The sequence below is a fragment of the Pseudomonas sp. MYb2 genome (assembly GCF_002979955.1).
Taxonomy (GTDB): Bacteria; Pseudomonadota; Gammaproteobacteria; order Pseudomonadales; family Pseudomonadaceae; genus Aquipseudomonas.
Genome location: NZ_PCQC01000004.1, coordinates 1 through 57,671, shown reverse-complemented (window position 1 = coordinate 57,671; position 57,671 = coordinate 1). Strand labels below are relative to the sequence as shown.

The 57,671-nt window shown below is 56.2% G+C and carries 46 protein-coding genes, 2 tRNA genes, 1 other RNA gene and 1 pseudogene (1 of these 50 running past the window's edge); 21 read left to right on the top strand and 29 right to left on the bottom strand.

The features are described 5' to 3' along the window. From truB to rlmE, 13 genes are all read right to left on the bottom strand, one after another. Nucleotides 1-484, bottom strand: the 5' portion of a protein-coding gene (truB, locus tag CQ009_RS07625) for a tRNA pseudouridine(55) synthase TruB (protein ID WP_034154423.1). 434 nt of this gene lie to the left of the window's left edge; only the first 484 of its 918 coding nucleotides appear in the window; it begins with the start codon at nucleotides 482-484; its stop codon lies off the left edge, out of view. 4 nt (nucleotides 485-488) lie between these two features. Continuing rightward, a complete protein-coding gene (gene rbfA / locus CQ009_RS07620) occupies nucleotides 489-890 on the bottom strand; it encodes a 30S ribosome-binding factor RbfA (protein WP_016986495.1) in 402 nt (133 codons plus the stop codon). Nucleotides 891-1,049: 159 nt separating this feature from the next. Beyond that, the gene (gene infB / locus CQ009_RS07615) at nucleotides 1,050-3,578 is read right to left on the bottom strand and encodes a translation initiation factor IF-2 (protein WP_064387886.1); all 2,529 of its coding nucleotides are present in this window, start codon (nucleotides 3,576-3,578) and stop codon (nucleotides 1,050-1,052) included. Between the two features lie 27 nt (nucleotides 3,579-3,605). Beyond that, a complete protein-coding gene (nusA, locus tag CQ009_RS07610) occupies nucleotides 3,606-5,087 on the bottom strand; it encodes a transcription termination factor NusA (protein ID WP_008088341.1) in 1,482 nt (493 codons plus the stop codon). A 47-nt stretch (nucleotides 5,088-5,134) separates the two neighbouring features. After that, entirely contained in the window at nucleotides 5,135-5,593 is a 459-nt protein-coding gene (rimP, locus tag CQ009_RS07605; protein ID WP_064387885.1) for a ribosome maturation factor RimP, read from the bottom strand. Between the two features lie 139 nt (nucleotides 5,594-5,732). Continuing rightward, nucleotides 5,733-5,809 (bottom strand) — tRNA-Met (locus CQ009_RS07600). A 97-nt stretch (nucleotides 5,810-5,906) separates the two neighbouring features. Next, nucleotides 5,907-5,992 (bottom strand) — tRNA-Leu (locus tag CQ009_RS07595). A 22-nt stretch (nucleotides 5,993-6,014) separates the two neighbouring features. After that, entirely contained in the window at nucleotides 6,015-6,401 is a 387-nt protein-coding gene (gene secG / locus CQ009_RS07590; protein WP_027610782.1) for a preprotein translocase subunit SecG, read from the bottom strand. Between the two features lie 4 nt (nucleotides 6,402-6,405). After that, nucleotides 6,406-7,161, bottom strand: a complete 756-nt coding sequence (tpiA, locus tag CQ009_RS07585) for a triose-phosphate isomerase (RefSeq protein ID WP_016986498.1) — start codon at nucleotides 7,159-7,161, stop codon at nucleotides 6,406-6,408. A 65-nt stretch (nucleotides 7,162-7,226) separates the two neighbouring features. Further along, nucleotides 7,227-8,564, bottom strand: coding sequence for a phosphoglucosamine mutase (glmM, locus tag CQ009_RS07580; RefSeq protein WP_064387884.1), 1,338 nt, complete (start codon nucleotides 8,562-8,564; stop codon nucleotides 7,227-7,229). Between the two features lie 16 nt (nucleotides 8,565-8,580). Next, on the bottom strand, nucleotides 8,581-9,432 hold the full coding sequence (gene folP, locus CQ009_RS07575) for a dihydropteroate synthase (protein WP_105705406.1): 852 nt from the start codon (nucleotides 9,430-9,432) through the stop codon (nucleotides 8,581-8,583). Nucleotides 9,433-9,440: 8 nt separating this feature from the next. Then, nucleotides 9,441-11,348: an ATP-dependent zinc metalloprotease FtsH gene (gene ftsH / locus CQ009_RS07570; protein ID WP_064387882.1), complete on the bottom strand. Its 1,908-nt coding sequence runs from the start codon at nucleotides 11,346-11,348 to the stop codon at nucleotides 9,441-9,443. Nucleotides 11,349-11,550: 202 nt separating this feature from the next. Continuing rightward, the gene (gene rlmE, locus CQ009_RS07565) at nucleotides 11,551-12,180 is read right to left on the bottom strand and encodes a 23S rRNA (uridine(2552)-2'-O)-methyltransferase RlmE (RefSeq protein ID WP_105705404.1); all 630 of its coding nucleotides are present in this window, start codon (nucleotides 12,178-12,180) and stop codon (nucleotides 11,551-11,553) included. A 101-nt stretch (nucleotides 12,181-12,281) separates the two neighbouring features. On the opposite strand from rlmE, the gene CQ009_RS07560 reads away from it, so the two are divergent. Next, nucleotides 12,282-12,590: a YhbY family RNA-binding protein gene (locus CQ009_RS07560; RefSeq protein ID WP_007915235.1), complete on the top strand. Its 309-nt coding sequence runs from the start codon at nucleotides 12,282-12,284 to the stop codon at nucleotides 12,588-12,590. A 9-nt stretch (nucleotides 12,591-12,599) separates the two neighbouring features. On the opposite strand, the gene CQ009_RS07555 is transcribed toward CQ009_RS07560, so the two are convergent. The 8 genes from CQ009_RS07555 to grpE all read right to left on the bottom strand — a co-directional run bounded on the left by CQ009_RS07555 (nucleotide 12,600) and on the right by grpE (nucleotide 23,069). Continuing rightward, nucleotides 12,600-13,004 carry an MFS transporter gene (locus tag CQ009_RS07555; protein WP_105705402.1) on the bottom strand — a complete coding sequence of 135 codons (405 nt, stop codon included), beginning with the start codon at nucleotides 13,002-13,004 and terminating at the stop codon, nucleotides 12,600-12,602. Between the two features lie 28 nt (nucleotides 13,005-13,032). Beyond that, nucleotides 13,033-13,509: a transcription elongation factor GreA gene (greA, locus tag CQ009_RS07550; RefSeq protein WP_064119469.1), complete on the bottom strand. Its 477-nt coding sequence runs from the start codon at nucleotides 13,507-13,509 to the stop codon at nucleotides 13,033-13,035. Further along, nucleotides 13,506-16,727, bottom strand: coding sequence for a carbamoyl-phosphate synthase large subunit (gene carB, locus CQ009_RS07545; protein WP_105705399.1), 3,222 nt, complete (start codon nucleotides 16,725-16,727; stop codon nucleotides 13,506-13,508). The genes greA and carB overlap by 4 nt, the downstream gene beginning before the upstream one ends. 125 nt (nucleotides 16,728-16,852) lie before the next feature. Further along, nucleotides 16,853-17,989 carry a glutamine-hydrolyzing carbamoyl-phosphate synthase small subunit gene (gene carA, locus CQ009_RS07540; protein ID WP_007915228.1) on the bottom strand — a complete coding sequence of 379 codons (1,137 nt, stop codon included), beginning with the start codon at nucleotides 17,987-17,989 and terminating at the stop codon, nucleotides 16,853-16,855. Between the two features lie 257 nt (nucleotides 17,990-18,246). Beyond that, nucleotides 18,247-19,053 (bottom strand): 4-hydroxy-tetrahydrodipicolinate reductase, encoded by an 807-nt coding sequence (gene dapB, locus CQ009_RS07535; protein ID WP_105705397.1) that lies wholly within the window; start codon nucleotides 19,051-19,053, stop codon nucleotides 18,247-18,249. Nucleotides 19,054-19,062: 9 nt separating this feature from the next. Then, the gene (gene dnaJ, locus CQ009_RS07530) at nucleotides 19,063-20,187 is read right to left on the bottom strand and encodes a molecular chaperone DnaJ (protein WP_105705395.1); all 1,125 of its coding nucleotides are present in this window, start codon (nucleotides 20,185-20,187) and stop codon (nucleotides 19,063-19,065) included. A gap of 296 nt (nucleotides 20,188-20,483) precedes the next feature. Beyond that, a complete protein-coding gene (dnaK, locus tag CQ009_RS07525; protein WP_008088314.1) occupies nucleotides 20,484-22,400 on the bottom strand; it encodes a molecular chaperone DnaK in 1,917 nt (638 codons plus the stop codon). Between the two features lie 102 nt (nucleotides 22,401-22,502). Next, nucleotides 22,503-23,069: a nucleotide exchange factor GrpE gene (grpE, locus tag CQ009_RS07520; protein ID WP_064387876.1), complete on the bottom strand. Its 567-nt coding sequence runs from the start codon at nucleotides 23,067-23,069 to the stop codon at nucleotides 22,503-22,505. A gap of 240 nt (nucleotides 23,070-23,309) precedes the next feature. Here grpE and recN point away from each other — a divergent pair, with 240 nt between their 5' ends. Beyond that, nucleotides 23,310-24,983, top strand: coding sequence for a DNA repair protein RecN (gene recN, locus CQ009_RS07515; protein WP_105705392.1), 1,674 nt, complete (start codon nucleotides 23,310-23,312; stop codon nucleotides 24,981-24,983). Nucleotides 24,984-25,058: 75 nt separating this feature from the next. Here recN and fur read toward each other — a convergent pair whose 3' ends face one another. After that, on the bottom strand, nucleotides 25,059-25,463 hold the full coding sequence (gene fur, locus CQ009_RS07510) for a ferric iron uptake transcriptional regulator (RefSeq protein WP_064387874.1): 405 nt from the start codon (nucleotides 25,461-25,463) through the stop codon (nucleotides 25,059-25,061). Nucleotides 25,464-25,560: 97 nt separating this feature from the next. Here fur and CQ009_RS07505 point away from each other — a divergent pair, with 97 nt between their 5' ends. Next, nucleotides 25,561-26,088: an outer membrane protein assembly factor BamE gene (locus CQ009_RS07505; protein ID WP_064387873.1), complete on the top strand. Its 528-nt coding sequence runs from the start codon at nucleotides 25,561-25,563 to the stop codon at nucleotides 26,086-26,088. A 60-nt stretch (nucleotides 26,089-26,148) separates the two neighbouring features. Here CQ009_RS07505 and CQ009_RS07500 read toward each other — a convergent pair whose 3' ends face one another. From CQ009_RS07500 to CQ009_RS07490, 3 genes are read right to left on the bottom strand one after another with little or no spacing between them, the layout of a single operon-like run. After that, the gene (locus CQ009_RS07500) at nucleotides 26,149-26,463 is read right to left on the bottom strand and encodes an RnfH family protein (protein WP_105705390.1); all 315 of its coding nucleotides are present in this window, start codon (nucleotides 26,461-26,463) and stop codon (nucleotides 26,149-26,151) included. Continuing rightward, nucleotides 26,456-26,890, bottom strand: coding sequence for a type II toxin-antitoxin system RatA family toxin (locus CQ009_RS07495; protein ID WP_016986510.1), 435 nt, complete (start codon nucleotides 26,888-26,890; stop codon nucleotides 26,456-26,458). Before CQ009_RS07495 ends, CQ009_RS07500 begins: the two co-directional genes overlap by 8 nt. Nucleotides 26,891-26,897: 7 nt before the next feature. Next, the gene (locus CQ009_RS07490; RefSeq protein WP_064387871.1) at nucleotides 26,898-28,301 is read right to left on the bottom strand and encodes a sodium-dependent transporter; all 1,404 of its coding nucleotides are present in this window, start codon (nucleotides 28,299-28,301) and stop codon (nucleotides 26,898-26,900) included. A gap of 119 nt (nucleotides 28,302-28,420) precedes the next feature. Between CQ009_RS07490 and smpB the strand changes: the two genes are divergently transcribed. Then, nucleotides 28,421-28,903: an SsrA-binding protein SmpB gene (gene smpB, locus CQ009_RS07485; RefSeq protein ID WP_008088297.1), complete on the top strand. Its 483-nt coding sequence runs from the start codon at nucleotides 28,421-28,423 to the stop codon at nucleotides 28,901-28,903. Nucleotides 28,904-29,022: 119 nt separating this feature from the next. Here smpB and CQ009_RS07480 read toward each other — a convergent pair whose 3' ends face one another. After that, nucleotides 29,023-29,790: an FCD domain-containing protein gene (locus CQ009_RS07480; protein ID WP_007915207.1), complete on the bottom strand. Its 768-nt coding sequence runs from the start codon at nucleotides 29,788-29,790 to the stop codon at nucleotides 29,023-29,025. A gap of 262 nt (nucleotides 29,791-30,052) precedes the next feature. Here CQ009_RS07480 and CQ009_RS07475 point away from each other — a divergent pair, with 262 nt between their 5' ends. The 10 genes from CQ009_RS07475 (at nucleotide 30,053) to CQ009_RS07430 (ending at nucleotide 41,929) form a co-directional block, all read left to right on the top strand. Continuing rightward, the gene (locus tag CQ009_RS07475; RefSeq protein WP_034154408.1) at nucleotides 30,053-31,747 is read left to right on the top strand and encodes a lactate permease LctP family transporter; all 1,695 of its coding nucleotides are present in this window, start codon (nucleotides 30,053-30,055) and stop codon (nucleotides 31,745-31,747) included. A gap of 161 nt (nucleotides 31,748-31,908) precedes the next feature. After that, entirely contained in the window at nucleotides 31,909-32,733 is an 825-nt protein-coding gene (locus CQ009_RS07470; RefSeq protein WP_105705388.1) for a (Fe-S)-binding protein, read from the top strand. Next, entirely contained in the window at nucleotides 32,730-34,184 is a 1,455-nt protein-coding gene (locus tag CQ009_RS07465; RefSeq protein ID WP_105705386.1) for a LutB/LldF family L-lactate oxidation iron-sulfur protein, read from the top strand. The genes CQ009_RS07470 and CQ009_RS07465 overlap by 4 nt, the downstream gene beginning before the upstream one ends. Continuing rightward, the gene (locus tag CQ009_RS07460) at nucleotides 34,184-34,855 is read left to right on the top strand and encodes a lactate utilization protein (RefSeq protein WP_105705384.1); all 672 of its coding nucleotides are present in this window, start codon (nucleotides 34,184-34,186) and stop codon (nucleotides 34,853-34,855) included. Before CQ009_RS07465 ends, CQ009_RS07460 begins: the two co-directional genes overlap by 1 nt. Next, nucleotides 34,852-37,662 carry an FAD-binding and (Fe-S)-binding domain-containing protein gene (locus CQ009_RS07455; RefSeq protein ID WP_105705382.1) on the top strand — a complete coding sequence of 937 codons (2,811 nt, stop codon included), beginning with the start codon at nucleotides 34,852-34,854 and terminating at the stop codon, nucleotides 37,660-37,662. Before CQ009_RS07460 ends, CQ009_RS07455 begins: the two co-directional genes overlap by 4 nt. A gap of 130 nt (nucleotides 37,663-37,792) precedes the next feature. Then, nucleotides 37,793-38,071: a hypothetical protein gene (locus tag CQ009_RS07450; RefSeq protein ID WP_064387864.1), complete on the top strand. Its 279-nt coding sequence runs from the start codon at nucleotides 37,793-37,795 to the stop codon at nucleotides 38,069-38,071. Nucleotides 38,072-38,167: 96 nt separating this feature from the next. Then, nucleotides 38,168-38,556: a transfer-messenger RNA gene (gene ssrA, locus CQ009_RS07445) on the top strand. 183 nt (nucleotides 38,557-38,739) lie between these two features. Then, nucleotides 38,740-39,996: an integrase domain-containing protein gene (locus CQ009_RS07440; protein WP_105705380.1), complete on the top strand. Its 1,257-nt coding sequence runs from the start codon at nucleotides 38,740-38,742 to the stop codon at nucleotides 39,994-39,996. A 220-nt stretch (nucleotides 39,997-40,216) separates the two neighbouring features. Further along, nucleotides 40,217-41,359, top strand: coding sequence for a hypothetical protein (locus CQ009_RS07435; protein ID WP_218275792.1), 1,143 nt, complete (start codon nucleotides 40,217-40,219; stop codon nucleotides 41,357-41,359). Nucleotides 41,360-41,683: 324 nt separating this feature from the next. Beyond that, on the top strand, nucleotides 41,684-41,929 hold the full coding sequence (locus CQ009_RS07430; protein WP_105705376.1) for a hypothetical protein: 246 nt from the start codon (nucleotides 41,684-41,686) through the stop codon (nucleotides 41,927-41,929). A 477-nt stretch (nucleotides 41,930-42,406) separates the two neighbouring features. Here the strand turns inward: CQ009_RS07430 and CQ009_RS07425 are convergent. Next, a pseudogene (locus CQ009_RS07425) lies at nucleotides 42,407-43,056 on the bottom strand (transposase); the annotation flags it as partial. A 409-nt stretch (nucleotides 43,057-43,465) separates the two neighbouring features. Here CQ009_RS07425 and CQ009_RS07420 point away from each other — a divergent pair. From CQ009_RS07420 to CQ009_RS07405, 4 genes are all read left to right on the top strand, one after another. Beyond that, nucleotides 43,466-44,368 carry a hypothetical protein gene (locus tag CQ009_RS07420; RefSeq protein WP_105705374.1) on the top strand — a complete coding sequence of 301 codons (903 nt, stop codon included), beginning with the start codon at nucleotides 43,466-43,468 and terminating at the stop codon, nucleotides 44,366-44,368. Between the two features lie 148 nt (nucleotides 44,369-44,516). After that, the gene (locus CQ009_RS07415) at nucleotides 44,517-45,707 is read left to right on the top strand and encodes a hypothetical protein (protein WP_105705372.1); all 1,191 of its coding nucleotides are present in this window, start codon (nucleotides 44,517-44,519) and stop codon (nucleotides 45,705-45,707) included. Between the two features lie 1,002 nt (nucleotides 45,708-46,709). Further along, the gene (locus CQ009_RS07410; RefSeq protein ID WP_105705370.1) at nucleotides 46,710-47,573 is read left to right on the top strand and encodes an integrase domain-containing protein; all 864 of its coding nucleotides are present in this window, start codon (nucleotides 46,710-46,712) and stop codon (nucleotides 47,571-47,573) included. A gap of 347 nt (nucleotides 47,574-47,920) precedes the next feature. Then, a complete protein-coding gene (locus CQ009_RS07405; RefSeq protein WP_105705368.1) occupies nucleotides 47,921-48,238 on the top strand; it encodes a hypothetical protein in 318 nt (105 codons plus the stop codon). A gap of 1,758 nt (nucleotides 48,239-49,996) precedes the next feature. Here CQ009_RS07405 and CQ009_RS07395 read toward each other — a convergent pair. Next, nucleotides 49,997-51,844, bottom strand: coding sequence for a UvrD-helicase domain-containing protein (locus CQ009_RS07395; RefSeq protein ID WP_105705364.1), 1,848 nt, complete (start codon nucleotides 51,842-51,844; stop codon nucleotides 49,997-49,999). Continuing rightward, complete coding sequence (locus CQ009_RS07390; RefSeq protein ID WP_105705362.1) at nucleotides 51,841-54,195, bottom strand: AAA family ATPase; 2,355 nt, start codon at nucleotides 54,193-54,195, stop codon at nucleotides 51,841-51,843. The genes CQ009_RS07395 and CQ009_RS07390 overlap by 4 nt, the downstream gene beginning before the upstream one ends. A 342-nt stretch (nucleotides 54,196-54,537) precedes the next feature. Between CQ009_RS07390 and CQ009_RS07385 the strand changes: the two genes are divergently transcribed. The 3 genes from CQ009_RS07385 (at nucleotide 54,538) to CQ009_RS29780 (ending at nucleotide 57,525) form a co-directional block, all read left to right on the top strand. Then, complete coding sequence (locus CQ009_RS07385) at nucleotides 54,538-54,756, top strand: hypothetical protein (protein WP_105705360.1); 219 nt, start codon at nucleotides 54,538-54,540, stop codon at nucleotides 54,754-54,756. Nucleotides 54,757-55,444: 688 nt separating this feature from the next. Further along, complete coding sequence (locus CQ009_RS07380; protein WP_105705358.1) at nucleotides 55,445-56,794, top strand: AAA family ATPase; 1,350 nt, start codon at nucleotides 55,445-55,447, stop codon at nucleotides 56,792-56,794. Next, entirely contained in the window at nucleotides 56,794-57,525 is a 732-nt protein-coding gene (locus CQ009_RS29780; protein ID WP_146117529.1) for an HNH endonuclease, read from the top strand. The genes CQ009_RS07380 and CQ009_RS29780 overlap by 1 nt, the downstream gene beginning before the upstream one ends. The last annotated feature ends 146 nt before the right edge of the window (nucleotides 57,526-57,671 follow it).

Genomic DNA, 57,671 nt, shown 5'->3' with positions numbered 1-57,671 from the left:
CCAGCAATTCCAAGCGCGCAATAGTAACAGAACGCGGTTCGCGCTCCACTACTTCGCCTGCACGAGCCAGCTTGTACAACGGTTGGCCATCACGCTTGAGCGCCGAGTACATCGGCGGTATCTGACTGATTTGCCCACGAAATTTCGGCAAGGCCGCTTCGACATCGGCGCGACCAACGGTCACTGGGCGCTCCTGCAGAACTTCACCCTCGGCGTCTGCCGTGGTGGTGGTCTTGCCCAGTTGCGCCAGGGTTTCATAACCCTTGTCGGAATCGAGCAGGTATTGCGAGAACTTGGTCGCCTCACCGAAGCACAGCGGCAAGACGCCGGTGGCCAGCGGATCCAGACTGCCGGTGTGGCCGGCCTTCTCGGCGTTGAGCAACCAGCGAACCTTCTGCAACGCAGCGTTGGAGGTGAACCCCAACGGCTTGTCGAGCAGGATGATGCCGCTGACGTTACGACGGATACGTTTGACCTGAGCCACCGAATTACTCCTTGGTGTCTTCAGGTTCAGCAACGACCGGGTGCTGATTGTCTTCAGCAACGGCACGCTCGATCAGCGCCGACAAGTGCGCGCCACGGACGACGGATTCGTCGTAGTGGAAGTGCAGTTGCGGCACGCTGCGCAGTTTCATTTCACGGGCCAATTGCATGCGCAGGAAACCTGCAGCGGAATTGAGCACCTTGATGCTTTGCGCGATGTCTTCTGCGTTGTCCTGGCCCATCACGGTGATGAAAATCTTTGCGTGACCGACGTCACGGCTGACTTCCACAGCGGTAATGGTGACCAGACCCACACGTGGATCCTTGACTTCACGACGGATCAGTTGGGCAAGCTCGCGCTGCATCTGATCGCCGATACGTTGGGTACGGCTGTATTCTTTTGCCATGATTTGTTACCTGTTACTGCCCTGCGGCGAAACCCGCAAGGTCTGAAAGCGGCAAACGCCCGGCCTGACAAAAGCCAGACCGGGCGTTGCGTTTAGAGTCCGGGTGATGCGCCGCACGGTTGAGTACGGGCGACCATCACGGCTCCTGAAGTGCGCGAGTTAGAGGCTGCGAGCAACCTGAACCTTCTCGAAGACTTCGATCTTGTCGCCGACTTTAACGTCGTTGTAGCTCTTCACGCCGATACCGCATTCCATGCCGGCACGTACTTCGGAAGCGTCATCCTTGAAGCGGCGCAGGGATTCCAGCTCGCCTTCGAAGATAACGATGTCTTCACGCAGTACACGGATCGGACGGTTACGGTGCACAACACCTTCGATCACCATGCAACCGGCGATCGCGCCAAACTTCGGCGAACGGAACACGTCACGTACTTCGGCCACACCCAGGATGTTCTCGCGAACATCGCTGCCGAGCATGCCGGTCAGGGCTTTCTTGACGTCTTCGATGATGTCGTAGATCACGTTGTAGTAACGCATGTCCAGACCTTCCTGCTCGACGATCTTCCGTGCGCCAGCATCGGCACGCACGTTGAAGCCGAACAGTACAGCGTTCGAAGCCAGTGCCAGGTTAGCGTCGGACTCGGTAATACCACCGACACCGCCACCCACTACGCGCACTTGTACTTCGTCGTTGCCCAGGCCATTCAAGGCACCGTTCAACGCTTCCAGCGAACCACGGACGTCGGATTTGAGGACGATGTTGAGCGTCTTCTTCTCGGCCTGACCCATGTTTTCGAAGATGTTTTCCAGCTTACCGGCGTGAGCGCGAGCCAGTTTGACTTCGCGGAACTTGCCTTGACGGAACAGAGCCACTTCACGGGCTTTCTTCTCGTCAGCAACCACGCTCATCTCGTCGCCAGCGTCCGGGGTACCGTCCAGGCCGAGGATCTCGACAGGGATGGAAGGACCGGCTTCCTTGATTGGCTTGCCGTTCTCGTCGAGCATGGCGCGAACGCGGCCATAGTTCGAACCGACCAGGACCATGTCGCCTTGGCGCAGGGTACCGTCTTGAACCAGAACGGTTGCCACCGGGCCACGACCTTTGTCGAGACGCGATTCAACCACAACGCCACGGCCAGGAGCCGACGGAGTCGCTTTCAGTTCGAGAACTTCAGCTTGCAGCAGAACGGCTTCAAGCAACTCGTCGACGCCAGTACCGACTTTCGCCGAAACCGGAACGAACGGCGTATCACCGCCCCACTCTTCGGAAGTCACGCCGTGAACCGACAGTTCGCTACGGATGCGATCGAGATCAGCGCCCGGCTTGTCGATCTTGTTCACCGCTACAACCAGTGGAACGCCAGCCGCTACTGCGTGCTGAACCGCTTCAATGGTCTGCGGCATCACGCCGTCGTCCGCTGCAACCACCAGAATCACGATGTCAGTCGCCTTGGCACCACGAGCACGCATTGCGGTAAACGCGGCGTGACCCGGAGTGTCGAGGAAGGTGACCATGCCGCGTTCGGTTTCAACGTGGTATGCACCGATGTGCTGGGTGATACCACCGGCTTCGCCAGCAGCAACCTTGGCACGACGGATGTAGTCGAGCAGGGAAGTTTTACCGTGGTCAACGTGGCCCATTACAGTCACGACTGGCGCACGGGAGAACGACTCACCTTCAAACTTCAGGGACTCGGCCAGGGAATCTTCCAGGGCGGTGTCGCTGACCAGGGTCACTTTGTGGCCCAGTTCTTCGGCTACCAGTTGAGCAGTTTCCTGATCAAGCACCTGGTTGATGGTCGCTGGAGTACCCAGTTTGAACATGAACTTGATGATTTCAGCAGCCTTGACCGACATCTGATTGGCGAGATCGCCAACAGTGATGGTCTCGCCGATCTGCACATCACGCACGACAGGGCCGGTTGGGCTCTGGAAACCGTGAGCGTTGCGCTTCTTCAGCTTGGCCTTGCCGCGACCGCCGCGACGGAAGCCATCGCTTTCTTCGTCGGTAGTGCGTGGCGCCACGCGTGGAGCCGGCGCTTTTTCTTTGACCGAAGCGCGATGCGGAGCGTTTTTGCGCTCGCCATCACCACCGCCGCTGCGACGATTGTTGTCGTCGGCACGTGGTTTGTCCGGACGGCGCTGTTCGTTCTGCTTGTTGCGAACGTCAGCTGACGGTGCTGGAGCAGCGGCTACCACCGGTGCGCTTTCGCGAACAGGTTCGGCAACTGCAGCCGGCGCCGAAGCGGCGTTGGTAGCGGTTTGCGCAGCAGCAGGCTGGCGACGCGCTTCTTCTTCGGCGCGTTGCTTGGCTTCTTCTTCAGCCTTCTGACGGGCAGCATTTTCTACTGCGCGACGCTCATCCAGTTCACGCTTGCGTTCGGCTTCGATTTCTTCCGGGCTACGCTGTACGAAAACTTTCTTTTTGCGGACTTCTACGCTGATGCTTTTGCTACCAGCCACACGCAGGGTGCTGGTGGTTTTACGCTGCAGCGTGATCTTGCGTGGTTCTTCCACTTTCGCCTTGTGGCTGCTTTTCAAGTGAGTCAGCAGGGACTGCTTCTCACTGTCAGTCACATTTTCTTCGGCGGCGGTGTGCGGCAGACCTGCCTCACGCATCTGCTGCAACAGGCGCTCTACCGGTGTTTTGACCTCATCGGCCAGTTGTTTCACCGTGACTTGCGTCATGCACTTCTCTCCTCAGGCCGCGCCTAATTACTCGAACCAGTGGGCTCGGGCGGCCATGATCAACTTGCCGGCACGATCATCGTCAATGCCGTCGATGTCGAGCAGGTCGTCAATAGACTGCTCGGCCAGGTCTTCGCGGGTAATTACGCCGCGCACCGCCAGTTCCATCGCCAAATCCTTGTCCATACCCTCAAGCGAGAGCAGGTCTTCGGCCGGATGGGCGTCTGCCAGCTTTTCCTCAGTAGCGATGGCTTTGGTCAACAAACGATCCTTGGCACGAGCACGAAGCTCGTTGACGGTATCTTCGTCAAAGCCGTCGATGTTGAGCATTTCTTCCAACGGTACGTAGGCAATCTCTTCCAGGCTTGTGAAGCCTTCATCTACCAGCACCTGTGCCAGGTCTTCGTCGACTTCCAGCTCGTCGATGAAGTTGCGCAGGATGTCGCCGGTTTCTGCTTGCTGCTTAGCCTGGATGTCCGATTCGGTCATCACGTTCAGGGTCCAGCCAGTCAACTGGCTAGCCAGACGCACGTTCTGACCACCGCGACCGATGGCCTGAGCCAGATTGTCTGCGCCAACGGCGATGTCCATTGCATGGGCATCTTCGTCAACGATAATTGCCGCAACCTCAGCCGGGGACATGGCGTTGATCACGAACTGAGCAGGGTTGTCGTCCCACAGAACGATATCAACACGCTCACCGCCCAACTCACCCGACACTGCCTGGACGCGCGAACCGCGCATACCGATGCAAGCGCCTTGCGGGTCGATGCGTTTGTCCTTGGAGCGGACGGCGATCTTGGCGCGCGAACCCGGATCACGGGAGGCAGCCATTACTTCGATCAGGCCTTCAGCAATTTCCGGCACTTCGATACGGAACAGCTCGATCAGCATTTCCGGCGCGGTACGCGACAGGATCAACTGCGGGCCGCGGTTCTCGGTGCGGATTTCCTTGAGCAGCGCACGCAAACGCACGCCAACACGGAAAGTTTCGCGAGAAATGATGTCTTCGCGGGCCAGCAATGCTTCAGCATTGTTGCCCAGATCGACGATCACGTTGTCGCGGGTGACTTTTTTCACGGTGCCGGAGATGATTTCTCCCAGGCGTTCGCGATAGGCGTCGACCACTTGAGCGCGCTCGGCTTCACGTACTTTTTGCACGATGACTTGCTTGGCAGTCTGTGCAGCGATACGGCCGAACTCGATGGATTCGATTTTTTCTTCAACGACGTCGCCAACGTTGGCACCCGGATGCGTTTCAGCAACCTTGCTCGGCCAGGTTTCGATGGCCGGATCGTCGAGATCGTTCTCTTCGACGACCGTCCAGCGACGGAAAGTTTCGTATGCCCCGGTGTGGCGGTTAATTTCCACACGCAGGTCAACTTCGTCTTCAAAACGCTTTTTGGTAGCAGTGGCCAAAGCCAGCTCCAGCGCTTCAAAAATTACGCTTGCCGGTACGCCCTTTTCATTGGATACCGACTCAACAACCAGCAGTACTTCTTTGCTCATCGTACGCCTCGCCTTTCGCAAGCCATTGGATCCGCGGGATCCGCGTCTCAGTCAAAACTGGGAATAATGTTGGCCTTGTCGATCATATCGATCGGCAACAGGAATTCATGGTCTTCTACCTGCACCACGACATCCTGTTCTTCTACACCGCGCAGAAGGCCCTGAAAGTTGCGTCGACCCTCAAAAGGCGAGCGCAGCTTGATCTTCACTTGTTCACCGGCAAATTTTGCAAACTGCTCAAGAGTGAACAGTGGGCGCTCCATGCCAGGCGAGGAAACTTCAAGGGTGTATTCCACGGTGATTGGATCTTCAACATCCAGTACACCGCTGATCTGACGGCTGACAATGGCGCAATCGTCCACCAGCACGCCACCCTCTTTATCGATATAAACGCGCAACATCGAGTGACGACCCTGAGCCGAAAACTCGATACCCCAGCATTCATAGCCCAGGGCCACGACCACCGGGGCCAGCAAGGCCTGCAACTCTTCTAGCTTGCTCGACACCTGAACCCCCTAGTGCATGATATGTGCATGCTTTGCAAAATAAAAAAATGGGCGAAACGCCCATCCTTGAAACGCCGTCGAACAGCGGCGTTGAAAGTGTCCAGCTAACAAAAAGCCCCTTAAAAGGGGCTCCTTAAACTGGTTGCGGGGGCCGGATTTGAACCGACGACCTTCGGGTTATGAGCCCGACGAGCTACCAGACTGCTCCACCCCGCGACAAAGCTGGGGCGGAAGTATACGACCGATCCCTTAAAGGGTCAATGTAACCTTCCACCTGCAAGAAAGCCCGCAACAGCGGGCTCTCCTGACTAATTGGTACCGAGAAGGGGACTCGAACCCCTACACCCTATGGGCACAACCACCTCAAGGTTGCGTGTCTACCAATTCCACCACCTCGGCAAAACTACGTTTGAAACCCTTCTTACTTCTGCTCTTGAGCTGGAGGTACGTCAGTCGCTGGAGTAGCCGACTTTTGCTCTTGAAGCACCGGGACATCATCAGAAGCCGGTTGTTGTTGCTTAGGCACTTCCAACACTGCTGGATCTGGTAGCCCTGCCTGAGTCAGCTGATGAGCCTTCTCTTTAGCAAAGTAACCTAACCCCAAGCTGGTTATGAAGAAACCGGCGGCAAGTATAGCAGTAAACTTACTAAGAAAGGTAGAGGAACCTTGGCTTCCGAACACAGTATTTGAAGCACCTGCTCCGAAAGACGCGCCAGCGTCCGCACCCTTACCCTGCTGCAGCAAAACCAGAGCAACTACGCCCAATGCACCCAGCAGATGAAAAACGACTACGACTGTTTCCAGCATTTTTTCAGTTTCCCGCGGCGCGACAGATCGCACCGAACTCATCTGCATTCAGGGAAGCTCCACCAATGAGCCCCCCATCGATATCCGGCATGCCGAACAGTTCGACCGCATTGGCCGCCTTCACGCTGCCGCCGTATAGAAGCCGCACACCTCGTGCGACTTCAGAATTCTCTGCCGCCAGCTGCTCGCGAATGGCTTTATGCACATCCTGCGCCTGCTGCGGCGTTGCAGTCAGTCCGGTACCAATAGCCCAGACCGGCTCGTAAGCAATCACTGCCTTGGCAAAAGCACCTACACCCAGCTCCTCGATGATACTGCCCAGCTGACGCCCGACAACCTCAAGAGTTTTTCCGGCTTCGCGCTGCTCCAGGGTCTCCCCTATACACAACACCGGAATCAAGCCGCATGCCTGTGCCGCTGCGAACTTGCGATTCAGCATCCCGTCTCGCTCACCCATTATCTGGCGGCGTTCGGAGTGCCCGACAAGCACCAGGGAACAACCTGCATCCACCAACTGACTCGGTGCAATCTCACCGGTCAATGCACCTTGCATCGATTCCACCGCAGAGTTCTGCGCGCCGACCGAGATCGACTTGCCTTTCAAGCCATCAATCACTTGATTGATATACAAGCAAGGCGGGAATACCGCGACATCAACACCGCTTGGCAAGGCCAGATGACGAAGGCCGTTGATCAGCTCAGCGACGCTGGCGCGGGTACCGTGCATCTTCCAGTTACCAGCTACCATAGGGCGACGCATGCTGTACCTCGTCGGTCAAAGTGGGCGCAGATGTTACCCAACACAATCATGCCTTGCAAGCCGTATCAGGCAGAAACTTCACTTACCAGTTTTGCCAGCTCTTCGGCATAACCGCGAACCTGAGCTTCGTCCTCGCCTTCGACCATTACGCGCACCAGAGGCTCTGTCCCGGACTTGCGCAAAAGCACTCGACCGCGACCCGCCATAGCCTGGGTTACACGCGCACTGGCTTCCTTGACAGCCGGATGCTCAAGCGGACTTTCGCCACCACCAAAACGCACATTGATCAACACCTGAGGACACTTGCGCAACGCCTGACGCGTTTGCGCCAAACCTTCATTACGGGTCTTCAAGGCCATCAGCACTTGCAAAGCTGCGATGATCGCATCACCGGTCGTGGTGTGATTGAAGCAAACGATATGCCCCGAATTCTCGCCGCCGACCAGCCAGTTGCGCTCGAGCAACTCGGCGATCACGTAACGGTCGCCAACATTGGCACGAATAAATGGAATCGAAAGCTCTGCAAGCGCGAGCTCCAACCCCAGATTACTCATCAGGGTGCCAACCACGCCGCCCTGCAACTTCCCGCGCTCATGCAGATCGCGAGCAATGATGAACAGCAGCTCATCACCATCAACAATGGCACCGGTATGGTCGACCATCAAAACCCGATCGCCATCGCCATCAAAAGCGATACCCAGATCGGCGTGCTCTGCCAGCACCGCAGCCTGCAACTGCCCCATATGGGTCGAGCCACAATTCTCGTTGATGTTCAGACCGTTAGGCTGGGCTGACAACACGACAACTTCCGCACCCAACTCCCGGAAGACACTCGGAGCTACCTTGTAGGTCGCACCATGCGCACAGTCGATAACGATCTTGAGGCCAGAGAAACTGGTGCCCGTTGGCACGCTGCTTTTGCAAAACTCGATATAACGACCTGACGCATCGTTGATCCGCGACACTTTGCCGATCTTGCTTGATTCGACCACGGTCATCGGGGTATCGAGCAGCTCCTCGATCATCAGTTCCAGCTCATCCGGTAGCTTGGTGCCTTTACCGGAGAAAAACTTGATGCCGTTATCGTCATGCGGGTTGTGCGAGGCACTGATCACGATACCGGCCTCAGCCTGGAACGTGCGCGACAGGTAAGCGATGGCCGGCGTCGGCATAGGACCCAGCAGCATCACATCGGCACCGGCCGATGTCAGACCAGCCTCAAGTGCCGACTCGAACATATAACCGGAAATTCGCGTGTCCTTGCCGACCAGCACTTTGCAGGCACCCATCTTGCGAAACGCCATGCCGGCAGCCCAACCGAGCTTGAGCATGAAGTCAGGAGTAATCGGGTATTCTCCGACCCGGCCACGAATACCGTCAGTACCAAAGTATTTCTTGCTCATAAGTGCTCCGTCATTCTTATTCGGCTGATTCCACGGCCGCGATCATCCGCACCACGTCTACCGTTTCCGCCACATCATGGACGCGCAATATACGCGCACCCTTGACGGATGCCAGTGCCGCCAGTGCAAGACCACCATGCAAACGCTCACCCACCGGGCGATTCAGGGCATGGCCGATCATGCTTTTTCGGGAAACACCTACCAAAAGAGGTCGACCCAACGCGTGCAAGGCTTCCATATGCTTGAACAAGCTTAGATTGTGCTGCAGGGTTTTGGCGAAACCGAAGCCAGGATCAAGGATGATGCGCTCGACCGGAATTCCCGCCTGCGCACATTTAGCCATACGAACGGCAAGAAACTCGGCCACCTCGCGGGTGACATCCTGATAGTGCGGGTCGTCCTGCATATCGCCGGGCTCTCCCAGCATATGCATCAGGCATACCGGCAAGCCTGTGGCGGCAGCCGCATCCAAAGCCCCATCGCGCTGAAGCGAACGGACATCGTTGATCAACCCGGCACCCAGCCGCGCAGTTTCGCGCATGACGGCTGGCGTCGAAGTGTCGACCGAGATGATCACGTCCAGCTCACGATTGATCAGCTCGACGATCGGCGCCACACGCTCAAGCTCTTCTAGCGGCGACACCGCGCGCGCACCCGGCCGGGTTGACTCGCCGCCGACGTCGATAAGCGTCGCTCCCGCCTCCACCATGGCTTGCGCGTGACGCAAGGCTGCATCGAGCTGGCTGTATCGGCCACCATCAGAGAAGGAATCAGGGGTTACATTGAGAATGCCCATGACATGCGTCCGGGCCAAATCAAGAACCCGGTTGCCGCAAGGCAACCGGGTCAGGGACTGTACAGAAGTCATTTCAAACCTTAAACGTCAGCAGCCGGACCGCCAATCGGTGTTTCCGGACGCTCATCCCGAACCACTGGAGGTGGAGGCGTACCTGTACCACCCGACCAGTCGCGGGGCTCGCGAGGCGCGCGACCCGCCATGATGTCGTCGATCTGTTCAGCATCGATCGTTTCGTACTTCATCAGTGCATCAGCCATGGCATCGAGCTTGTCACGGTTGTCCGTGAGGATCTGCTTGGCCGTGCCATAGCACTGGTCGATGATGCTGCGCACTTCGGAGTCGATCAGCTTGGCTGTCTCGCCGGAGAAGCTGGCAGCCTGACCGCCACCACCGCGACCGAGGAATACTTCCCCCTCTTCTTCGGCGTACATCAACGGACCGAGTTTTTCCGACAGACCCCACTTGGTTACCATGTTCCGTGCGATCTGGCTGGCACGCATGATGTCGTTAGAGGCGCCTGTAGTCACACCGTCGAAGCCCAGAGTCATTTCTTCTGCAATACGGCCGCCGTACAGCGAGCAGATCTGACTGATCAATGCGCGCTTGGACAGGCTGTAGCGATCTTCTTCCGGCAGAAACATGGTCACACCCAGCGCACGGCCGCGCGGAATGATCGACACCTTGTACACCGGATCATGCTCAGGCACGACGCGACCCACGATGGCGTGGCCAGCTTCGTGATAAGCGGTGTTCTGCTTCTCTTTTTCGGACATGACCATCGATTTGCGCTCGGCGCCCATCATGATCTTGTCTTTGGCCAGCTCGAACTCTTTCATTTCAACGATGCGTTTGCCGCTGCGTGCAGCGAACAGGGACGCTTCGTTGACCAGGTTAGCCAGGTCAGCACCCGAGAAACCCGGAGTACCACGTGCAATAACGGCAGGAGCAACGTCGTCACCCATTGGCACTTTACGCATGTGAACCTTGAGAATCTGCTCGCGACCACGGATATCCGGCAGCCCCACCACAACCTGACGGTCGAAACGGCCCGGACGCAGCAGCGCAGGGTCGAGTACGTCAGGACGGTTGGTTGCAGCGATAACAATGATGCCGTCATTCATCTCGAAGCCGTCCATCTCAACCAGCAACTGGTTGAGAGTCTGCTCACGCTCGTCGTGACCGCCACCCATGCCAGCGCCACGATGGCGACCGACGGCGTCGATTTCATCGATAAAGATGATGCAAGGCGCGTGCTTCTTCGCCTGCTCGAACATGTCACGTACACGGCTGGCACCGACACCGACGAACATTTCGACGAAATCGGAACCGGAGATGGTGAAGAACGGAACCTTGGCTTCGCCGGCAATCGCCTTGGCCAGCAAGGTTTTACCGGTACCCGGAGGACCAACCATCAGCACACCGCGAGGAATACGGCCGCCCAGGCGCTGGAACTTGCCCGGATCACGGAGGAATTCAACCAGCTCGCCGACTTCTTCCTTGGCTTCGTCGCAACCGGCGACGTCAGCCAATGTGGTTTTTACCTGGTCTTCGGAGAGCAGGCGCGCCTTGCTCTTGCCGAAGCTCATCGGTCCGCCCTTGCCGCCAGCACCGCCCTGCATCTGGCGCATGAAGAACATGAACACCGCGATGATCACCAGGATCGGGAAGCTGGCCACCAGAAGCTGGGTCCAGATGCTTTGCTGTTCAGGCTGCTTGCCTTCAACCACAACGTGGTTGTCGACCAGATCGCCGATCAGGCCATTGTCCTGGATTGCCGGACGAATGGTCTTGAAGCTGTCGCCATCATTGCGTTTGCCGGTGATTACATAGCCATCAACCGCTACGCGCTCGACCTTGCCATCCTTGACCTGCTGGATGAAGTCGGAATAGTTGAGGGTCTGCGGCTCGTTAGGGCTGGAGAAGTTGTTCATCACCGTCACCAGGACAGCCGCGATGATCAACCACAGGATCAGATTCTTTGCCATATCGTTCAATTAACTACCCTCTGAAGCAAGCTCCGCTACTGGCGCGCGCTTCGCATGATATTCACCGGCCTAACTTACTACATTACCTACGACTCTGGCAGGCGCCGTCTGTAACCCTTTGTGAAACACTTTCTACACAATATTCGTTAATGCTAGCCGGGCGAAATACTAAAAACCTATCACCCCGCACAAAAACCTCGTTTTACTCACTACGCCCGCGATAACCCCAAGCCAGCATGTATTGCTCGCGAGAGGTGCCACGAGAGGAGTCCGGCTTGATCATCTGGATCTTGTCGAACTTCTTGCGAGCGTCCTTCAGGTAAACATCAAATCCTTCACCCTGAAAAATCTTGATCACAAAATTGCCACCTGGCTTGAGGATCCGCTCCGCCAGATCAAGTGCCAGCTCGCACAGGAACATGGCCTTCGGCATATCCACTTCAGGCGTACCACTCATATTGGGGGCCATATCGGAAATCACAAGGTCCACCTGCGAATTACCCACAGCCTCAAGGATTCGCCCGAGCACTTCGTCCTCGGTGAAGTCTCCATGAATGAAGGTCACGTCAGGAATACTGTCCATTTCCAGAATGTCCGAAGCGATCAAACGGCCCTGACCGCCGATCAGGCGGCTGGTGACCTGCGACCAGCCCCCGGGCGCTGCACCTAGATCGACAACGCTCATGCCAGGGCGGATCAGCTTGTATTTCTCCTGGATTTCCAGAAGTTTGTAACTCGCACGCGAGCGGTAGCCATCCTTCTGCGCTTGTTTCACATAGGGATCGTTGACATGTCTTTTCAGCCAACCAAGGCTTGTCTTGGAACGCGCCATTGGGCACCTCGTTGATAAGGGTCGTGATTAATTGGGCGGATCCACGAGCCCTCGGGTAAAATGGCCGCCATTTTACAGAATCCAGACGAAAGGGTCAGATTATGCCGCTCACTCCAGAGCAGAAGAAACAGTACAAATCCATTGGCCACCACCTCAAACCAGTTTTGACGGTAGCTGACAACGGTTTGACTGAAGGTGTTTTAGCCGAACTTGAACGCGCTTTGGCGGATCACGAGCTGATCAAAATCAAGCTCAACATCCTCGATCGCGAATCGCGCCTCGCGCACATCGCAGAGCTGTGCAAGGTTGGCAAAGCGGACCTGGTGCAGGTCATCGGCAAGATGGCACTGATTTACCGCAAGAACTTCAGCGTCAACAAGCAACTGTCGAACGTTCATCGCTTCAAGTGATGACAAGGGTCAAGGGTGTGCTTCGCGCACCCTGCCACTCCATCCTGGCACCGGCTGCATTACCAGCACCAGCCCGGAAAACCCCAGAACCAGATAACTGAACACCTGCCAGCGCTGCGCATCCGGCCAGCCGACACGCACTGCGACAAACATCGCACACGCATACAAAGCCATCAACAGCACCTGCCCACGAAAATCTCGCCATAGACTGGCAAGGCCCTCGGCCTGTACCAGCACCAAAGCCTGAAAAATAACGCATGCGGCGGCAAAACCTACCACCAGCACTTCAAATGCACTGGCGACTTCATCGATCAGCAACGGTGCCAGGCCAATCTGGCCCAGCGCCGGCTGCAAACCGAGATGTATCAGCCATAGACCGCCGACCCAAAGCATCTGGGTCAGCTGCCAAAGCATGGCGCCCGCATGCAGCGGGCGCCCTTTTTCAGATGTGACGGACTTCGACAATCTCGTACTCGATCACGCCGCTCGGCGTTTTCACGGCGACCACATCGCCCTCTTCCTTGCCGATCAAGGCACGGGCCAAAGGCGAGCCAACCGAAATCTTGCCGAGTTTGAAGTCAGCCTCATCCTCACCCACGATGTGGTAGGTGACGCTTTCATCGGTCTCGACGTTGGCGATTTCGACGGTAGTACCGAAAATCACTTTGCCGGTGTGCGGAATCGACGTGACGTCAATGATGACCTGATTCTGAATCCGGCCTTCGATATCACGAATCCGCGCTTCGACCATGCCCTGCTGTTCGCGTGCGGCATGGTATTCAGCGTTTTCTTTCAAGTCACCCAACTCGCGGGCCGTACCGATGTCCTGGCTGAGCTTCGGACGAACGACCTTGGTCAGGTGAGCGTGTTCTTCTTCCAGGGCTTTAGCGCCCTGGACAGTCATTGGGTATTTGATCATGCCTTCAATCCTGCGTGTAGATCCTGCAAGCGACGCACGGTCTTTTCCGGACCGAACTTCAGCGCTTCACAGATAGCTTCGCCAGCAGCAATGGTGGTGGTGCAGTAAATCTTGTGCTGCAAGGCATTACGACGAATGGAGTACGAATCAGCGATCGACTGACGACCTTCGGTGGTGTTGATGATCAGGGTGACTTCGTCATTCTTGATCATGTCGACCACGTGCGGACGACCCTCGGTCACCTTGTTCACACGGCGCACTTTCAGGCCTGCGGCTTCGATCAGCTTGGCAGTACCGGCAGTGGCAACCACTTCGAAACCCAAGTTGATCAGATCGCGGGCCACGCCTGCAACCAGAGGCTTGTCATCGTCGCGAACGCTGATGAACGCAGTACCGCCGGTCGGCAGCACTTCGCTGGCGCCCATCTGGGCTTTGGCGAATGCTTCACCGAAGGTGTCGCCGACGCCCATCACTTCACCGGTCGACTTCATCTCTGGGCCGAGGATCGGGTCAACGCCAGGGAATTTGGCGAACGGGAACACCGCCTCTTTCACGCTGTAGAAGTTCGGGATGATTTCTTTGGTGAAGCCAATTTCTTTCAGGGTCTTACCGGCCATCACGCGGGCAGCGATCATGGCCAGGGAGACACCGATGCACTTCGACACGAACGGTACGGTACGCGAAGCGCGCGGGTTGACTTCGATGACGTAGATGTCTTCGCCCTGCAAAGCCAACTGCACGTTCATCAGGCCGACAACGCCCAGTTCCAGAGCCATTTTCTTGACCTGCTCGCGCATCTCGTCCTGGATGTGCGCCGGCAGCGAGTACGGCGGCAGCGAGCAAGCGGAGTCACCGGAGTGAACGCCAGCCTGTTCGATGTGCTGCATGATCGCGCCGATCACCACGTCTTTGCCGTCGCAGACCGCATCCACGTCCATCTCGATGGCGCAGTTGAGGAAGTGGTCGAGCAGCACCGGGCTGTCGTTGGACACTTTCACCGCGTCACGCAGGTAGCGCTTGAGCTCTTCTTCTTCGTAAACGATTTCCATCGCGCGACCACCCAGGACATAGGATGGGCGCACTACCAGCGGGTAGCCGATCTTGCTGGCGGCACGAATCGCTTCGTCTTCGCTGCGCACGGTGGCATTTGGCGGCTGACGCAGGTTCAGGCGCTCAACCATTTGCTGGAAGCGCTCACGGTCTTCGGCACGGTCGATAGCGTCAGGGCTGGTGCCGATGATTGGCACGCCAGCCGCTTCCAGCGCACGCGCCAGTTTCAGCGGAGTCTGACCACCGTACTGGACGATCACGCCTTTCGGCTTCTCGACGCGGCAGATTTCCAGCACGTCTTCGAGGGTTACCGATTCGAAGTACAGACGGTCGGAAGTGTCGTAGTCAGTGGAAACGGTTTCCGGGTTGCAGTTGACCATGATCGTTTCGTAGCCGTCTTCGCGCAGAGCGAGGGCGGCGTGCACGCAGCAGTAGTCGAACTCGATGCCCTGGCCGATACGGTTCGGACCGCCACCCAGAATCATGATTTTGTCGCGGCCCGAAGGCGCGGCTTCGCACTCTTCCTCGTAAGTCGAGTAGAGGTATGCGGTGTCGGTGGCGAACTCGGCGGCGCAGGTGTCAACGCGCTTGTAAACCGGGAACACTTCCAGCTTGTGACGGTGCGTGCGCAGGTTCTTCTCGGTCACACCCAGCAGCTTGGCCAGACGCTGATCGGAGAAGCCTTTGCGCTTGAGCTTGTACATCACGTCGCGGTCGATCGCGGACAGACCGAGGGTCTTGACCTTCTCTTCGTCCTTGATCAGATCTTCGATCTGTACCAGGAACCAAGGGTCGATCATGTTCATGCCGAAGATTTCTTCGACGGTCATGCCGGCGCGGAAAGCGTCTGCCACGTACCAGATACGCTCGGCGCCCGGCACGGTCAGTTCGCGCTTGAGCACGCTCATGCTTTCCGGGTTGCTCAGGTCGAGCTTCTCGTCCAGACCGCAAACGCCGACTTCCAGACCGCGCAGAGCTTTCTGCAGGGATTCCTGGAAGGTACGGCCGATGGCCATGACTTCACCAACCGACTTCATCTGAGTGGTCAGTCGCGCGTCAGCCTTGGCGAATTTCTCGAAGGCAAAGCGCGGCAGCTTGGTCACAACGTAGTCGATCGACGGCTCGAAGGACGCCGGAGTCTTGCCGCCGGTGATGTCGTTCGACAGTTCGTCGAGGGTGTAGCCCACAGCCAGTTTGGCCGCGACTTTTGCAATCGGGAAACCGGTGGCTTTCGAAGCCAGGGCCGAGGAACGCGATACGCGCGGGTTCATCTCGATCACGACCATGCGGCCAGTGTTCGGGCAGATACCGAATTGAACGTTGGAGCCGCCAGTCTCGACGCCGATCTCGCGCAGTACCGCCAGGGAGGCGTTACGCAGGATCTGGTATTCCTTGTCGGTCAGGGTTTGCGCTGGAGCAACGGTGATCGAGTCACCGGTGTGCACGCCCATCGGGTCGAAGTTTTCGATCGAGCAAACGATGATGCAGTTGTCCTTTTTGTCGCGGACAACTTCCATTTCATATTCTTTCCAGCCGATCAGCGATTCGTCGATCAGCAGCTCTTTGGTCGGCGACAGATCCAGACCACGGGCGCAGATTTCTTCGAACTCTTCACGGTTGTAAGCGATACCGCCACCGGTGCCGCCCATGGTGAAGGACGGACGGATGATGCACGGGAAGCCGAGGGTTTCGAGAACCGCGTTGGCCTCTTCCATGCTGTGGGCGATACCGGAACGCGGGCACGCCAGGCCGATGGATTTCATCGCCTTGTCGAAACGCGAACGGTCTTCAGCCTTGTCGATGGTGTCGGCGTTGGCGCCGATCATTTCTACGCCGAATTTCTCCAGAACGCCTTCGCGCTCCAGGTCCAGGGCGCAGTTCAGAGCGGTCTGGCCGCCCATGGTTGGCAGCACAGCGTCCGGACGTTCTTTTTCGATGATCTTGGCAACGGTCTGCCACTTGATCGGTTCGATGTAGGTGGCGTCGGCCATGTCCGGGTCGGTCATGATGGTGGCCGGGTTGGAGTTCACCAGGATGACGCGGTAACCCTCTTCGCGCAGGGCTTTGCAGGCCTGGGCGCCGGAGTAGTCGAATTCGCAGGCCTGGCCGATAACGATCGGGCCAGCGCCGAGAATCAGGATGCTTTTAATGTCTGTACGTTTTGGCATGGGTTTGTCACTCAAATCCGCAGGTCAGTCGGCAAGCCGTCTTGATCGATTTCTGAAGTCCCGAAGGGGCCGCCGGTGTCGGGGCCGCCCTCGAGGGCTTCTCTCTACAGTCTCAAGGCGAACGCTTAGCGTCGCTTGGCCATCTCGTTGATGAAGCGGTCGAACAGTGGCGCAACATCGTTCGGGCCCGGGCTCGCTTCAGGGTGGCCCTGGAAGCTGAACGCGCTCTTGTCGGTGCGCTCAATGCCTTGCAGGGTGCCGTCGAACAGCGACTTGTGGATCGCACGCACGTTGGCTGGCAGGGTTTCTTCGTCCACCGCGAAACCGTGGTTCTGGCTGGTGATCATCACGACGCCAGTGTCCAGATCCTGCACCGGGTGGTTGGCACCGTGGTGGCCATGGCCCATTTTCAGGGTCTTGGCGCCGGAGGCCAGAGCCAGCAGTTGGTGACCGAGGCAGATGCCGAATACCGGAATCTCGGTTTCCAGGACTTCCTTGATCGCCTTGATCGCGTAGTCGCATGGCTCCGGATCACCAGGGCCGTTGGACAGGAACACGCCGTCCGGCTTCAGTGCCAGCACATCAGCGGCCGGGGTCTGAGCCGGCACCACGGTGACGCGGCAGCCGCGCTCGACCAGCATGCGCAGGATGTTGACCTTGACGCCGTAGTCGTAGGCAACCACGTGGTAAGGCAGCTCGGAAGCGTCGATGGTCGCGTGGCTGTCGGTCTTCAGATCCCAGACAGTCGAGCGCCATTCGTATTGGGTCTTGGTGCTGACAACTTTCGCCAGGTCCATGCCCTTCAGGCCCGGGAAGCCTTGCGCAGCGGCGATAGCCGCTTCTTCGGAGATGTTGTCGCCGGCCATGATGCAGCCGTTCTGAGCGCCTTTTTCACGCAGGATACGGGTCAGGCGACGGGTGTCGATACCGGCGATTGCCACAACGTTGTTGGCTTTCAGGTAGTCGGACAGGGACATCGTGTTACGCCAGTTGCTCGCTACCAGCGGCAGGTCGCGGATGACCAGGCCAGCGGACCAGACGCGGTCGGACTCGGCATCTTCCGGCGTGGTGCCGGTGTTGCCGATGTGCGGGTAAGTCAGGGTAACGATCTGTTGGGCGTAGGAAGGATCGGTAAGGATTTCCTGATAGCCGGTCATTGCGGTGTTGAACACCACCTCACCAACGGTTTGACCGTCGGCACCAATGGCTTCGCCGCGAAAAATGCTGCCATCAGCAAGGGCAAGTATGGCTGGCTTAGTCAAGAAGACCTCCCGTAAATAACGCATGAAAGGGCGATCGCAGGTTGTAAAAAAGCGGAGTGACGTATGGACACGTCACCCCGCTTCTTCACTGAATTATTCTGCGCGCTTTTAGTGGACACACTAAAGCTGTAGCTTACAGAAAAAGGCTTTTTTGGTCCACCGCTAAAGAGCCTAAAAGGCCGGAGAATGCGACAGGTCGTCGCCAAGCGGAGAAAAACCAGCGCAAACAGGGCGTTTGCGCCGGGTTCAGCAGTGTATCAACGCAGGTCGAGCACGTCTTGCATGTCATACAGACCCGGCTCGCGACCATCCAGCCACAACGCAGCACGTACCGCGCCCTTGGCAAAAGTCATGCGACTCGAAGCCTTGTGCGTGATCTCCAGACGCTCACCTTCACAGGCGAACAGCACGGTGTGATCACCCACCACATCACCACCACGCACGGTGGCGAAGCCGATGGTTTCACGCTCACGAGCGCCGGTGTGACCTTCTCGACCGTAAACAGCAACCTTCTGCAGATCACGATCCAGCGCACCGGCAATCACTTCACCCATGCGCAACGCCGTACCCGACGGTGCATCGATCTTGTGACGGTGATGAGCTTCGATAATTTCGATGTCCGCTTCATCACCCAGCACACGCGCCGCCATATCGAGCAATTTCAGCGACAGATTGACGCCGACACTGAAGTTGGCCGCGAACACGATCGGAATATCCTTGCCCGCCTCGGCCAGCAACTGTTTCTGCCCAGCGTCGAGGCCAGTGGTACCGATAACCATCGCTTTGCCTGCCTTGCGGCAGAACGCCAGATTTTTCAGCATCACTTCCGGCAGGGTGAAGTCGATCAACACGTCGAACTCTTCAGCCACGGCCTCGATATGACCGGACAAAGGCACGCCGATGCGACCCAGCGAGGCCAGCTCACCGGCATCGACGCCGATCAGCGTACTGCCCGGACGAACCACGGCAGCGGTCAACCCGGTCAGCGGCGCGCTCTGCTGCACGGCCTCGACCAGAATCTTGCCCATGCGCCCAGCAGCGCCCATCACAGCTATACGTCGCATGCGGACTCCTTACAGATCGCCGAAGAAGCGCTTCACACCGTCGAACCAACCGGTGGTTTTCGGCGAGTGACTGTTGTCGTCCGCCAGCGAGCTGCGGAACTCTTCCAGCAGTTCGCGCTGACGACGATTCAGATTGACCGGCGTCTCGACTGCCACACGGCACATCAAGTCGCCCGCACCGCCACCACGTACCGGCGCCACGCCTTTACCGCGTACACGGAACTGCTTGCCAGTCTGAGTGCCTTCGGGAATTTTCAGTTTGACGCGACCGTCGAGGGTCGGAATTTCCAACTCGCCGCCCAACGCCGCATCGACGAAGCTGATCGGCACTTCGCAGAACAGATGTTTGCCATCACGCTGGAAGATGTCGTGCTCGCGCACGTTGATGACTACATACAGGTCGCCAGTCGGCCCGCCCTGCGAACCCGCCTCGCCTTCGCCTGACAGACGAATGCGGTCGCCGGTATCGACGCCGGCCGGCACTTTGACCGACAGGGTTTTGTACTCTTCAACGCGACCGTCACCGTGGCAGGAATCGCACGGATCGGAAATGATCTTGCCCTGGCCATGGCAACGCGGGCAGGTTTGCTGCACCGAGAAGAAGCCCTGCTGCATGCGCACCTGACCGATGCCACCACAGGTCGGGCACGTCGATGGCGAGGAGCCCTTCTTGGCACCCGAACCATCGCACGGCTTGCAGTTGACCAGTGTCGGAACGCGGATATTCACCGACGTACCGCGCACCGCTTCTTCCAGATTCAGCTCCAGGGTGTAGCGCAAGTCGCTGCCACGCTGAGCGCCGCCACGGGAACCGCCGCGACCGCCACCGAAGAAATCACTGAAGACATCACCAAAGATGTCCGAGAAGTTCTGGCCGCCAAAACCGGCACCGCCGCCACCCATGCTCGGGTCGACGCCGGCATGACCGTACTGGTCGTACGCTGCGCGCTTGCTGGAATCAGACAGCACTTCATAGGCCTCATTGGCCTCTTTGAACAGTTCTTCCGACGCTTTGTCATCGGGATTACGGTCCGGGTGGTGCTTCATCGCCAGACGACGGTAAGCCTTTTTCAGGTCCGCATCGCTTGAGCCACGCTCAACACCCAACACTTCGTAATAGTCACGCTTTGCCATAAGTCTTCTGCACTCTTGAGGACGTTCGGCAAACCCCTCCTGAGGATCGCCAAACTCGTTGAGCCCCAATACAGGCCCGGACCCAACTCACGTCAATTCAACGATCCTGGTCTTTGATTCTGCGGTACTTTCGGCGTGAAAAGCAGGAGCATCTTCAGCCATACCGCCAACATCCGAACGTTGTCGCATGCTGTAAAAATTCGCGTATTCCAGATACGCCAACGCGGGAGCTAGCTCCCGCGCGGCGACATCCTACCAGTCACTGCCTGAAGGCAGTCAACCGGCCGACCAACAACTTACTTGTGGTCTTTGACTTCTTCGAACTCTGCATCGACAACGTCGTCAGCCTTCTCAGCCGATTCGCCTTGCGGGGCTGCGCCATCAGCTGGCTGAGCCTGTTCGGCATACATCTTCTGAGCAACCGGAGCGGAGACTTTCGACAGCTCTTCAACCTTCGCTTCGATAGCAGCCTTGTCGTCGCCTTTGACAGCGGCTTCCAGAGCAACCACAGCAGCTTCGATCGCAGTCTTCTCTTCAGCGGTGACCTTGTCGCCCGCGTCGGAGATCATTTTGCGCGTCGAGTGAACCAGTGCGTCGCCCTGGTTACGGGCAGCAGCCAGTTCTTCGAACTTGCGGTCTTCCTCAGCGTTGGCTTCGGCGTCACGCACCATGCGCTCGATCTCTTCGTCGGACAGACCGGAGTTGGCCTTGATCACGATCGACTGAGTCTTGCCGGTGGCCTTGTCTTTCGCACCAACGTGCAGGATGCCGTTAGCATCGATGTCGAAGGTCACTTCGATCTGCGGCACACCACGTGGAGCAGGTGGAATGTCGGCCAGGTCGAACTTGCCCAGGGACTTGTTCTGAGTGGCTTGCTTACGCTCGCCCTGCAGCACGTGAATGGTCACAGCGCCCTGGTTGTCGTCGGCAGTCGAGAACACTTGCGATTTCTTGGTAGGAATCGTGGTGTTTTTCTCGATCAGCGCGGTCATCACGCCACCCATGGTTTCGATACCCAGGGTCAGCGGGCTGACGTCGAGCAGCAGAACGTCTTTCACGTCACCGGCCAGAACAGCGCCCTGAATCGCAGCACCCATGGCAACAGCTTCGTCCGGGTTAACGTCTTTACGCGCTTCTTTACCGAAGAAATCAGTAACCAGCTTCTGTACCAGCGGCATACGGGTCTGACCACCGACCAGAATCACGTCGTTGATCGCGCCAACATCCAGACCGGCGTCTTTCATGGCGATGCGGCAAGGTTCGATGGTGCGCTGAACCAGGTCTTCAACCAGTGCTTCGAGCTTGGCACGCGAGATCTTCACGTTCAGGTGCTTAGGACCGGTTGCGTCTGCAGTGATGTACGGCAGGTTGACGTCGGTCGACTGAGCGGACGACAGCTCGATCTTGGCTTTCTCAGCGGCTTCTTTCAGGCGCTGCATGGCCAGCGGGTCACCTTTGAGGTTCATGCCGCTTTCTTTCTTGAATTCGTCGACGAGGTAGTCGATCAGACGAATGTCAAAGTCTTCACCGCCGAGGAACGTGTCACCGTTGGTCGCCAGTACTTCGAACTGATGCTCGCCATCAACTTCAGCGATCTCGATAACGGAAACGTCGAACGTACCGCCACCCAGGTCATAAACGATCACGGTGTGATCGCCCTTGGCCTTGTCCATACCGTAAGCCAGAGCAGCTGCGGTTGGTTCGTTGATGATACGTTTTACGTCCAGACCGGCGATGCGGCCGGCGTCTTTGGTCGCCTGACGCTGGCTGTCGTTAAAGTAGGCCGGAACGGTGATCACCGCTTCGGTCACTGGCTCGCCGAGGTAGTCTTCGGCGGTTTTCTTCATTTTCTTCAGAATTTCAGCCGAGATTTGTGGCGGTGCCATTTTCTGGCCGTTCACTTCTACCCAGGCGTCGTTGTTGTCAGCCTTGACGATCTTGTAAGGGACCATCTGGATGTCTTTCTGCACAACTTCTTCGTCAAAACGACGACCGATCAGACGCTTTACTGCGTACAGAGTGTTGTGCGGGTTGGTCACGGCCTGACGCTTGGCCGACTGACCTACGAGGATTTCGCCATCGTTGGCGTAAGCGATGATCGACGGCGTGGTACGCGCGCCTTCAGCGTTTTCGATAACTTTTGCTTTGCCGTTTTCCAGCACGGAGACGCAGGAGTTGGTGGTCCCCAGGTCGATACCGATAATTTTGCCCATGTTAACTCTCCCGAAACTTTTGATTTTGTTGCCGCAGCAGTGGTGGCTAACTGCGGTAATACTTAAACGCTTGACTTCTAAATGGGGGCCTTGCGGCTAATTTCAAGCCTTCTCGTCAATCGAAGGCGAAATTGGCGCAGGCGCCTTGCTGACCACAACCATGGCCGGGCGCAACAGGCGACCGTTGAGCTGGTAGCCTTTCTGAAACACCTTCAGAACACTGTTCGGTTCTACGTCGGCGCTTTCCTGCATGGCCATCGCCTGGTGGTGAACGGCGTTGAACGGTTCGCCATGCGGATCGATCGCCTCAAGCTGATAACGCTTGAGGGTGTCATGGAACATTTTCAGCGTCAGCTCGATGCCTTCGCGCATCGGACGGATGCTTTCGTCGTCCGGGTTCGACAGCTCAAGGCCGCGCTCCAGGCTGTCGACGATCGGCAGCAGGTCACTGGCAAATTTTTCCAGGGCAAACTTGTGCGCCTTTTCGACGTCCTGCTCGGCCCGACGACGGACATTCTGCAGATCGGCAGCTACACGCAGAGACTGATCCTGCGCGGCGGCCAATTGCTCTTCGAGCACTTGTACACGGGTCGCCAGGTCATCACCCGAACCTTCGGGCGCCTGATTGGCTTCTGGGTTTTGCGTATCTACTGTCTGTTCGTCAGCCATAGAATTCTCCTTTCAATTTCGTCCGCGAGCCTGACTCGCGCTTCTGCCCCGATATATGGGGCCGCAAAATCAGGCTTCAAGGGTCTTCAAGCATTAACCCTACAAAAAAGTGCCGCATTCTCATTCCCCGATGCACTAAGAACATTTTCAGTTCAAGCAAATCGAGCTAAGGGCAGGCATTGTCAGCCAGAAACAAAACACTGTATAAATAACCAGACCTAAAGCCTGGGAGCGGCCGTTATGCTGGTGCACCTGTCCGTACACAACTACGCCATCGTTGAACATCTCGATCTCGAACTTGATCGCGGGATGAGCGTGATCACAGGGGAAACCGGCGCCGGCAAGTCGATCATGCTCGACGCGTTGGGCCTGACGCTCGGCGATCGCGCCGACAGTGGCGTGGTTCGCCCCGGCGCTGACAAGGCCGACATTCTCGCGACTTTCGATCTGGTCGACATTCCCGAAGCCAGCGCCTGGCTGGCCGAGCGCGATCTGGACATCGACGGGCCGTGCATCCTGCGCCGCGTCATTACCAGCGAAGGTCGTTCGCGCGGCTATATCAACGGCACACCCTGCCCGCTTGGCGATCTGAAAGCACTCGGCGAATTGTTGATAGATATCCACAGCCAGCACGAACACCAGTCCCTGCTGAAAACCGATACCCATCGGCGCTTGCTGGATGAATACGCCGGTGCCACCGATCTGGCGCGCCAGGTGCACCTCGCCGCCCAGCGCTGGCGCCAGACCCGCCAGGAGCTGGAGCGCCTCTCCAATTCCGGCGACGAACAACGCGCGCGCCATCAACTGCTCAGCTACCAGCTCGAAGAGCTGGAAAACCTCGGCCTCGGCGATAACGAGCTTGAGCAGTTGGAGCAGGAACACAAAAACCTGACCAACGCTGAGACCTTGCTGGGCATTTGCCGGCAAGTGGTCGAGCAATGCAGTGAAAGCGATTCCGGCAATGTCTTGAACGCGCTGACCGCGAGCCTCAATCGCCTGTCGAGCGTGAATAACTCGGTTGGCGCACTGGGTGAGGCCAGCAGCCTGCTGACCAGCGCGCAGATTCAGGTCGAAGAGGCCGTCGGCGAACTCAATCGTTTCCTCGATAACTTCGATGCCGATCCGGCGCGTCTGCAGTATCTGGAAGAACGCCTCGACGCTATCTATACCCTGGCGCGCAAACACCGGATTCAACCGACAGAAGTCGCAGAAATGCAGCAAAAGTTGCTGGATGAAATCGAAACCCTCAACGCAAATGACGAATCCATTGAGCGCTTGGGTGAAGAGCTGGGCTCCTATGCCCGGCACTATCAAGAAAAGGCTCGGGAACTGAGCGATCTCCGCCACCAGGCTGCTGGCAGTCTCGCCAGCGCGGTTGAACAGGAGATTCAGCGACTGGGCATGCCTGGCGGTCGATTCACTATCGAATTGAAGGCCAACAGTAGCGACGAGTTGCTGCCCAATGGACTGGAGCAGGTCGAGTTGCTCGTCAGCGCTAACCCGGGCCAGCCTCTAAAGGCGCTCGCGAAAGTCGCTTCCGGCGGTGAACTGTCGCGGATCAGCCTGGCGATTCAGGTGATTACCGCGCAGACGTCCCGCGTTCCAACGCTGGTTTTTGACGAAGTCGACGTTGGTATCGGTGGCCCGACCGCTGAAATTGTCGGCCAATTGTTGCGTCGACTCGGTGAGCGCGGACAAGTATTGACGGTGACGCACTTGCCGCAAGTCGCGGCGCAAGGCCATCAGCATCTGTTTGTGCACAAGGTGCGCGGCGAACAGGCTACGCACACTGCCGTATCCAAACTGAGCAAGAACGATCGCATAGAAGAAGTTGCGCGGATGCTTGGTGGTATCGATCTAACCAAGGAATCACTCGCCCACGCGAAGAAGATGGTCATTACCGCGAAGGTTTGAGAACGACAGAAAGCACGAAGGCGACCCTGGGGTCGCCTTCGTTCGTTTCGCGAATCTGAAATTCGCGCGACATGCTTACTTTTTCTTGCGGATGTACAGCACCAGGTTGTGATCCACCAACTCGACACCGTGCTCCTCGGCAATTGCCTTCTGGAGTTTTTCGATTTCCGGGCTAACGAATTCGACAACCTCACCGGTCTCCACATCGACCATATGGTCGTGGTGACCGCCATCAGCCAGCTCGAAGACCGCGTGGCCGCCGTCGAAGTTGTGACGGACCACGAGGCCAGCCGCTTCGAACTGGGTCAGAACACGGTAAACCGTGGCCAGACCGACGTCCTCGCCAGCTTCCATCAACGCCTTGTAGACGTCCTCGGCACTCATGTGACGCTGCTCGGTGGAGTCGAGCATTTGCAGGATCTTGACCCGTGGCAGGGTCACTTTAAGGCCGGCTTTGCGTAGTTCGCTATTTTCAACCATGGTCAGCTTTCTCGCGATGCTGCTTCGCAGCTTCTCTTAATGCGGGTATGATCGGCGTTTACGTTGTCCCAGCCAAGATAGTGGAAGTCGCCCACCGATGCAAAACACCAAGCTCTTGCTAACCAGTTTCACCTTTGTGGGACTGCTCGCACTCGCCGGTTGTTCATTCCCCGGGGTTTACAAAATCGACATCCAGCAGGGCAATGTCGTCACGCAGGATATGATAGACCAGTTACGCCCGGGAATGACCCGGCCGCAAGTACGGTTTATCATGGGTAACCCCCTGCTGACCGACACGTTCCATGCCGATCGCTGGGATTATCTGTACAGCCTGCAACCGGGTGGCGGTGAACGCCAACAGGAACGCGTCAGCGTTATTTTCAACTCAAACGACCAGCTTGTCAGCCTGTCCGGTGACTTTATGCCGGGCGTCAGCCGTGACGAAGCCATTCTCGGCAAGGACAGTGGCACTTCTGTGACCGCTCCTGCTGAAAACGCCGAGAAGCCAGAACCGGAAAAACCGGTCAAGCCAGGTTCCTTGCTGGATCAGATCCAGAAGGACGTCGATGGTGTGGAAACCGTTCCGGTTCCAACGCCAGAGCCCCTGGACACCTCGCCGCAATAATTTGCGACGCAATAAAAAACCCGGAAATTCCGGGTTTTTTATTGTCTGAGATTTGGCTTTTTACGCGTTTCGAGCCTTGGCTTCGGCAGCCTTGGCCGCTCGCAAGCGTCGAACCTCTTTAGGATCGGCGAGCAACGGGCGATAAATCTCGATGCGATCTCCCGCCTGAATCACCCGCGAATCCGGGTCAGAGACTACTTTTCCAAAGATGCCCAGCGGGCACTCCGCCAGATTCAGCTCAGGAAACTCGCTATCAATACCCGATGCAAACACCGCAGCCCGCACCGTCGCGCCTTCTTTTACGCTGACAGCGCGTAAAACCTGACGATCCACAGCCGCGTATACCACCTCTATCTCGATCACTGACTCAACCATGCATCTGCTTGGCGCGCTGACAGAACGCGTCCACCAGCGTATTCGCGGCCTGATTGAACAGCGGCCCCAACGTCGCGCGCACCAGCGGCCCGGCATAGTCGAACGACAGATCCAGGCTGATCTTGCAGGCCTTCTCGTTCAACACCTTGAACACCCAGACGCCGTGCAGTTGATTGAACGGCCCTTCTTCCAGGTTCATTTCGATCGACTGCCCCGGCACCAGCGTATTGCGCGTCACAAAATGTTGACTGAGACCGCCCTTGGCCACGCCAACACTGGCGCGCATATGCTCCGGCGAGCTTTCCAGCACCTCAGCCGAAGAGCACCACGGCAGAAATTCCGGGTAACGCGCCACGTCGTTGACGAGGTCATAGAGAAATTGCGCCGGGTACGGCAGCAGCGCTGATCGTTGAATATGTGTCGTCATGTAAGCGTTACTTCCAGAGCTGAGCGGCAAACACTACAAGAATGCCGATGGGCGCCACGTAGCGCATCAAGAACAAAGACAGGGCAAACAGCGCCGGGTTACGGATCGACAGTTCGTCGCGTACCGCTTCACGCCCCATCACCCATCCGGCAAACAGCACAAAACACAGGCCACCGAGCGGCAACATGATCCGCGAGGTGAAGAAATCGATCACGCCAAAGAAGTCCAGACCACCCTGCGCACCCCATTGGTAGAGGTGGAACATCCCGCCTTCGTTCACGAAAAATTTGGCTTCCTTCCAGATATTGAAGGAGAACACCGTGCCCAGACCGACGAACCAGCAGATGAACGCCAGCCAGAAAGTCACCCACGCGCGACTGACTTTCGTGCGCTCAACCAGATAGGCAACCATCGGCTCGAGCAACGAAATCGCAGAACTCCATGCCGCAATCGCCACCAGCACAAAGAACACCACGCCCATCAACTGACCGAAAGCCACATTACCAAAGGCAAATGGCAGACTGACGAACATCAGGCCAGGCCCTTCGCTAGGATTCAGGCCTCCGGCAAACACAATCGGGAATAAGGCCAGACCGGCGACCAGCGACACAAAGGTATCCAGCAGTGCTACACCGACAACCGTGCCCGACAACGACGAACTCTTCGGCATGTAAGCGCCGTAGATCATGATCGAGCCGACACCAACGCTCAGCGAGAAGAACGCGTGCCCCATCGCTGGCAACAGGCCGTCGAGAACTTTTTCCGGGTGGAAGTCGAACATGAAATGCACGCCCTCCATGAAATGCCCGGTGGTCATGCTGTAACCCAGCAGCACCAGGATCATCACGAACAGCAGCGGCATCATGATGCGCAGGCTGCGCTCAAGCCCGGCGACCACGCCTTTGGCGATGACGAAGGCCGACAACAGCATGAAAATCGTATGCCAAAGTGTCAGGCGCCATGGATTGGAGATGACATTGCCGAAATAAGCGCCGACCTGATCGGCCGTCGCGCCCTGGAAATCACCGCGGCCCATGTCGACGATGTAGTCCAGCGACCAACCGCCAACCACGCTATAGAAAGACAGGATCAGCAACGCCGTGATCATCCCGGCAAACGCTCCCCACGACCATTTGCCCGAGTGCCCGGCTTCCAGCGCCAGCACCTTCAAGGCGTTCGCCGGACTTTGCCGGGCACGCCGGCCGATCAGGGTTTCAGCGAGCATGACCGGGATGCCGATCAGCGCGATGCACGCCAGAAACATCAGTACAAACGCACCGCCGCCGTAGACCCCGACCATGTAGGGGAACTTCCAGATACTACCCAGTCCCACGGCCGAACCGGTCGCGGCGAGTATGAATACCCAGCGGCTAGCCCAACTGCCGTGGACAGAAACCTTGTCTGTCGACATCGTTTATCACGCCCAAGCGTTAGAAAAAGAGGCCGCATTGTCCGGGATTCACTCAACCTGCTCAAGCACGCAGCATCACCGTAGCCGACAGCCGTTTATCTCCATATAATGCCGCCCCTATGGCTAAACAGAAGAAACACCCAACAGGGACCATCGCGCAGAACAAAAAGGCGCGACACGATTACTTCATCGAGCACAAGTTCGAGGCTGGTCTGGTCCTGGCCGGCTGGGAAGTAAAAAGTCTGCGGGCAAGCAAGCTACAGCTGGTTGACAGCTATGTCCTGCTCAAGGATGGCGAAGCGTGGCTGCTGGGTAGCCACATCACGCCTCTGATGACCGCAAGCACCCACGTCATCGCCGACCCGGTGCGCACACGCAAACTGCTGCTCAACCGCCGCGAGCTGGAAAAGCTTGCAGCGATGGTGCAGCAAAAGGGTTACGCCTGCGTCTGCCTGTCCTGGTACTGGAGCAAGCACATGGTCAAGTGCGAGATCGCTCTGGGCAAGGGCAAAAAGGAATACGACAAGCGTGATACCGAACGCGAGCGCGATGCCGGTCGTGAACTGCAGCGTGCCGTGCGCAACAAGGGCAAGGAAGATTAATTTCTTCTGCCTTTAGAGCGTATTCGCGAGCAGGCTCGCTCCCACCTTGGAATGCATTCCAATTGTGGGAGCGAGCCTGCTCGCGAAAGCTATTGCATCATCAACACAGAAATAACTGATCACATCCCCTTGCGCCGCTCCGCTCGAGCCATGCGCTGAACTTCCTGCCGCACCTCTTCCAGCACTTCCTGCACATACAAAATATGTCGGCTGGAGACTTCTCTAGCCTGCTCCGCACGACCTTCAATAATCGCCAGATACAATTCCCGATGCTGGGTAATCAGCATGTCGCGGGTTTCCGTGCGCTGCTTGTACATGCCGCCGATGTTGGTGACGACGTTGCGCTTAAGAAGATCGAACAGCCCGCGAATGGTGTGCAGCAACACCGCGTTATGGCTGGCTTCAGCAATCGCCAGATGAAATTTCGCATCCGCCGCGCCCTCCTCCGCCCGACTCACTTCGTCATGGCGTGAATAACAATCCTGCAACTCTTCGAACGCCGCCGTCAGCCGCTCGCGATCAACATCCGTCGCACGCAATGCTGCGTAATAGGCGCACGATGCCTCCAGGGTGTGGCGAAATTCGAGCAAATCACGCTGTGCCTCGGGGTTGCTTTCGAGCAATTGCAGCAGCGGATCGCTGAACGTTGAGCCCAGACTCTCGACCACGTAATTGCCGCCGCCCTGCCGGCTGACCAGCAGGCCTTTCGCCGCCAGTTTCTGGATCGCTTCACGCAGCGACGGCCGTGATACGCCAAATTGTTCAGCCAGCGTGCGCTCCGCCGGAAGTCGTTCGCCGGACTTCAGCGTGCCCTCAAGGATCATCCCCTCGAGTCGCTCGACAATATCGTCAGACAAACGGCGTTGCCGAATCTGATCAAACCCCATAACTCATTTCTCCACGATCCCGACCGCTCGCCGGGCTCTCTATTCTGGCCTATCGGCGCCTTGTCGACACCTACCAGACGCCACTTGCCGAAACCGGATCAGATGCGCTCTGCACCGCTTGTTCGACAAAAGTTTTAGCGCGGCAAATTGACACACCGACATCAAGGCTTTTACCCTAGCCAACAGCGATTGTAAATTGGTCTTACCAATTATCCAAGAACGCTGACAGTGCCTGACCAACAACAATTAGGGGCCACCCCATATGCAAACCTGGCAACAGCTCTACAGCCCGCTCGGCAGTCTCGGCGTGTCCGCACTCGCGGCCGTCATTCCCATCGTGTTCTTTTTCCTCGCGCTGGCGGTGTTCCGCCTCAAAGGCCATGTGGCCGGCAGCATTACCCTCGCCCTGTCGATTGCCGTGGCGATCTTCGCGTTTCAGATGCCGGTCGACATGGCTTTCGCCGCCGCCGGTTATGGTTTCGCCTACGGTCTGTGGCCGATTGCCTGGATCATTGTCGCAGCGGTGTTCCTCTACAAACTGACGGTGAAAAGTGGTCAGTTCGAGGTCATTCGCAGCTCGGTGTTATCAATTACTGACGACCAGCGCCTGCAAGTGCTGCTGATCGGTTTCTGCTTCGGTGCGTTCCTGGAAGGTGCCGCCGGTTTCGGCGCTCCGGTGGCGATTACTGCCGCACTTCTTGTCGGGCTGGGCTTCAACCCGCTGTACGCCGCCGGCCTGTGCCTGATCGCCAACACCGCACCGGTTGCGTTCGGCGCACTGGGAATTCCGATCATCGTCGCAGGCCAGGTGACCGGCATCGATGCATTCAAAATCGGCGCCATGACCGGTCGCCAGTTGCCGCTGCTGTCGCTGTTCGTGCCGTTCTGGCTGGTGTTCATGATGGATGGTCTGCGTGGCGTGCGCGAAACCTGGCCCGCGGCACTGGTTGCCGGCCTGAGCTTCGCCATCACTCAATACTTCACCTCGAACTTCATCGGCCCAGAGCTGCCGGACATCACTTCGGCGCTAGCGAGCCTGATCTCCCTGACCCTGTTCCTGAAAGTCTGGCAGCCGAAACGCACAGCAGGTGCGCAGATCGCTGGCGCCACATCCAGTGCTGCAATCACCGCCAGCGTCGGTGGCTTCGGCCAGAAGCGTACGACCGTGGCGTCGCCTTACAGTCTCGGGGAAATTTTCAAAGCCTGGTCGCCGTTCCTGATCCTCACCGTGCTGGTAACGATCTGGACGTTGAAACCTTTCAAAGCGATGTTCGCCGCCGGCGGCTCGATGTACAGCTGGGTGTTCAACTTCGCGATTCCGCACCTTGATCAACTGGTGATCAAAACCGCACCGATCGTGGCCGCTCCAACAGCAATTCCGGCGGTGTTCAAACTTGATCCGATTTCCGCGACCGGCACCGCTATTTTCTTCTCTGCGCTGATCTCGATGCTGGTGCTGAAGATCAATTTCAAAACTGGTCTTACCACTTTGAAAGAGACCTTCTACGAACTGCGCTGGCCAATCCTGTCGATCGGCATGGTGCTGGCGTTTGCCTTCGTCACCAACTACTCCGGCATGTCTTCGACCATGGCCCTGGTATTGGCCGGCACGGGCGCGGCGTTCCCGTTCTTCTCGCCATTCCTTGGTTGGTTGGGCGTGTTCCTCACCGGTTCGGATACCTCTTCGAACGCCCTGTTCAGTTCGTTGCAGGCGACCACTGCGCATCAAATCGGCGTCAACGACACCTTGCTGGTAGCGGCGAACACCAGCGGCGGCGTGACCGGCAAGATGATCTCACCACAATCGATCGCCGTGGCCTGCGCAGCGACCGGCCTGGTGGGCAAGGAATCGGATCTGTTCCGCTTCACCCTCAAGCACAGCCTATTCTTTGCAACGATTGTCGGCCTGATCACCCTGGCTCAGGCCTACTGGTTCACCGGCATGCTGGTGCACTAAACCTGCAAGACGCCTACAAGAAGCATGGAAATAACCGACGCCGGTTCGTGATGCCGGCGTCAGCAACTCACAACCCGGTCTGTAAGGCTGCTGAAAGCATTGCTCTCTATATTCAGCAGCCGCTACAGACGGATAACCGGGACCACCCGGAGACACGCCTGATGAGCGAGCTTTTTTACAACGCCGTGCCCAACGCGACCCGCGTGGCACCGCCACTGCCCGAACCTCGGCAATACCCCAGCGAGAAACCGCCACGGGTCTACCTGTTCGGCACATGCGTGGTCGACCTGTTCTACCCCGAAGCCGGGATGGACGCGATCCACTTGCTGGAGCGCGAAGGCATTCGGGTCGAGTATCCGCAAGGGCAGAGTTGCTGCGGCCAACCGGCCTACACCTCGGGTTATACCGAGCAGGCGCGGACGGTAGCGCGCTCGCAACTGGCGCTGTTTGCCGGGGATTTTCCGGTGGTGGTGCCGTCGGGTTCCTGCGCCGGCATGCTGCGCGAGCATTACGCCGACTTGTTCAAGGACGAGCCGGAAACGTTGAAACAGGTTCAGGCCCTCGCGGCCCGCACCTATGAACTGGCCGAGTTTCTGCTGTTCGTCTGCAAGGTGCAGCTCAAGGACAGCGGCGCACCGGTCAAAGTCGCGCTGCACACTTCGTGTTCGGCACGCCGCGAAATGAACACCCACCTGCACGGCCGCGAGTTGTTGGCGCAGTTGAGCAACGTGGAACGGGTCAACCATGACCACGAAAGCGAATGCTGTGGCTTCGGCGGAACATTCAGCGTCCGTATGCCAGACATTTCCGGCGCGATGGTGGCTGACAAGACCAAAGCGTTGAAGGATTCCGGCGCGCACAAGGTGTTGAGCGCCGACTGTGGCTGTTTGATGAACATCAACGGCGCATTGGAGAAACAAAAAGAAGCGCTGCGCGGGCAACATCTCGCCAGTTTTCTTTGGCAACGAACCGGAGGTGCGAAATGAGCACTTCCGCGATTATTCCTACGGTCGCCGTAGAAGAAGATTTCCGCACCCGGGCACACAATGCCTTGGGCGATCAGCAGTTGCGGAACAACTTCCGCACTGCCATGGATTCACTGATGGTCAAGCGGGCAGCCGCTTTCAGTGATCCCCATGAAAGAGAACATTTGCGCGCACTGGGCAATTCGATCAAAGCCCGCGCGCTGTCCAAGTTGCCCGACCTGCTCGAGCAACTGGAACAGAACCTGACCCGCAACGGTGTGACAGTGCACTGGGCGGAAACGGTGGACGAGGCCAATGGCATCGTCTTATCGATCATCCGCGCTCACGAGGCGCGGCAAGTGATCAAGGGCAAATCGATGGTCAGCGAAGAGATGGAGATGAACCATTTCCTCGGGGCTCGGGACATTGAATGTCTGGAGTCCGATATGGGGGAATACATCGTCCAGCTCGACCACGAGAAGCCTTCACACATCATTATGCCGGCGATCCACAAGAATGCCGGTCAGGTCGCGTCCTTGTTCCACGACAAACTTGGCGTGGAATACACCAAGGACGTTGACCAACTCATTCAGATCGGTCGCAGAGTCCTGCGGCAGAAATTCTTCGAAGCGGACATCGGCGTCTCCGGTGTCAACTTCGCCGTGGCCGAAACCGGCACCCTGCTGCTGGTGGAAAACGAAGGTAACGGCCGCATGACCACCACCGTGCCGCCGGTGCACATCGCCGTCACCGGCATCGAAAAAGTCGTGGAAAACCTGCGTGATGTGGTGCCGCTGCTGTCACTGCTGACCCGCTCGGCGCTGGGCATTCCGATCACCACTTACGTCAACATGATCTCCGGCCCGCGCAAGGAACATGAACTCGACGGTCCGCAGGAAGTGCATCTGGTCCTGCTCGACAACGGTCGCAGCCAGGCCTTCGCCGACAGCGAATTGCGCCAGACCCTGAACTGCATCCGCTGCGGCGCCTGCATGAACCATTGCCCGGTCTACACCCGCGTCGGTGGCCACACCTATGGCGAGGTTTACCCTGGACCGATCGGCAAAATCATCACCCCGCACATGGTTGGTCTGGCCAAGGTTCCGGATCACCCGAGTGCTTCGTCGCTGTGCGGCGCCTGCGGTGAAGTGTGCCCGGTAAAAATTCCTATCCCCGCGATCCTGCGGCGCCTGCGCGAAGAGAACGTCAAAGCCCCGGACAGCCCACATCAAGTGATGCGCGGTCAGGGCAGCAAGTATTCGCGCAAGGAACGCTTTATCTGGAACGCCTGGGCGAGACTCAACAGCTCGCCAACCTTGTATCGACTGTTCGGTTTCTTCGCCACGCGCCTGCGTGCGCTGACTCCGAATAACGTCGGCCCGTGGACGCAAAATCACAGCGCACCGAAACCTGCCGCGCGCTCACTGCACGACATGGCCCGTGAGCATCTGGCCAAACAGGGAGACCGTTGATGAGCGCCAAGCAAAATATCCTCGGCAAACTGCGGAAAAGTCTGACGGGTACCACGCCGATTGCCGACGACTTCGATGTCGATCTGGTGACGCAGTCTTACACCTACACTGCCGAACAGCGCATCCCGCAACTGCGCAAACTGATGGAAGCGGTGCACACCGAAATCCACCTGACCTCGGGCGAAAAGTGGCCAGCGCTGCTTGCGCAATTGTTGCGCGATCGTCAGTTGCCGAGCCTGTTGATTGCACCGACTACCGCCCACGGGCAGAAAATCACACAGCACTGGGCGAACAATCCCGAGCTGCCGACGCTGAAATCCTACGACCGACCAATGGAAGAGTGGAAAGCCGAACTGTTCAACGATACCCCGGCAAGTATCACCGGAACCCTCGGCGCCATCGCCGCAACCGGCAGCCTGATTCTGTGGCCAACCCGCGAAGAACCGCGTTTGATGAGCCTGGTGCCACCGGTGCATTTCGCTTTGCTCAAGGCCAGTGAAATCCGCGACAACTTCTATCAGGTGCAACAGCAATTCGAATGGGCGCAAGGCATGCCGACCAACGCGTTGCTGGTGTCCGGCCCGTCGAAAACTGCAGACATCGAGCAAGTACTGGCTTACGGCGCCCACGGCCCGAAAGATCTGGTGGTACTGATTCTGGAGGACCAATGACGCTTCCAGTGAGTTTCCTGCGTGATGCGCAGCAATTGATTCCGGCCCAGCGCCGCTTTGATGATCCGTTATCGACACTGGCTTTCGGCACCGACGCGAGTTTTTATCGGCTGATTCCGCAACTGGTGATTCGCGTCGAATCTGAAGATGAAGTGGTGGCACTGCTGAAACTGGCTCAGCGCGATCATGTTCCGGTGACGTTCCGCGCCGCCGGCACCAGCCTGTCCGGTCAGGCGATCAGCGATTCCGTGCTGATTGTGCTTGGGGATAACTGGAACGCTCGCGAAATTCGCGGCCAAGGCACGCAGATTCGCCTGCAACCGGGGGTGATCGGCGCACAGGCCAACGCGTGGCTCGCACCGTTCGGGCGCAAGATCGGCCCCGACCCGGCATCGATCAACGCCTGCAAAATCGGCGGCATCGTCGCCAACAACGCCAGCGGCATGTGCTGTGGCACCGCGCAAAATACCTATCACACGCTGGCTGGCATTCGCCTGGTGCTGGCTGATGGCTCGCGCCTGGATACCGAAGATGCCGCCAGTGTTGCGGCGTTTCGCAGCAGTCACGGCGATCTGCTCGAACGCCTGACGACGTTGGGCCGCGAAACCCGCGCCAACGCCGAACTGGCTGCACGAATCCGCCACAAATACCGTCTGAAAAATACCACCGGCCTGTCACTCAACGCCTTGGTGGACTTCGATGAGCCTGTGGATATCTTGAGCCACTTGCTGGTCGGCTCCGAAGGCACGCTCGGCTTCATCAGCGCGGTAACTTACGACACGGTGATTGATCACCCGAACAAAGCCTCGGCGCTGATCGTGTTCCCGGATGTGGAAACCTGCTGCAACGCGGTCACCGTGCTGAAAAGCCAAGCGGTTTCCGCCGTAGAGTTACTGGACCGGCGCAGTCTGCGCTCGGTGCAGGACAAACCTGGCATGCCCGCTTTCGTACAACAGCTGTCGAATAAAGCCTGCGCGCTGCTGATTGAATCCCGCGCTGCATCTTCTTCTTTGCTACAGGAACAACTGGCGCAAATCATGGCGTCGCTCAGCGGTTTCCCGGTGGAGAAGCAAGTCGACTTCAGCGAAGACCCTGTGGAAAACGCCAAGCTGTGGGCGATCCGCAAAGACACCTTCCCCGCCGTCGGCGCCGTGCGAAAAACCGGCACCACGGTGATCATCGAAGACGTGACCTTCCCGGTCGAACAACTGGCCATCGGCGTAAATCGCTTGATCGAGCTGTTCGACAAACATTCCTACGATGAAGCGATCCTTTTCGGACACGCACTGGAAGGCAATCTGCACTTCGTCTTCACTCAAGGCTTCAACAACCCGGAAGAGGTCGCCCGCTATCAAGCGTTCATGGACGACGTCGCGCAATTGGTGGCAGTGGAATTCGGTGGTTCGCTGAAAGCCGAACACGGCACCGGACGCAACATGGCGCCGTTCGTGGAACTGGAATGGGGCAGCGACGCCTATCAACTGATGTGGCAGCTCAAACGTCTGCTCGACCCTAATGGCATTCTCAACCCGGACGTGGTGCTCAGCGAAGATCCGCAGATCCACCTCAAACACCTGAAACCGCTGCCGGCGGCCGACGAGATTGTGGATAAGTGCATCGAGTGTGGGTTCTGCGAACCGGTCTGCCCGTCGAAAGGCCTGACCCTGAGTCCACGCCAGCGCATCGTGATCTGGCGCGATATACAGGCGAAGAAACGTGCCGGCGTCGACACCACCGAACTGGAAAAAGCCTACGAGTATCAAGGCATCGACACCTGCGCCGCGACGGGTCTGTGTGCACAGCGTTGCCCTGTAGGCATCAATACCGGCGAGCTGGTGAAAAAGCTCCGTGGCCGACACGCGAAGCATCAGAAAACCGCTGACTGGATCGAAGGAAACTTCGCCAAGACTTTGCAAGGCGCACGCTTCACCCTGCATGTGGCCAACGGTGCACGGATGATGCTCGGCGCACCGCGCCTGGCGAAACTTTCGGCGACGATTACGCGCCTGTCCAAGGGCCAGGTGCCACTGTGGACGAATGCGATGCCACAACCGGAGAAAGCCATTCGCTTTAGTCCGAGCATGTCGGACGAACGTCCGCGCGTGGTCTATCTGGCCGCGTGTGTGTCGCGGGTCATGGGCCCGGCGGCGGGTGATAAAGAGCAAATGTCGCTGTACGACAAAACCCGTGGCCTGTTGGAAAAGGCCGGTTACCAAGTGGTCTTCCCGGACAATCAGGACAACCTCTGCTGCGGTCAGCCTTTCGCCTCCAAAGGCTATGCCGAGCAAGCCGAACACAAACGCCAGGAGCTGATCAGCGCACTGCTGCACGCCAGTCGCGGCGGGCTCGACCCGATCTACTGCGACACCAGCCCATGCACGTTGCGGCTGGTGCAGGACGTAGGAGAAACCCGTCTGGATCTGTACGACCCGGTGCGTTTCATCCGTACGCATCTTCTCGAACGACTGGATTTCACCCCGCAAGACGCACCGATTGCCGTGCACGTGACCTGCAGCACGCAACATCTGGGCGAAAGCCAGGCGTTGATCGATCTGGTGCGCAAGTGCAGCAAGACCGTGGTGATCCCGGAGGGCATTCATTGTTGCGGATTTGCCGGTGACAAGGGCTTTACCACGCCAGAGTTGAACAGCCACTCACTGCGCACGCTCAAGGAGGCCGTGCAGCATTGCAGCGAGGGAATTTCCACCAGCCGAACCTGTGAGATCGGCCTGACACAACATGGCGGAATCGACTATCACGGGCTGGTCTATCTGGTGGATCGAGTGACCCGGGCAAAGGCCTGCTGAAGAAAAATAGAACCCTTGAGTTCGACTGTAGTCCACAGATTAACCCCGACTGATCGGGGTTTTTCATCCATTCGGTTGCCCGTCCTGACGGCCAGCGAAGTCTGGACCCACTCGGTTCAAGGAGATACACATGAAACGTTCTGTACTGTTAGGTCTGTTCGTTACTGCATCGATGATGGCGTCCACTTCGTTTGCCGCGGACAAACCTGCGGACCTGTGCGATGCCAATATCCAGACCATTCAAAGTGGCAAGGCGCAGTTGTCTGCGAATCCAGAGCTGAGCCAGCGCGCTGAAGCCAGTGTGACCAGAGCTCAGTCGCTCAAGGCCGAGGGCAAGATCGATGACTGTGTAGCGGAAACCTCGCAAACCATCGTCGAACTGCGCAAAGCCACCGGCACCAACAACTGATCAGCGTCCAGGCCAACCTTCGGGTTGGCCTTGTGGGCTGATTGGCGTACACTGCGCAGGCTTGTTGCTCAAACAGATGTACTGAGCAATGAGTTCGGGGCCGTTTAGGATTCGACGCCGGTTGCGAAACTCTAGGTGCATGCCGACTTGGTAACAGAAGTCGTAAATCCACTGTTGCAACTACTTATAGTTGCCAATGACGACCAATACGGTGTTGCTCTCGCTGCTTAATTGCAGCTGACAATGCTCCTGGTACCTTCGGGTCCAGCAATCATCAGGGGATGTCTGTAAACCCAAAATGATTGTCATATAGAACAGAATCGCCGTGCAGTACGTTGTGGACGAAGCGGCTAAAACTTACACAACTCGCCCAAAGCACCCTGCCCTTCGGGTCGCTGAGGGTTAACTTAATAGAAACGGCTACGCATGTAGTACCGACAGCGGAGTACTGGCGGACGGGGGTTCAAATCCCCCCGGCTCCACCACTCCATCATCTAAAGACGTCCACGGACGTCTTTTTTTGTGCCTGAAATCCAGTAAATACGGGGGTTTCAGGGCTATTGAGCTCCACAGCGCTTCAGGCAGATCCATTTTGAAATGTATTCCAAGGCGTATTCCAAGCCCGTGACTGGTAAATTTTGGAATACACAAACAGCGTTGGAGTACCCATGGGAGCCCGAGCCACACGCCTTTCAGACCTAAAAATCAAAGCCGCCAAGCCCAAGGACAAAGACTACACATTGACCGACGGCGACGGCCTTCAGTTACGAGTCCGAACCAACGGTTCGAGGCTTTGGAATTTCAACTACATCCATCCCGTGACCAAGAAACGGATCAACATGGGACTGGGAACCTTCCCGGAACTCAGCCTGGCTCATGCGCGAAAACGTACGGTTGAAGCCAGGGAGCTGGTTGCCCAAGGACTGGACCCGAAAGAGCAACGCGATGAAGATCGCCAAGCGAAAAAAGCCGCGACAGAGCACACCTTTCAAAACGTCGCGACAGCCTGGTTTGAACTCAAGAAAGACTCCGTGACAACCGCCTACGCTGAAGACATCTGGCGCTCGCTCACGCTGCATATCTTTCCGGATCTACAAGCGACCCCGATTTCTGAAATCAGCGCGCCTCAGGTCATCAAGTTGCTTAGGCCACTTGAAACCAAAGGCAGCTTGGAAACGGTCAAGCGCCTGACCCAACGCCTCAACGAAATCATGACTTACGGCGTGAACTACGGACTCATTCATGCCAACCCCCTGAGCGGAATTCGATCGGTTTTCAAAAAACCAAAAAAGAAAAACATGGCGGCTTTGCCCCCCGATGAGCTCAATGAACTCATGGTGGCAATTGCCAACGCCAGCATCAAAAGAACCACCCGATGCCTCATTGAATGGCAGCTCCACACGATGACTCGGCCCGCAGAAGCTGCGACCACCCGATGGGCTGATATCGACTTCAGTAAGAAGATCTGGACGATCCCAGCGGAGCGCATGAAGAAACGCCGCTCCCACATCATTACGCTCACGGAGCACGCTTTGGCGCTTCTGGAAGCGATCAAGCCCTACAGCGGACACAGGGAGTACGTGTTTCCCGCCGACCGTAATCCCCGCACACATTGCAACAGCCAGACTGCCAACATGGCGCTGAAACGAATGGGGTTTGAGGGGCGACTCGTAAGCCACGGAATGCGCTCCATGGCGAGCACCATCTTAAATGAACACGGGTGGGATGCGGAGCTGATCGAGGTCGCGCTTGCGCATGTGGACAAAGACGAAGTCCGTAGCGCCTACAACCGGGCGGACTACATAGAGCGAAGACGCCCGATGATGGCTTGGTGGAGTGAACACATCCAGCAAGCGGCAACCGGGAGCTTGTCCGTTTCAGCCGTTCAGAGCGCCAGGGGCCTTAACGTAGTCTCGGTGAGATAGACGCAATAACGCTCGTCTCGTATTCACTACTGAGGCATTCGCCTGCCGAATTACCCGAGATCATTAACACAGCGCTCTAGATCACTCCCCAGATACCAATCATCACAAAGGCCAAACAATGTGTCCGTAGCAGAGATCGCATTGTTGGCTGACATACGGAACAGTCCTAGATGAGATGTCGAGTAACAGGCCAACGTGGCCCAGACCTCGGAGACACCTCATGACCAACCAACACTCCTCCCATACCTTGCAGGCTCAAGTCACTCCGCGCTCTGCGGTCCTATCGCTCATGGTAGATAACCGCCTGACACCTCTGGATCGCAATTGCTGGCACGTGATGCACTCGCTACGGTCGGCTGGAGGTCTGTATACCTTGGCAGGAATGGGTCAATTGCGCTCATATCTCGCGTGCGCCCCGCTAGCAAAACGAGCTTCTTACGAAACCGCCTCGCGGGCGCTAACAGTTCTGCGCCTAACTGGTTGGATAAGCTTGGTCGGCCAGAATAGCGACCTCATTACGGGCAACGTTCTGAACGAGCTATACCAGATCAACGAGAGTGCCTTGAGCTTTCACGAAGCCTGCGCTTTAGACACCACCCTGCCAGCGCTTCTCGAGAACTGCATCGGCCATAAGCACACCCATCTCGATTGCATCGCGAAGCACATCGAAGCTACGCGGGAGCAAACGTCCAAAGACAATCCCTCACACACGCCGGCACAACGTGACGAGGATGATGAGCCGCCACCCTCAGGAAAACGCCCGCTCTCCACCAGAAAACCTGTACCGAGTCATCCCGCAACAAGAACCTCCGTCACGCAGCAGACCGACCAGAAACACCTCAGCACCGGCGACAATACGTATAAAAAAAAATATAAAAAAATACGTACGTACCGCACACGCGCACGTGAGGAACGCCATTTGACACAAGGGCCAGTGACACTGCCGCGATGCCTGGCAAACGCCAAAGCGGATCAGCGACAAGACGTGCTGGCAGCCCTGACTCGACTGCCATCCCAACATCGCCAGCAAGTGCTGGACGAACTTCAGGCACGCAGTCAACGTGGGTCGGTGCGTAACGTCGTCGCCTATTTCTTCGGGTTGATAAATCGAGCACTAGCCGGCGAGTTTCGACCGTGGGCAGGCCGTAAAAAAGAGCAGAAAACTGTCGCCCCCATTACGCCCCCTGCAGTGGCCTCGGCTGCCGAGGAGGTCAAACAAAAGCCCGCCACAAGATCGAAGACAATTCAGCAGGGCCTGCCGCACTTTGCCGAGATGCGCAAGATAATGAAGGGGCCAAGGATTGCAGACGATCTGGCTGCACAGGTCATGAAAAGCTTGGCCTGCCAGCCGCTTCCTGCCTAAAGCATGCGTCAGTAATCCCTGCGCAACTGGTTATCAAACAGTCGGGGGAACATTAGGAAATCCCGAATAACCGTTTTCGGATTTACAGCGAACACCGCAGGGAGCAACTTCACATCTCGTCTCGCTGATGTGATCAGCACCCAAAAACCGCCAGGATCTGCAAGACGGCGCTGCGGTTTCCCGCAGGATCCTCCCGAATGACCGCATCGCTTCCGGCAGCGCGGACAGTCGACATCAATGTCGATGGAAGCATGTTACTCACCCACACCCACGACGGGCCTTTCCCGTCCGGGCAAGGCCTTTCTTGTTTATTCGGAGGCCTTAATGAACATTCGACTAGCACTGTATCAAGCACTGAAAGCGATCGACGTGCCTGAGCCAAAAATCAATGCTGTAATCCAAGCCATGGAGACTGCGTTGCAGTCACCTTCTACCGTTAAATCCGATCCGGACGTAGAACACTTTCGGACAGAGCTATCTCGCGTCGCATCTGATCTCACCCTCAACATTGGCACGATGATGTTCCCGGTGGTGGCTGCGGTCTTCGTTTTGATGGCGATGATTGATTAACGATCTACTTTTTCGGCAGTACCGAGAACCACCTACCCTATGGCAGGTGGTTTTTTCTTGTGAACCAGATAGCTAAGCGTGTAGTACTGCGCAAGCGAGCGACAGCACTCGCCTTTGCCTTTAACCAAAGGCAGAGGGACACCCGGTTAAAATCGGGTACATCTAAATAAGTCGTTCATGACATCTGCGCTTATTTGATGGGCTTGCTGACTGGTGGCCACGCGAAGGGATTGGGCTATGTCCATGAGAGGGACTTGCGCTGTCCCTTCTAATCGTAGTGTTCACAACACAGCTCACCATTATCAGCGTCCTATACCGATGCTGGGCATGGTGGTTTCTACGGGTTACGACGGGCAGAAATCGGCCAATAGCTACCCTTCACGAGAGGCTACTCTCGATTCTATGCAGACGGTCAGTACCTTCAAGACCGGCGAGAAGCGTTCAGTCAAATTCATGCGAGACGATCCATTTGAGGTCAACCAGCTCTGCGTCAGGTTTTCCCGACATTGCCCAACCTACGATCCCGCGCGCATAGAGACCCAATACAACAGCCAGGTACTGCCATTTTGTGATTTCCCGCACCAGGCTTGGTTGGGCTCCTGTACATCAAATTCTCTGCTCAAGATATTCGGGATATCAGACCGTTCAACTATCGCTTTTTTATAGGCATGTGAGCCCCGCTGTTTGCTGATCAGACCAAACTCTCGCATCAGTCCACGTATCTTGAACCAGCCAATTTGCTCACCGTCTTCTCACATCATCAACATGATGCTTCAGCTGTGCAAAGCAAATCTAGCGGCTCGCGAGCGCTCAAATGGTCGATCGGCGCATGCAATTGTGCTCTTCCGACATCAAGAGCGTGTCAGCTTTTTTAAAAATTGGATTTCTACCGTTTAAGGCGAGCGACCCGGGCTTCCAGCTTTTGGATTTTTGCTCTGGCGTCAGCGCTTTGCTTGCGGGGTGACCCCATCGCGCTCCATCCCCAACTGCTTCACCCTCCTGCGCAAGGCAGACTCGACCACTTCAAGAGAGCGGCTGGCCTCAATGTGGCTATAATCTTGGTCGAGCACAAGGGCTGCAGCTTCGCGCTTGAACTCGGTGGACAAGGAACGACGTGCTTTGGCTATCTGACACCTCGCTCTGGCGGATATTTTCGCCTCGAAATGGGTGTCCGGAATCATTAGACCACTGCACATCCCCAGCCTATGTGATTGAGAGAGCGGCTGTTTGGCTCGCTCCAATCCTAGTTGATGTGCGTCTCAGTCCGCGCTATGATCAATGTGCAGTGCCTCTGCGAGGTTCGCAAACGATCGATGCGACCGCAGGGACAGGAGGCTTTAGATTGCACTGGATGACCATTCGGCACCTTCTGCGGACATGGTAGCGCGGTATAGAGGTAGACGCCTATACTGGCACACAGTCTTCTTACAGGAATTATTGTAAAGATTTTACTACTAATTTAGTTTCTTAAAGATGGTAGTTATAGTAAATAAAGGCTCGCCACATAGGCGGGCCTTTCTATTTTAAGGACATTAAATGAACCAGACTGAAGTGGCTGCGGCTGTAAATCTGATCAAAGTTTCCTTGCATAGTCGCCCTGACAAAAATATTACCGGAGCTGTATTCGGTGAGCTTATCCGGAAGGTTACACCTGCGCTTGATATTCGCGAATTGTTTCCAACTGGCAAAAACGCTGTAACTCGATTTATTGATGAATATTTTGATGGCTTCCTTGTTCGAATTGGTAAGCAGGGTTCGGATAATCTTTACTCTATTGGGGAGCTTGGTCCTGATATCGAGACATTAATCAGCTATGATTACTGGCGCTCTTTTGTGCGACCTAACGCAAAATTGAGGGTTGTTTTATTTGGAGATCCTGTATCTTTCGCTCTTTCCTCTCATGGTGAGGTGTCTGGAGATAAACGAATAATAAGTAATATTACGCCGACTGAGCTTGATATTGTTCGTCGTCAGTTTGTGGAGAGTAAGTCTCAAGTTGCTGAAGAATCCTGCCTGCCTTCTATAGATATGCCATACCCCATTTGGTCGGAAACATTAAAATCCAGTAATTATCCGCTTTATAAAGCTTGGACCGCTTTTCGGATTCATGCACTTCTAGGCGTATTCGCGGATAGGTTGCGGCACGCAGGTGTTCCGGAAGACCGGCTGGAATTCCTGATGGATATCATGCGCCGTTCTCAGGCGAGCAGAAAGCCTAATACTCATACATTACCTAATACAGCAGGGTTGGCAAAGGTCGGGTTGCTTCCTCAAGCCTCACAGCTGACAGAGTCGGTGCAGACTGAGTCCAGCACTGATGAAGAATTTAGAAGTATTGTTCTCCAAGCTGTAAGCAATATGTCGATTGCCGACCTGCGCGAGCTAAAATTGCCCGCGGGTACATTGCTAGACGCATTTCTTGCTAAATTGAAAAAGTAATGGTGGGAATGTGTACGGACACCTACCAGCTATTTCCTCGCCAAAGCTTATTGTTGTAATTTACGAGCGTGACTCGGCTTTTTTTCTTGCGAAGCTTGCTGATCTCTGCTGTATGGGGTGGGAGAATTATGTAAGCGTACGAGTGCTGATGGCTCCCAGTGGCGACACTACAGAATACACTGAGGAGATTATTAACGAGTATTTTGATTCTTTATCGAATATGATTTTTTTTCAAAATGGGCTGCTTGATGAAGATGAGCTGAAGGCCGAGCACGTACGCTACAGGCGATGCAAGACTACTAGGACAATGATTCAGGCTATAACGCCTGAGCTAATGTCTCTAAATATTCATTGGAAATCATATGCAGAAAGTCAGTGGAGCAAGTCGACGCTCCGATCTGCTAAGCCTGAAGAGTGGGTGCAGCAGTTTGCGGAGCTTGGTCATCGTGACATTGGGCGGCATCTTCTCAAATCTCTGCGTATTATCACTGATGCAGAAATTAGCGAGGCGTTTAAGCCTGCTCCCTATGACGATATTGGGGTTCGGGTGGCGCACGCCTACATCTATGAGGAAGAGCCCGGAAGCAGTTCGATTGCAATAAGGAATATTCTTGAGCATATGCATCCGCAGGGTGTGCGCGCCATCGACCTGAAGAATCCCGAGACATTTGCGGGCATCGATGCAGATATCCTGTATATCTACGAGGACGGACTCTGGAGTGGCGTAGAAGTAGTAAGAAGATTGCAGATGCTTAGTCAAAGTGCAGCGCTGATGAGCTCAAATTTGCAGATTGTCTTCAAATATTGTGTTACCTGCGACGCCGGGCTCTCTGCTGCCAGGTTATTTTCTGTGCGGAATTCCGCCGGTAGATTCCAGTTTCCTTCGGCCAAGCCTGGTTACCACTTCGCTTTTCTTCAGCGAGGTGTGAACACTCGATTTCCAGACTTGGAGGATCGAAGTGACGAATCCATCCGGACGGCTATCGATAGCGTGATTGAGCCCTATGCTTTTGCGTCTAACACCATATGGGGAGCGGGCAAAGATGCCGGCGTTGGTGTATGCCGTGATATTGGGGCTCAGTTGGCACGTCGCTTTCTTGAAAGGAAAGCCCAGAACGACAATTTGGACGGTGAACCTACGGAGGTCGCCGCCGAAAAAGTTGATCGAATTCGATTGGGGGCTATGAGTTTCGCATCGACGATCGTTTTCGCATCCAGCATCCCGAAACCAGTACTGCCTGTGATGTGGCTAGATGGGGACGTTACACTCAACGCAAGAACTGTAAAATGGCGACCACTTTTTTGGGACGCTCGACGAACTGGAGCAGTACAAACCTGAGGGTTCCGCGGGCTTCGCTCAGTTTGTCTGAAGTTGCTAAAGATTACGAGGGTGGGTGGCGCTGACTACCGACTGACCGCTCTTGGCCGTTTTCTGCCCGTCGCGAAACGGTAGAAAAAGCCCCTAACTACCCCATTGTGACTGCTAGTTATCATACGCCCCAGACCTTCGGCAGAAAGCTCTCGGTCAACCTGTATATCAATGTTGTCGACTTGCACGCCCATGCGATTCACGGCGTCGATCGGGAAGGCAGCTCCGTGCTCCGCCTTTCCCACAGCTCCCTGCGCAGGCGTGGCTTGGGGACCATGCCGCCCCTGCGCAGGGAGCCGACAAGGCCGAAGGCCGCGTCAGCACCACAGGCAGTCGATGATATGCACTTATCACAGTGGCTGCCCCTGCCCAATGAAGCGCAACTCATGAAATGGGCCGTCACTGCAAACCGCAGTGACGGCCCCGCCGACGCCTCAACATCACGGGCAAATCCTGAATCCTAAAACGTGCGGCTTACATGATGATGCCCCCATACACTGGCCCAGCAAAAACCTAAGACGACAGGTTCGAGAGTCGTCATCCCAACAGCGCAAGACTCCTGCGAGCGCTGATCCAACAGGATGGAGTTAGCCAGGTATGCAAGGCTCCAGAAGCATACCGACCCATACCCATGGGGTGGAGCCGCCTTTTTCTGTAGAGCTATTCCCTAATATGCCGCTACTACGCTGCTCCAAATAGCGGACCTTTGTGCAATGCCGACTGCTTCTACTTAACAATCCCATCCATTTTCCTTGGAGTACTCATCAACATTAAAAACTAACTCATCCCGCTCCATCTCCGTCCGACCTTCCAGCAGGAAGGAAGACGGACGTCTCAGCCGAGACACCGGTGTTTCCTGAACACCGTGCCCCTGCCCTTCGGGGATCTCGCCTAGCGAGTTGGCACCAACACTTACCAATGATTTTTAGGACAGGACAACAGCACAAAACAAAGCCAGTGAGTGGATGGGATATGGACGATTTGACCTACACCCTGCGGCAACTTTGCCGGCGCAATCGCGATGGCAGTCACAACACTCAGGCCGACCGTATCCGTTCATTGGGGCTGATCGCTCGCCAACTGCGTGAGGTTGGCTTCCGTCAGATGAAAGCCCCGTCGCTCAAAGGCAAACATGTACTGGCACTGCTGGATCGCTGGCAAGGCGAAGGCCTATCACCTGGCACCATCAAAAATCGGCTTGCACACCTTCGATGGTGGGCTGAAAAAATCGGCAAGGCTGGCATTCTCCCCGCGGACAACACGCAACTGGGTGTGGCCGAACGGCGCTTCGTCACTAACGTCAGCAAAGCTCAGGAACTGGGAACAGACCTTGGCAAGATCACCGATCCCCATGTACGCATGAGTCTCCAGCTTCAGTCCGCTTTTGGACTACGCCGTGAGGAAGCGATCAAATTTCAGCCCAAGTATGCGGATCAAGGAGATCACATTCTCCTCAAGGGCTCATGGACGAAGGGCGGGCGTGATCGCTCTGTTCCGATCACTACTTCGCAACAGCGCGAGGTGCTGAACGCGGCACACCAGTTAGCGGGAGCCAGCTCATTAATCCCGGCTCACAAAACGTATATTCAGCAGAGAAACACCTACGATGGTCAGTGCAAGGCAGCAGGCCTGAGCCACATGCATGGGCTACGTCATCGTTATGCACAAAGCCGTTACGTAGCGTTGACAGGATGGAAGGCACCGGCGGCTGGGGGGATCACGTCCAAGGAATTGACCCCAATGCAGCGTTCTCAAGACCGTACCGCTCGACAAATTATCAGCCGTGAACTCGGGCATGAGAGAACACAAATTACCGCTACGTACCTCGGCCGATAATTCGGGACGTTCGACGTCGATCCTCAACAACCCGAGTCTGAAGGTGGTGGTGAGCGCAGGCAGGAGGGAGCCTCATACAACATTAGGAAACAGTCGAAAACCGATTACCGGATTGACAGCCGAAGTCCTCAGGGGCACTTTTGCTATGCATCTAGCTGATTAGTTCAGCACCCAAGCCGCCAGGATCTTCAAGACGGCGCTGCGGTTCTCCGCAGGATCCACCAAATGACCGCATAGCTTCCGGCAGCGCGGACAGTCGACTTGAATGTCGATGGAAGCATGACTTCCCACCCACGACGGGCCTTTCCCGTCGTGGGGAAGGCCTTTTTTTGTTTTAGGAGGCCTTAATGAAAATGGAACTGGCGATGTATCAGGCATTGCGCGCAATCGACGTACCTGAGCTCAAAGCCGAAGCTGTTATCCAAGCATTGGAATCTGACATGCTCACACTACTCGCTACGAAAAGTGATCTCACCAATCTAGAGCAGCGACTGACTGCTGAGCTGGTTAAAGCTGATCATCGGCTGACTTCCGAGATATCTAAAATTGATCATCGGTTGACTGCTGAGATCGCTAAATCTGATCTTAAGTTGTCCATTCGTATGGCTTCCATGCTCGCGGTGACGATCGGCATCTTGATCGGAGCGATGAAAGTTTTCGTATAGTTCTCTTAACGATTACTGAAACCAAGAAATCACCTGTCCTTCGATAGGTGATTTTTTTGCGACTCTTGGCGACGGGCAAGACAGTGCGTTCGATCAATCACTACTTCGATTGGTTACTAGAAACGCTTAAGCAACTCGCCGGCAACAGAGAGTTTGTTTTCCCTCAGATAGAAATCTCTGCACCGACGCCAATCACCTGGGAATGCGCTCAACCGCAGGCGCAAGAATCCCACCCAGTGCCTGCACCGGATAAGGCTAGAGCACGGGATTCGACTCAATCAGCGGTCGAGGCGGTCGCGGTAGTTCAAGCTTCGGATCTAACTGCTGCATGGGCCCTCTCCTCGTACATTGCTGGTTGTCCTCACCTAGCCCCGCCACGGCTGTTGAGTGTTATCAGGGATCAAGGCCCCTGCGGCCTGTGAGGTGTTCACTGACGCGGAACGAACGGCTCCTTACGACCGGGAGCAAGGGCATAAACCCATGAATCTGGCCTCCTTAGCGCATCCGAAGATGCGGGCCGGTGGAGGCTGTGCCGGCTGACGAGTTCGGCGCCTGGAGATCATGGGTGGGAGAAGGCAAAGATCTAGACACCTGGGCCATGCCTGACTGTCAGTAAGGCGCAGCCTTTCCATTGGCTGCGGCACCGGTGCCTGTGTCGTTGCGGATGGCGACAAATCGGATTTGTCAGGCCGATTGTCACGGGGAGAGTTGCGGCAATGCCTTGTACGACGTGGCTTGCAGCAGCGGTACGAGCGCCCGTCTCTTTCCAAGAGAAAGAGACGGGCGCAGTCTGGCGCAGCGAAGTGCGTCGAGAGGTGAGGTTGCTGCAACGCAGCGAGGTAGGTCCATCGTCTGCCGCAATGGACAGATAAGTCGAGTAGGCATCCACCACTCTTGGGGAGTGACCGTGCGAGCCGCCGGACGCTAATCGCACTTCGGGAGAACCACCAACAAGTGGCGTAGCCTTAAAGGTTCTGGCTACCTGGGCTGGTGCTGTCAACGACAGCGATCCGTGCGCCAATTTTTATACCCACTCGAAAAGGCGGTCAAGCGTCACGGCCAAAGCGCTCAGAAAGTGGCGACTGTCGCCACTTTTGTCGCCACACTCCAGGCCCTGTTCTGCATGGGTTGTCGCCGCTGTCGCCGCTGTCGCCGCTGTCGCCACTCCTCCATCCATGGCCCCACGAAAAGATCCGCTCTGACACTGGAACGGCACTGCGCTCGGTATAGATCGAGGGCACGACGGCGTGATGCTAATTAGAATTGAAATAGGATGGTGGAACGAGGTGGCTTCGATAAAGAGCGAGTGAACCCTCCGATCGGCGCGATCAAAGATCGCTGGATCGGAGGGTTTGGCGGAAAAAGCAAATCTCAAACGTCAAATACAACCTAAAGCATCAAGACTGGTTGATTGGGAGGTGGCGGCTTCACGCCGCAAGATCAGCGCCTGTTGCAAGCGCGAGAAAACCGGCCTCGACGCTTCCTGAGAATCACCTGGGCGATGACGCTTTCGGCTCTGCGCCAGCGCCCACCATAGCGGTAGTGATGAACCGTAAAGCCAAGTCTCCACACAACGAACGCCGCCCTCAATCATCGGGCCGAATTCATTGCCCCATGGAGTTCGGATACCGGGACAACCTTCAGCGGACGGGACTGAGCAGTACTCACCGATCTGTTGATAAACGCGTGGAGCAGGGATACCGGGCATATATCGAAACGTCAGACCCCAGACGCCAAGACGCGCCGTTAGCGACAAAGTTATAGCACCTCGATCTCCTCTTCACGCAGCCATCCTGCCTTGATGACGCTTTGGCGCGCTGCTTCAGGATTCTGGGTATAGAAAACAACTGCCAGGCTTTCCTGTGCACGACTGCAAGTCACGTAGAGCAAGCGACGCGTGCGGGTCAGTGCGTTGTCGGCCCCCTCGGCTTCTTTTTGGAGGTCAGCAGAGGAAGGTAGCTTGACCCCAAGTGCCTTCTCGTAACTCCACAAGAACCCGGCTGCTTCCTCATCGTCGATGATGACCATCACCCGAGGGAACTCCAGCCCTTTCACCCCCTGGTGGGTACCATAAGGTGAGAGCTCGCTACAGTATTTGGCATACGCGTTGAGCTGGGAAAAGGGGCTGCCGATTAGGAGCCGGTAGGCATGGACTTCCAGCACTTCCCGGTCACCACTCTCGGGGAAGTCTGCAGTGGTCGCACCCATCTCGAATGCGGCCTGAAGCCTTTCAGGTACGACCAACAACTGCGTGCGCAGCAACACGCCAACCACGTCCTGAATTAAAGGATCATTATCGACAAAGAGCGCTAACAAATCCTGAGTGCCGGCGCGGGCTTGGTCTATTGTCGTGATCTGGTCTGGCGCTGTGGCTAGGCGCTCCTGGGACAGAAGAGGCGAGCGCAGTCTCACAACTTCCATCAGTTGGAATGAGTCGATCTGAGCCGCTTGGATGATTGGAATGACCCCATCCAGGAACACTCTGAGCGCGGAAAGCGTGCCATCAAGCAAGCCGGTTCTGAGATGTTCAACCTGGTACAGCGGCACGAACATGTCATCGAACCCCATTCGTCGGCTCGCCATCTTGTGTTCAAGAATCAGCGTCTTTCGGCCATCCACCCCTGTCTTCCAAGCGGGGTCGTGAGTGAGATCGGCCATGCAGTTGGCAATCTGATTCTCTACCTCGAATGTCGAGGCGGGCTGGCTTCGAACGCAGTACATTCGAACGGTACCCGCCGGCGCATCATCCAGCGGCTTTTGCTGGTGCTTGTCGACCTGCGCTCGGATCGCATTGATGAGCTCGACAACCCGTACCGGGCAACGCCTATTGTAAATCTTTTCGGGCTTCGCCCAGTCGGGTGGAACGGCTGAGTCGAGGTGCTGCTTGCCATGACCGTAGATGCTTTGCATGGTGTCACCCAGCAGGCCTAGGCAGAAGCGATCAGAGGCTTGAGCCTGCACTACCAAAAACGCATCCATAAGTGCGGCCATGGTGTCCTGGCTCTCGTCGATCAGCAGCACCGGATGTTTATCCACCAAGACATCAAGCAGTGGTCGTTGTTGGATGAAGGCTGCCGCCAGTCCTATCACGTCGGAATGATTCAACGCGTGGTGGCCACGGTTTTCGCCCGTAGGGCTGTAGGTAAAGTCAATTACGTGCTCGACGTTATCGAGCCGCTTGATCTTGCGATCCCTCTCTGCCTTGTTAGCCCTAGAGGTTTTGTTGTCCCCCTTAGCCTTTGACAGTTTCCTCTCGAGCTCATCGATGTCTTTGGCCAATTTCACGCGCAACCAAGCGCGAATGTCATCGTTGAAACCCTTGATCATCTCCCAGGCAAAGGAGTGGATGGTTGAAACCCAAACCAATGGGTCATGCTCCAATCGACGCATGACTTCTTCAGCCGCAGCGTTGGTGTAGGTGATGATCGCAATTTGTCGCCCCTCAACCGTCAGTTGCTCATGCGCCCTGCGTTTAAACCCTCGTACTGCCTCAACGAGGGAATAGGTTTTCCCCGAACCGGCGCCGGCGTACAAGAAAAAGCTCCTGGGGTTATCCAGGTCGAGGCATTGCTGGATAACCTCATCGGCATCTGGCAAGGCCGTCATACCTGAACCTCCGCGGAGTTGGTTGTTACAAGCACTAGCTCTGACTGCTTCTTGCGAAGCTTTGACTCAAGCCAAACCAGACCTTCCCGGATGTACTCAGGCACCGTCAGATCCGGAAAGCCCGGATCACCCAGCACCTGCAGAGCAAATTCAGCCTTATTGCCGTCTCTCAACGCTTCAAACAAATCGTCAGCGAGATCTTCCGGGGTCTTGGACGCCTGAAGTGCCTTGGCAAAGCGCCCCACCAAGCCGCGGCCGGAGCGCTCTGCGAAGTGAGCGGCATTGCTAAGCACCAGGCTGTCTTCAAACGTGTTGGCCAGCACTTCCACTGGGCCAGTATTTGACCCCGGGAGCTGTACAAGGATCGGAGTCTGGTAGGCCACTCGGATTGCAAAGAGCTCATCGAGCTCTTGCCATTTAGCCTCATCAGCCAGCTCCAGCAGGCTGTCTACTTTGACTGACTCATCTTTCATCCTGAGCCAGTGCTTTAACGTAGGGTTATTGGTCGATAGGTCGGCACCTCGACGGACTGGCATTGCGGCTTTGTTCTTGCCTGCATCCAAATCGGTGATAACCAGCGTAACGATGCCGAGAGCATCAACCAGTGGCCTCAGTCGATGGGCATGGCTTCCCCCGATATCAAGGGTCGTGATGTAGCACTGGTCGAGGAACTTGAATTGCGTGCGCAGGAAGTGCGGCAACAGCATCCGCTCGGCAGCCCCTTCAACTAGAATCACCGCATCGGCAAAGAAAAGGTCTGCATGCTGCGCCCTCAGATAACGGGTGACGAACTCCCTCGTATAGGAACCTTCACCGAAGACATTTGAAAGGTTAGACACGGTGGACACGGGCACTTGCACACTGTCCATACCCGCTGGCAGGCGTCGGAAGTAACGAAGGTTCTCGTACTCGACCTCGTGAGTGACGTGACTAGAATGCGTGCTCACGAGCAACTGCGTTTTGAGGTTAGGGTGACGCTTAATCAGCTCATCTTCGCAGAGCACTTCATACGCATGCCGAACGAAGACTTGCTGCACCTGGACGTGAAGGTGAGCCTCCGGCTCCTCGATCAATACCAAGTGGATGGGTTCTAACCCGACAGTGGTCTGCTCATCGGGGTTTCGGTGTTTCTTGAGCCAGTCATCGCGAAAGCTCATTAGACGGAAGATCATCCAGATCAGGTTTTGGTAACCCAGGCCGTTTGAGGTTTCCGGAAGCCGCAAGACTGATGCCCCTGGTGCTGTGTTTTTTGAGTCGACCTCGAACAACACCGCGGCTTCATGATTGAGCCCATCCGTAGCGGCGAGTTTGGCCTGAAGCGTGATGGTAGGGTCACTGCGGCCCGGATACCCGAGTGTTTGCACTTGCAGGAGCGCCGGGCCGAAGCTGGTGCTGAGGCGAGAGTTGAAGGCCGATTGGGCGACCTCGATTGCACGCAGCGCTTCCAGGTCAGACACTTCGGGTGTGTCCCCTGGATCAAGATGCTTGTGATAGTAAGTGCGAAGCTGTTCCGAAAGTTTTTTACCCCCATTTGACTGAGAGTCGGTCTGACCATCATCGCCATGGTCGCCAAACCCCCGCTGGGCGTTAATTTCATGGATTTTGATCAGTCCCTCAAGAGGATTTTTTTCGAGTGGTGACGCTGTTGGCGAAAGCCTCTGGGGCGCCGCTCTGCGCATCATCCTGGGAGGGGTGTGAAGCTTTCCAGGATCCAGCCGGTAAGAGCGCAACTTGAACATTTTGCCGAGCCGGCGGTTCAGGTAGTCAGTCAGGTTCTGAGGCCAAAGGCTCAAGCTGCCTTGGGTTTGCATCTGCACAGGAGTATCTGTGCCTGAGGTTGTCTCCCCACCTTGAGGGCGCCCGATCATTTCGGGGTTCGCCGCCAAGACAGCCTCGAGAGTTCCGACCCGATCGCGCTGCTTTCGGTAATCGGTGAATAGTTCGGCCATGTCATCGGGCTCCAACCGGAACCGCATTCCAACGAGACCACCGCTCCATTCGAAGTTAGGGATCAGGTCGCGGATGTAGTGAAATTCGCCGGGCTCAGCTGAGATCCAGATGTCGAGATGGGGGAGCCAGTCGTCCCAGTCATTGGCTATCGGAAGGTCTTCGGCGCCGTTTGCTGCTTCCCAAGCACGGCCGATCTCATCAATACGGTCGAAATGGCAGAGGGTCAGATCTTGCAGCCTGATTCCAGACGCTTTACCGCTCAAAAATTTGCGCAGTGCAAGCATTGCGGAGGACTTTCCACTGTTATTCGCGCCCACCAAAAGAGTTGTTTTCTCGGAAAGATCTATCCGTACCGAATGGAGCTTACGGAAATTGGCAATTTCCAGATGCTTGATCTGCATGCGTCGTCCTTGAGCCTAGGGTAGTGTCACAATGCTAGTGAATGTAGCGTGAAAGAAACGAATGGCAAACCGTCCGACGCCCGTAGTCCGGTGGACAACGTGATCATCAGCTGAAATGGACATGCGTCTCGAGTCCATTGAAGAGAGGTTGAAAGGATGTCTCTGCATCTTAGCGAGAAGGACATGCGCAACCACATAGTCCGGTGTCTTCGACAGGGGCCTCACCTAAGCCCATGGCAGCGGCTAGAAGGAGTCGCTCAGGCGCATCGGTAGCGTCATCAAAGCACTGTGTAATGAAGACTCATACCCACTAACACGATGATCACAATTCAAGGAGGCACCATGGTTGTATGTGAAGGGCAGCTCGATGGGGAATTTAAGGGCTTTGAGGATCAGGACACCATCTTCCATTTTTATGGCGGACAGAAGTGGCGCCAGGCGACGTACTACTATTACTACCACTACGCCTACATGCCCAGAGCAAAAGTGGTAAGGGAGGGTGGCAAGCTCATGCTCCATGTCAACGGTCTGAACGTGAGTGTCGAGGTGGTTCAAGCTTGACCTTAACTGTACCGCAGATAGCTCCCCGAGCAGCGTGGGTCGGTGCACCTGCCTTTATTTTGACTTCGAGAGACTCACACCCATACGATAGCTCGATACCCTTTTTGGCGGCCTCCAGCAACTCCTCGATGTTGTGGAGTGACCATTGGTTAGAAGTCGAACGGCAGCCCTTCACATCATTCACGACGAACCCTACCGCGCAGGGTGTGGCCGGATATTCGAGCCACACCACCGGGTTATCCTCTTCATCCGGGGCGCAAGTGGCCCTGAAGCGATACAAGCGGCCCTTCGTGGTAGGCCGCTATCGGCCCAGGCTGTGTGAAAACGTTTTAGAACAGGTTTTACGGTCAAAACCAGAACGAAAATCGCGTTCCTACGCAAATTTCAGGTCTGCTGATTAACCAAGCACTGGAAGATTTTACGTAGCAACGCAGACTTGAAAATGGTGCCTGCGTTTTTACACAGCCTGGGCCAAAAGCGGTCGCTCGACAGGCATCACTCACGAGCATTAAGCTCGACCTCATTAGGGTGATGCCGCTAGTGAATACATGGAGTGCGATTTTCGCTCCGATTCAGACCGACGAACCTGCTCGAAAACGTTTTCGCACAGCCTTGGCCAACAGTAGCCATTCGATGCGTCTACGAAAGTAGGTAAGATTCATAGGTACTATTTTGGAAACAGTCATCAATGTATATCACTGAAATTGAAATCACTGACCTCCGAAGCTTCAAAGGTACCCAAAGCGTGTCTTTGGCCCACACAGATGGCGGCTACGCTGGATGGACTGTTTTTGTAGGTAGAAACGGGGCAGGCAAAAGCACTCTTCTTAAGTCGATCGCTCTTACTGTGATCGGCCCATTGGCGTCTAGGTCTCTAGCAGGAACTTTCACGGGATGGGTCCGCACAGGTGAAAAGGTAGGTACCGTGGCCGTTCGGTTAGAAGGCGACAAGAGGGATAGCTTTCAACCTAGTGGTAGAACCACAAAAGAACCATTTTGGGTCGGCCTTCAATGGACTTCAGCTATCCACGGGACATGGTCCAGTCAATCAAGTGACTTTCTCGACCGTTGGATGAGTAAAGAGCCCAAAGGACGTCAGAAGATTCCCGATAGAGGTCCCTGGGCAGATAGCCCAAGTGGATGGTTCATCGCGGGGTATGGTCCTTATCGCCACCTTGGTCCTCCACCTGCAGAAGTAATCAAGCTAAGTGGCGACCCTGTTCTTGCTCGGCTTGTGAATCTTTTCAATGAAACTGCAACGCTTTCAGATGCCATAGATTGGCTGAAGCAACTTCATCACCGTAGCTTGGAAAAAAGACCTGGTGCCGAAGTTCTAAAATCTACAGTTCTTGATATCTTAGGTGAGGGGTTGCTTCCTGACGGAAGCGTCATTAAAAAAGTTAACTCTGATGGATTGTGGATCCAGCGTGACGGCGTTGAACTTCCACTCGAGGAGGTCAGTGATGGATATAGGACCGTAGCTGCTTTAGTTGTCGACATATTGAGGCGGCTACACGAAGCTTATGGAACACTAGAAATATCGAAAGATGATTCAGGGAAGTCTATCTGCAATCTTCCCGGGGTTGTTATCATCGACGAAGTAGATGCCCACTTACATGTGGTATGGCAGCAGCAAATAGGATTCTGGCTAACAAAAACCTTTCCAGCAATACAGTTTTTAGTTACCACGCACAGTCCTTTCATCTGTCAAGCGGCAAGTGCTAACGGAATTATACGTCTTCCGGCGCCTGGTGACTCGAGAAAAATTGAACATATAAGTGAAGTTACTTGGAGCGCGGTCGTGAATGGTGGAGCCGACGACGCTGTAATGACGGATTTATTTGGTTTAGAGCATGCTCACTCCGAGCGCGCAGAGGAACTGCGTCAGGAAATTGCAGCACTGGAGGCTAAAGTCATACGAAATATGGCTAGTGAAGCAGAGATAACAAGATATGAAGTGCTTAAGGACTGCCTTGGAAACGACATGAGCACTCTAGCGGACCGAAAATTACGAGCTATTTTAGGGGCCAATGGTTAATGCGTCGTCTGATCAGACCGACTCTCACGACAAAAACTGTCAAGGCCCTAGGTAGGGTAACCAACCGAGTGGTGGCAGCTCAGAATCCTAAAGATCAAGCTGAGAAAAGTTGGGATAATAAACCTAAAGTAGCGTTCTCAGAAGTACGGATGGAGCTTGAAAACATGGCTTCTGGACGAAGCCGGTGCATGTACTGCGAGGATAGTTTCGGAACTGATATAGATCATTTTTGGCCTAAGGCAGATTATCCTGAACGGGCTTTCCTTTGGGAAAATTACCTTTTAGCTTGCAGTTACTGCAACAGTAATTTGAAGCGAAAGTTATTTCCTGTTGATGCAGCCGGCTCTCCACTGTTGATTAATCCTACAGAAGATGATCCCGAGCTTTATCTTCGCTTATTGCCAAGTACAGGTGAGTATATTTCTCTCGGAGCGAAGGGGGATGAGTCAATAAAGGTGTTTGGCCTAAATGACACTGCATCCGCTAGGAATTTGCCAGATGGTAGAAAGCACGCACTGATCTGTCTACTGGCACTCCTGAAAGATTACGATCGAGTGTTTGCAATCGATGCTGATAAGGCTGAAGAGATTCGATTGGCAGCTAAAGGATTTCCGTTTAGCGCAGTGCTAAGTTGGCTAGTTACAACCGCCAAACTTCCCGTCGGATCAGTAATTTTGGGAGCAGATGTAGTAAGCCTTATTCAGACTCATCAGGTTGAAGGGTGGCTGTAGCTTTAGATCACCCGTAATCGACTTATGCATAATCTGTCTTTGACGACTCATTAGAAAGCTTAGTGGTGCGACGCACGGCCATTTCCGATTACTCGCCCGCGCGCCTCGCTGCGGCTCCAGATCTATACCCTGAACGTGTGTGTGTG

Coding starts and splice junctions, on each gene's coding strand:
- rbfA (WP_016986495.1), bottom strand. CDS start 890: ATGGCAAAAGAATACAGCCGTACCCAACGTATCGGCGATCAGATGCAG.
- infB (WP_064387886.1), bottom strand. CDS start 3,578: ATGACGCAAGTCACGGTGAAACAACTGGCCGATGAGGTCAAAACACCG.
- nusA (WP_008088341.1), bottom strand. CDS start 5,087: ATGAGCAAAGAAGTACTGCTGGTTGTTGAGTCGGTATCCAATGAAAAG.
- secG (WP_027610782.1), bottom strand. CDS start 6,401: ATGCTGGAAACAGTCGTAGTCGTTTTTCATCTGCTGGGTGCATTGGGC.
- tpiA (WP_016986498.1), bottom strand. CDS start 7,161: ATGCGTCGCCCTATGGTAGCTGGTAACTGGAAGATGCACGGTACCCGC.
- glmM (WP_064387884.1), bottom strand. CDS start 8,564: ATGAGCAAGAAATACTTTGGTACTGACGGTATTCGTGGCCGGGTCGGA.
- folP (WP_105705406.1), bottom strand. CDS start 9,432: ATGACTTCTGTACAGTCCCTGACCCGGTTGCCTTGCGGCAACCGGGTT.
- ftsH (WP_064387882.1), bottom strand. CDS start 11,348: ATGGCAAAGAATCTGATCCTGTGGTTGATCATCGCGGCTGTCCTGGTG.
- rlmE (WP_105705404.1), bottom strand. CDS start 12,180: ATGGCGCGTTCCAAGACAAGCCTTGGTTGGCTGAAAAGACATGTCAAC.
- CQ009_RS07560 (WP_007915235.1), top strand. CDS start 12,282: ATGCCGCTCACTCCAGAGCAGAAGAAACAGTACAAATCCATTGGCCAC.
- CQ009_RS07555 (WP_105705402.1), bottom strand. CDS start 13,004: ATGCTTTGGCAGCTGACCCAGATGCTTTGGGTCGGCGGTCTATGGCTG.
- greA (WP_064119469.1), bottom strand. CDS start 13,509: ATGATCAAATACCCAATGACTGTCCAGGGCGCTAAAGCCCTGGAAGAA.
- carB (WP_105705399.1), bottom strand. CDS start 16,727: ATGCCAAAACGTACAGACATTAAAAGCATCCTGATTCTCGGCGCTGGC.
- dapB (WP_105705397.1), bottom strand. CDS start 19,053: ATGCGACGTATAGCTGTGATGGGCGCTGCTGGGCGCATGGGCAAGATT.
- dnaJ (WP_105705395.1), bottom strand. CDS start 20,187: ATGGCAAAGCGTGACTATTACGAAGTGTTGGGTGTTGAGCGTGGCTCA.
- dnaK (WP_008088314.1), bottom strand. CDS start 22,400: ATGGGCAAAATTATCGGTATCGACCTGGGGACCACCAACTCCTGCGTC.
- grpE (WP_064387876.1), bottom strand. CDS start 23,069: ATGGCTGACGAACAGACAGTAGATACGCAAAACCCAGAAGCCAATCAG.
- recN (WP_105705392.1), top strand. CDS start 23,310: ATGCTGGTGCACCTGTCCGTACACAACTACGCCATCGTTGAACATCTC.
- fur (WP_064387874.1), bottom strand. CDS start 25,463: ATGGTTGAAAATAGCGAACTACGCAAAGCCGGCCTTAAAGTGACCCTG.
- CQ009_RS07505 (WP_064387873.1), top strand. CDS start 25,561: ATGCAAAACACCAAGCTCTTGCTAACCAGTTTCACCTTTGTGGGACTG.
- CQ009_RS07500 (WP_105705390.1), bottom strand. CDS start 26,463: ATGGTTGAGTCAGTGATCGAGATAGAGGTGGTATACGCGGCTGTGGAT.
- CQ009_RS07495 (WP_016986510.1), bottom strand. CDS start 26,890: ATGACGACACATATTCAACGATCAGCGCTGCTGCCGTACCCGGCGCAA.
- CQ009_RS07490 (WP_064387871.1), bottom strand. CDS start 28,301: ATGTCGACAGACAAGGTTTCTGTCCACGGCAGTTGGGCTAGCCGCTGG.
- smpB (WP_008088297.1), top strand. CDS start 28,421: ATGGCTAAACAGAAGAAACACCCAACAGGGACCATCGCGCAGAACAAA.
- CQ009_RS07480 (WP_007915207.1), bottom strand. CDS start 29,790: ATGGGGTTTGATCAGATTCGGCAACGCCGTTTGTCTGACGATATTGTC.
- CQ009_RS07475 (WP_034154408.1), top strand. CDS start 30,053: ATGCAAACCTGGCAACAGCTCTACAGCCCGCTCGGCAGTCTCGGCGTG.
- CQ009_RS07470 (WP_105705388.1), top strand. CDS start 31,909: ATGAGCGAGCTTTTTTACAACGCCGTGCCCAACGCGACCCGCGTGGCA.
- CQ009_RS07465 (WP_105705386.1), top strand. CDS start 32,730: ATGAGCACTTCCGCGATTATTCCTACGGTCGCCGTAGAAGAAGATTTC.
- CQ009_RS07460 (WP_105705384.1), top strand. CDS start 34,184: ATGAGCGCCAAGCAAAATATCCTCGGCAAACTGCGGAAAAGTCTGACG.
- CQ009_RS07455 (WP_105705382.1), top strand. CDS start 34,852: ATGACGCTTCCAGTGAGTTTCCTGCGTGATGCGCAGCAATTGATTCCG.
- CQ009_RS07450 (WP_064387864.1), top strand. CDS start 37,793: ATGAAACGTTCTGTACTGTTAGGTCTGTTCGTTACTGCATCGATGATG.
- CQ009_RS07440 (WP_105705380.1), top strand. CDS start 38,740: ATGGGAGCCCGAGCCACACGCCTTTCAGACCTAAAAATCAAAGCCGCC.
- CQ009_RS07435 (WP_218275792.1), top strand. CDS start 40,217: ATGACCAACCAACACTCCTCCCATACCTTGCAGGCTCAAGTCACTCCG.
- CQ009_RS07430 (WP_105705376.1), top strand. CDS start 41,684: ATGAACATTCGACTAGCACTGTATCAAGCACTGAAAGCGATCGACGTG.
- CQ009_RS07420 (WP_105705374.1), top strand. CDS start 43,466: ATGAACCAGACTGAAGTGGCTGCGGCTGTAAATCTGATCAAAGTTTCC.
- CQ009_RS07415 (WP_105705372.1), top strand. CDS start 44,517: ATGGCTCCCAGTGGCGACACTACAGAATACACTGAGGAGATTATTAAC.
- CQ009_RS07410 (WP_105705370.1), top strand. CDS start 46,710: ATGGACGATTTGACCTACACCCTGCGGCAACTTTGCCGGCGCAATCGC.
- CQ009_RS07405 (WP_105705368.1), top strand. CDS start 47,921: ATGAAAATGGAACTGGCGATGTATCAGGCATTGCGCGCAATCGACGTA.
- CQ009_RS07395 (WP_105705364.1), bottom strand. CDS start 51,844: ATGACGGCCTTGCCAGATGCCGATGAGGTTATCCAGCAATGCCTCGAC.
- CQ009_RS07390 (WP_105705362.1), bottom strand. CDS start 54,195: ATGCAGATCAAGCATCTGGAAATTGCCAATTTCCGTAAGCTCCATTCG.
- CQ009_RS07385 (WP_105705360.1), top strand. CDS start 54,538: ATGGTTGTATGTGAAGGGCAGCTCGATGGGGAATTTAAGGGCTTTGAG.
- CQ009_RS07380 (WP_105705358.1), top strand. CDS start 55,445: ATGTATATCACTGAAATTGAAATCACTGACCTCCGAAGCTTCAAAGGT.
- CQ009_RS29780 (WP_146117529.1), top strand. CDS start 56,794: ATGCGTCGTCTGATCAGACCGACTCTCACGACAAAAACTGTCAAGGCC.